At 69.9% G+C, this 54,656-nt stretch carries 52 protein-coding genes and 1 pseudogene (2 of these 53 running past the window's edge); 26 read left to right on the forward strand and 27 right to left on the reverse strand.

What is annotated here, in order from left to right:
* On the forward strand, positions 1-1,512 hold the 3' portion of the coding sequence (locus QTI33_RS01655; protein ID WP_286504001.1) for an O-linked N-acetylglucosamine transferase, SPINDLY family protein. The gene continues 561 nt to the left of window position 1, outside the view; 1,512 of the gene's 2,073 nt are visible here — the last part of the coding sequence; its start codon lies off the left edge, out of view; its stop codon occupies positions 1,510-1,512.
* A 14-nt stretch (positions 1,513-1,526) separates the two neighbouring features.
* Here QTI33_RS01655 and QTI33_RS01660 read toward each other — a convergent pair whose 3' ends face one another.
* From QTI33_RS01660 to QTI33_RS01670, 3 genes are all read right to left on the reverse strand, one after another.
* A complete protein-coding gene (locus QTI33_RS01660; RefSeq protein ID WP_286504004.1) occupies positions 1,527-2,033 on the reverse strand; it encodes a hypothetical protein in 507 nt (168 codons plus the stop codon).
* Positions 2,034-2,158: 125 nt separating this feature from the next.
* Positions 2,159-2,992 (reverse strand): siderophore-interacting protein, encoded by an 834-nt coding sequence (locus QTI33_RS01665; protein ID WP_286504007.1) that lies wholly within the window; start codon positions 2,990-2,992, stop codon positions 2,159-2,161.
* Positions 2,989-3,576 (reverse strand): PadR family transcriptional regulator, encoded by a 588-nt coding sequence (locus QTI33_RS01670; RefSeq protein WP_286504008.1) that lies wholly within the window; start codon positions 3,574-3,576, stop codon positions 2,989-2,991. Before QTI33_RS01670 ends, QTI33_RS01665 begins: the two co-directional genes overlap by 4 nt.
* 64 nt (positions 3,577-3,640) lie before the next feature.
* Here QTI33_RS01670 and QTI33_RS01675 point away from each other — a divergent pair, with 64 nt between their 5' ends.
* Both QTI33_RS01675 and QTI33_RS01680 read left to right on the forward strand, forming a co-directional pair.
* A complete protein-coding gene (locus tag QTI33_RS01675; RefSeq protein WP_286504009.1) occupies positions 3,641-4,528 on the forward strand; it encodes an AraC family transcriptional regulator in 888 nt (295 codons plus the stop codon).
* Positions 4,529-4,635: 107 nt separating this feature from the next.
* Complete coding sequence (locus tag QTI33_RS01680) at positions 4,636-4,857, forward strand: hypothetical protein (RefSeq protein ID WP_286504010.1); 222 nt, start codon at positions 4,636-4,638, stop codon at positions 4,855-4,857.
* 25 nt (positions 4,858-4,882) lie between these two features.
* Here the strand turns inward: QTI33_RS01680 and QTI33_RS01685 are convergent, their stop codons facing one another.
* The 3 genes from QTI33_RS01685 to QTI33_RS01695 are packed head-to-tail and all read right to left on the reverse strand — an operon-like array spanning position 4,883 to position 8,180.
* Positions 4,883-6,199, reverse strand: a complete 1,317-nt coding sequence (locus QTI33_RS01685) for a sulfatase family protein (RefSeq protein ID WP_286504011.1) — start codon at positions 6,197-6,199, stop codon at positions 4,883-4,885.
* A 5-nt stretch (positions 6,200-6,204) separates the two neighbouring features.
* On the reverse strand, positions 6,205-7,176 hold the full coding sequence (locus tag QTI33_RS01690) for a Bug family tripartite tricarboxylate transporter substrate binding protein (protein ID WP_286504012.1): 972 nt from the start codon (positions 7,174-7,176) through the stop codon (positions 6,205-6,207).
* Between the two features lie 23 nt (positions 7,177-7,199).
* Complete coding sequence (locus QTI33_RS01695; RefSeq protein ID WP_286504014.1) at positions 7,200-8,180, reverse strand: Bug family tripartite tricarboxylate transporter substrate binding protein; 981 nt, start codon at positions 8,178-8,180, stop codon at positions 7,200-7,202.
* Positions 8,181-8,261: 81 nt separating this feature from the next.
* Here QTI33_RS01695 and QTI33_RS01700 point away from each other — a divergent pair, with 81 nt between their 5' ends.
* A complete protein-coding gene (locus QTI33_RS01700) occupies positions 8,262-8,762 on the forward strand; it encodes a MarR family winged helix-turn-helix transcriptional regulator (RefSeq protein ID WP_286504016.1) in 501 nt (166 codons plus the stop codon).
* 18 nt (positions 8,763-8,780) lie between these two features.
* Here the strand turns inward: QTI33_RS01700 and QTI33_RS01705 are convergent, their stop codons facing one another.
* Positions 8,781-9,776, reverse strand: coding sequence for a Bug family tripartite tricarboxylate transporter substrate binding protein (locus tag QTI33_RS01705; protein WP_286504018.1), 996 nt, complete (start codon positions 9,774-9,776; stop codon positions 8,781-8,783).
* Positions 9,777-9,933: 157 nt separating this feature from the next.
* Between QTI33_RS01705 and pcaQ the strand changes: the two genes are divergently transcribed.
* On the forward strand, positions 9,934-10,926 hold the full coding sequence (pcaQ, locus tag QTI33_RS01710) for a pca operon transcription factor PcaQ (protein ID WP_286504020.1): 993 nt from the start codon (positions 9,934-9,936) through the stop codon (positions 10,924-10,926).
* Here the strand turns inward: pcaQ and QTI33_RS01715 are convergent.
* Genes QTI33_RS01715 through QTI33_RS01725 form a run of 3 tightly spaced genes read right to left on the reverse strand, consistent with a single transcriptional unit; the run spans position 10,841 to position 15,167 of the window.
* Complete coding sequence (locus QTI33_RS01715; protein WP_286504022.1) at positions 10,841-11,908, reverse strand: mechanosensitive ion channel family protein; 1,068 nt, start codon at positions 11,906-11,908, stop codon at positions 10,841-10,843. The genes pcaQ and QTI33_RS01715 overlap by 86 nt on opposite strands.
* Complete coding sequence (locus tag QTI33_RS01720) at positions 11,905-14,139, reverse strand: FUSC family protein (protein ID WP_286504023.1); 2,235 nt, start codon at positions 14,137-14,139, stop codon at positions 11,905-11,907. The genes QTI33_RS01715 and QTI33_RS01720 overlap by 4 nt, the downstream gene beginning before the upstream one ends.
* Positions 14,139-15,167 carry an inositol monophosphatase family protein gene (locus tag QTI33_RS01725; RefSeq protein WP_286504025.1) on the reverse strand — a complete coding sequence of 343 codons (1,029 nt, stop codon included), beginning with the start codon at positions 15,165-15,167 and terminating at the stop codon, positions 14,139-14,141. Before QTI33_RS01725 ends, QTI33_RS01720 begins: the two co-directional genes overlap by 1 nt.
* A 105-nt stretch (positions 15,168-15,272) precedes the next feature.
* Here QTI33_RS01725 and QTI33_RS01730 point away from each other — a divergent pair, with 105 nt between their 5' ends.
* Both QTI33_RS01730 and cysE read left to right on the forward strand, forming a co-directional pair.
* Positions 15,273-16,043, forward strand: coding sequence for an RNA methyltransferase (locus tag QTI33_RS01730; RefSeq protein ID WP_286504027.1), 771 nt, complete (start codon positions 15,273-15,275; stop codon positions 16,041-16,043).
* A 32-nt stretch (positions 16,044-16,075) separates the two neighbouring features.
* A complete protein-coding gene (gene cysE, locus QTI33_RS01735) occupies positions 16,076-16,849 on the forward strand; it encodes a serine O-acetyltransferase (RefSeq protein WP_286504029.1) in 774 nt (257 codons plus the stop codon).
* A 13-nt stretch (positions 16,850-16,862) separates the two neighbouring features.
* On the opposite strand, the gene QTI33_RS01740 is transcribed toward cysE, so the two are convergent.
* The gene (locus tag QTI33_RS01740; RefSeq protein ID WP_286504031.1) at positions 16,863-18,557 is read right to left on the reverse strand and encodes an electron transfer flavoprotein-ubiquinone oxidoreductase; all 1,695 of its coding nucleotides are present in this window, start codon (positions 18,555-18,557) and stop codon (positions 16,863-16,865) included.
* A 120-nt stretch (positions 18,558-18,677) separates the two neighbouring features.
* Here QTI33_RS01740 and QTI33_RS01745 point away from each other — a divergent pair, with 120 nt between their 5' ends.
* Positions 18,678-19,460, forward strand: coding sequence for an SDR family oxidoreductase (locus tag QTI33_RS01745; RefSeq protein WP_353506306.1), 783 nt, complete (start codon positions 18,678-18,680; stop codon positions 19,458-19,460).
* A gap of 77 nt (positions 19,461-19,537) precedes the next feature.
* Complete coding sequence (locus QTI33_RS01750; protein WP_444814790.1) at positions 19,538-20,368, forward strand: EamA family transporter; 831 nt, start codon at positions 19,538-19,540, stop codon at positions 20,366-20,368.
* 9 nt (positions 20,369-20,377) lie between these two features.
* Here the strand turns inward: QTI33_RS01750 and QTI33_RS01755 are convergent, their stop codons facing one another.
* Both QTI33_RS01755 and QTI33_RS01760 read right to left on the reverse strand, forming a co-directional pair.
* Positions 20,378-21,748 (reverse strand): sensor histidine kinase, encoded by a 1,371-nt coding sequence (locus QTI33_RS01755; RefSeq protein ID WP_286504033.1) that lies wholly within the window; start codon positions 21,746-21,748, stop codon positions 20,378-20,380.
* Positions 21,745-22,422 (reverse strand): response regulator, encoded by a 678-nt coding sequence (locus QTI33_RS01760; protein ID WP_286504034.1) that lies wholly within the window; start codon positions 22,420-22,422, stop codon positions 21,745-21,747. The genes QTI33_RS01755 and QTI33_RS01760 overlap by 4 nt, the downstream gene beginning before the upstream one ends.
* An 89-nt stretch (positions 22,423-22,511) precedes the next feature.
* On the opposite strand from QTI33_RS01760, the gene QTI33_RS01765 reads away from it, so the two are divergent.
* Both QTI33_RS01765 and QTI33_RS01770 read left to right on the forward strand, forming a co-directional pair.
* On the forward strand, positions 22,512-23,219 hold the full coding sequence (locus QTI33_RS01765) for a phosphatase PAP2 family protein (protein WP_286504035.1): 708 nt from the start codon (positions 22,512-22,514) through the stop codon (positions 23,217-23,219).
* A gap of 46 nt (positions 23,220-23,265) precedes the next feature.
* Positions 23,266-25,212, forward strand: coding sequence for a phosphoethanolamine transferase (locus tag QTI33_RS01770; RefSeq protein ID WP_286504036.1), 1,947 nt, complete (start codon positions 23,266-23,268; stop codon positions 25,210-25,212).
* Here the strand turns inward: QTI33_RS01770 and eutC are convergent.
* Positions 25,170-25,856, reverse strand: a pseudogene (gene eutC, locus QTI33_RS01775) (ethanolamine ammonia-lyase subunit EutC); the annotation flags it as partial. The gene QTI33_RS01770 and the pseudogene eutC sit on opposite strands and share 43 nt — an antisense overlap.
* Entirely contained in the window at positions 25,853-27,247 is a 1,395-nt protein-coding gene (locus QTI33_RS01780; protein WP_286504037.1) for an ethanolamine ammonia-lyase subunit EutB, read from the reverse strand. The gene QTI33_RS01780 and the pseudogene eutC, both read right to left, overlap by 4 nt.
* A 110-nt stretch (positions 27,248-27,357) precedes the next feature.
* On the opposite strand from QTI33_RS01780, the gene QTI33_RS01785 reads away from it, so the two are divergent.
* The gene (locus QTI33_RS01785) at positions 27,358-27,765 is read left to right on the forward strand and encodes an FKBP-type peptidyl-prolyl cis-trans isomerase (protein ID WP_286504038.1); all 408 of its coding nucleotides are present in this window, start codon (positions 27,358-27,360) and stop codon (positions 27,763-27,765) included.
* 8 nt (positions 27,766-27,773) lie between these two features.
* On the opposite strand, the gene QTI33_RS01790 is transcribed toward QTI33_RS01785, so the two are convergent.
* Complete coding sequence (locus QTI33_RS01790; protein WP_286504039.1) at positions 27,774-29,366, reverse strand: OpgD/OpgG family glucan biosynthesis protein; 1,593 nt, start codon at positions 29,364-29,366, stop codon at positions 27,774-27,776.
* 166 nt (positions 29,367-29,532) lie between these two features.
* Here QTI33_RS01790 and ada point away from each other — a divergent pair, with 166 nt between their 5' ends.
* Genes ada through alkB form a run of 3 tightly spaced genes read left to right on the forward strand, consistent with a single transcriptional unit; the run spans position 29,533 to position 31,961 of the window.
* Positions 29,533-30,615 (forward strand): bifunctional DNA-binding transcriptional regulator/O6-methylguanine-DNA methyltransferase Ada, encoded by a 1,083-nt coding sequence (gene ada, locus QTI33_RS01795; protein WP_286504040.1) that lies wholly within the window; start codon positions 29,533-29,535, stop codon positions 30,613-30,615.
* On the forward strand, positions 30,612-31,316 hold the full coding sequence (locus tag QTI33_RS01800; protein WP_286504041.1) for a 2OG-Fe(II) oxygenase: 705 nt from the start codon (positions 30,612-30,614) through the stop codon (positions 31,314-31,316). The genes ada and QTI33_RS01800 overlap by 4 nt, the downstream gene beginning before the upstream one ends.
* The gene (gene alkB / locus QTI33_RS01805) at positions 31,317-31,961 is read left to right on the forward strand and encodes a DNA oxidative demethylase AlkB (protein WP_286504042.1); all 645 of its coding nucleotides are present in this window, start codon (positions 31,317-31,319) and stop codon (positions 31,959-31,961) included. It abuts the gene before it with no gap.
* On the opposite strand, the gene QTI33_RS01810 is transcribed toward alkB, so the two are convergent.
* Both QTI33_RS01810 and QTI33_RS01815 read right to left on the reverse strand, forming a co-directional pair.
* Positions 31,939-33,012 carry an MBL fold metallo-hydrolase gene (locus tag QTI33_RS01810; RefSeq protein ID WP_286504043.1) on the reverse strand — a complete coding sequence of 358 codons (1,074 nt, stop codon included), beginning with the start codon at positions 33,010-33,012 and terminating at the stop codon, positions 31,939-31,941. The genes alkB and QTI33_RS01810 overlap by 23 nt on opposite strands.
* Positions 33,013-33,026: 14 nt before the next feature.
* The gene (locus tag QTI33_RS01815) at positions 33,027-33,614 is read right to left on the reverse strand and encodes a PAS and helix-turn-helix domain-containing protein (RefSeq protein ID WP_286504044.1); all 588 of its coding nucleotides are present in this window, start codon (positions 33,612-33,614) and stop codon (positions 33,027-33,029) included.
* Positions 33,615-33,703: 89 nt separating this feature from the next.
* On the opposite strand from QTI33_RS01815, the gene QTI33_RS01820 reads away from it, so the two are divergent.
* The gene (locus tag QTI33_RS01820; protein WP_286504045.1) at positions 33,704-34,504 is read left to right on the forward strand and encodes a CoA transferase subunit A; all 801 of its coding nucleotides are present in this window, start codon (positions 33,704-33,706) and stop codon (positions 34,502-34,504) included.
* A 1-nt stretch (position 34,505) separates the two neighbouring features.
* Positions 34,506-35,144, forward strand: coding sequence for a 3-oxoacid CoA-transferase subunit B (locus tag QTI33_RS01825; protein WP_286504046.1), 639 nt, complete (start codon positions 34,506-34,508; stop codon positions 35,142-35,144).
* Between the two features lie 13 nt (positions 35,145-35,157).
* Here the strand turns inward: QTI33_RS01825 and QTI33_RS01830 are convergent, their stop codons facing one another.
* Complete coding sequence (locus QTI33_RS01830; protein ID WP_286504047.1) at positions 35,158-36,768, reverse strand: glucan biosynthesis protein G; 1,611 nt, start codon at positions 36,766-36,768, stop codon at positions 35,158-35,160.
* Positions 36,769-36,935: 167 nt separating this feature from the next.
* Here QTI33_RS01830 and bglX point away from each other — a divergent pair, with 167 nt between their 5' ends.
* The 6 genes from bglX (at position 36,936) to QTI33_RS01860 (ending at position 43,213) form a co-directional block, all read left to right on the forward strand.
* Complete coding sequence (gene bglX, locus QTI33_RS01835) at positions 36,936-39,233, forward strand: beta-glucosidase BglX (protein ID WP_286504530.1); 2,298 nt, start codon at positions 36,936-36,938, stop codon at positions 39,231-39,233.
* A gap of 22 nt (positions 39,234-39,255) precedes the next feature.
* Complete coding sequence (locus QTI33_RS01840; protein WP_286504048.1) at positions 39,256-40,635, forward strand: CoA transferase; 1,380 nt, start codon at positions 39,256-39,258, stop codon at positions 40,633-40,635.
* Between the two features lie 78 nt (positions 40,636-40,713).
* Positions 40,714-40,944, forward strand: coding sequence for an AbrB/MazE/SpoVT family DNA-binding domain-containing protein (locus tag QTI33_RS01845; protein WP_286504049.1), 231 nt, complete (start codon positions 40,714-40,716; stop codon positions 40,942-40,944).
* A complete protein-coding gene (locus QTI33_RS01850) occupies positions 40,934-41,347 on the forward strand; it encodes a PIN domain-containing protein (RefSeq protein ID WP_286504050.1) in 414 nt (137 codons plus the stop codon). The genes QTI33_RS01845 and QTI33_RS01850 overlap by 11 nt, the downstream gene beginning before the upstream one ends.
* A 48-nt stretch (positions 41,348-41,395) precedes the next feature.
* A complete protein-coding gene (locus QTI33_RS01855; protein ID WP_286504051.1) occupies positions 41,396-42,106 on the forward strand; it encodes a YebC/PmpR family DNA-binding transcriptional regulator in 711 nt (236 codons plus the stop codon).
* Between the two features lie 132 nt (positions 42,107-42,238).
* Positions 42,239-43,213 (forward strand): ABC transporter substrate-binding protein, encoded by a 975-nt coding sequence (locus tag QTI33_RS01860; RefSeq protein ID WP_286504052.1) that lies wholly within the window; start codon positions 42,239-42,241, stop codon positions 43,211-43,213.
* Positions 43,214-43,315: 102 nt separating this feature from the next.
* Here the strand turns inward: QTI33_RS01860 and QTI33_RS01865 are convergent, their stop codons facing one another.
* Entirely contained in the window at positions 43,316-44,533 is a 1,218-nt protein-coding gene (locus QTI33_RS01865; RefSeq protein WP_286504053.1) for an FAD-dependent oxidoreductase, read from the reverse strand.
* Positions 44,534-44,675: 142 nt separating this feature from the next.
* On the opposite strand from QTI33_RS01865, the gene QTI33_RS01870 reads away from it, so the two are divergent.
* Complete coding sequence (locus tag QTI33_RS01870) at positions 44,676-46,199, forward strand: flavin-containing monooxygenase (RefSeq protein WP_286504054.1); 1,524 nt, start codon at positions 44,676-44,678, stop codon at positions 46,197-46,199.
* 4 nt (positions 46,200-46,203) lie between these two features.
* Here the strand turns inward: QTI33_RS01870 and QTI33_RS01875 are convergent, their stop codons facing one another.
* Genes QTI33_RS01875 through metC form a run of 7 tightly spaced genes read right to left on the reverse strand, consistent with a single transcriptional unit; the run spans position 46,204 to position 53,418 of the window.
* Complete coding sequence (locus QTI33_RS01875; RefSeq protein WP_286504055.1) at positions 46,204-48,366, reverse strand: acetate--CoA ligase family protein; 2,163 nt, start codon at positions 48,364-48,366, stop codon at positions 46,204-46,206.
* Positions 48,367-48,369: 3 nt separating this feature from the next.
* Positions 48,370-49,152, reverse strand: coding sequence for a DUF169 domain-containing protein (locus QTI33_RS01880; protein WP_286504056.1), 783 nt, complete (start codon positions 49,150-49,152; stop codon positions 48,370-48,372).
* Positions 49,145-49,891 carry an amino acid ABC transporter ATP-binding protein gene (locus QTI33_RS01885; protein ID WP_286504057.1) on the reverse strand — a complete coding sequence of 249 codons (747 nt, stop codon included), beginning with the start codon at positions 49,889-49,891 and terminating at the stop codon, positions 49,145-49,147. Before QTI33_RS01885 ends, QTI33_RS01880 begins: the two co-directional genes overlap by 8 nt.
* Positions 49,892-49,909: 18 nt before the next feature.
* Complete coding sequence (locus QTI33_RS01890; RefSeq protein ID WP_286504058.1) at positions 49,910-50,617, reverse strand: amino acid ABC transporter permease; 708 nt, start codon at positions 50,615-50,617, stop codon at positions 49,910-49,912.
* 6 nt (positions 50,618-50,623) lie between these two features.
* On the reverse strand, positions 50,624-51,322 hold the full coding sequence (locus QTI33_RS01895; RefSeq protein ID WP_286504059.1) for an amino acid ABC transporter permease: 699 nt from the start codon (positions 51,320-51,322) through the stop codon (positions 50,624-50,626).
* A 26-nt stretch (positions 51,323-51,348) separates the two neighbouring features.
* Entirely contained in the window at positions 51,349-52,176 is an 828-nt protein-coding gene (locus QTI33_RS01900; protein ID WP_286504060.1) for a transporter substrate-binding domain-containing protein, read from the reverse strand.
* A 54-nt stretch (positions 52,177-52,230) separates the two neighbouring features.
* Positions 52,231-53,418 carry a cystathionine beta-lyase gene (gene metC / locus QTI33_RS01905; protein WP_286504061.1) on the reverse strand — a complete coding sequence of 396 codons (1,188 nt, stop codon included), beginning with the start codon at positions 53,416-53,418 and terminating at the stop codon, positions 52,231-52,233.
* A gap of 176 nt (positions 53,419-53,594) precedes the next feature.
* Between metC and QTI33_RS01910 the strand changes: the two genes are divergently transcribed.
* Together QTI33_RS01910 and QTI33_RS01915 are read left to right on the forward strand one after the other, a co-directional pair.
* Positions 53,595-54,527: a LysR family transcriptional regulator gene (locus QTI33_RS01910; protein WP_286504062.1), complete on the forward strand. Its 933-nt coding sequence runs from the start codon at positions 53,595-53,597 to the stop codon at positions 54,525-54,527.
* Positions 54,528-54,613: 86 nt separating this feature from the next.
* On the forward strand, positions 54,614-54,656 hold the beginning of the coding sequence (locus QTI33_RS01915) for a GFA family protein (protein WP_286504063.1). 365 nt of this gene lie beyond the right edge of the window; 43 of the gene's 408 nt are visible here — the first part of the coding sequence; it begins with the start codon at positions 54,614-54,616; the stop codon falls past the right edge of the window.

The following is a 54,656-nucleotide window of genomic DNA, read 5'->3' on the forward strand; positions in this document are numbered from 1 at the left end:
GAGGCGCTCGAAAGCTACCGGCGGGCCCTGTCGCTCGCGCCCGAGGACGTGCCGGCCTGGATGAACCAGGCCACCACGCTGACATTGCTCAAGCGGCCGGCCGAGGCGTTGGCGAGCTACGACCGGGTCGCCCGGCTGGCGCCGCAGTGGGACTACCTCGCCGGCCACCGGCTGCACGCCGCCATGGCCGTGTGCCAGTGGCAAGGCTGGGCGCAGCAGGTGGAGCGGGTGGTGGCCCGTGTCGAGGCCGGCGACAAGGCCGCGACGCCCTTCACCCTGATGCCGATGCCCGCCAGCGCCGCCACGCTGCTGCAGTGCGCCCGCACCTATGCCCGGGATCTTTATCCGTCGCAGCCGGCGGCGGCGCCCGCGCTCCCGCGCGATCCGGCGCGCAGGTTGCGGATCGGGTATTTCTCCTCCGACTTCCGCAACCATCCGATGTCGCAGCTGATCGCCCGGGTGCTCGAATGCCACGACCGGGAACGCTTCGAGACCTTCGGCTTCGCGCTCGGTTCGCACCCGATGGACGCCGTGGGCGCCCGGGTCGCGGCGGCGCTGGAGCACTTCAGCAACGTCGCCGCCCGCAGCGACGCCGAGATCGCGGCGCTGGCGCGCGGCGCCGGCATCGACATCGCGGTGGACCTGAACGGCTTCAGCGAAGGCGGCCGCCCCAGCATCTTCGCCGGCCGTGCGGCGCCGGTGCAGGTCAACTACCTCGGATTTCCGGGGTCGATGGGCTGCGACTACATGGACTACATCCTGGCCGATGCCACCGTCATCCCCGAAGACGACGTCGGCCACTACGCCGAAAAGGTGGCGTGGCTGCCGGACAGCTATTTCCCCAACGACGACACCAAGGCGATCGGCAGCGCCCCCGGCGGCCGCGCCGAGATGGGCCTGCCGCCGGAAGCGGCGGTGTTCGCCTGCTTCAACAGCAACCACAAGATCACGCCCGACGTGTTCGACGTCTGGATGCGGCTGCTGCGCGAAGTGCCCCGCAGCGTGCTGTGGCTGCTGAAGAGCAACGCCGAGGCGCAGCGCGCGCTCGGCGCCGAAGCGGCGCTGCGCGGCGTAGACCCGCAGCGCCTGGTCTGGGCCGAGCGCATGCCGCTGGCCGACCACCTGGCGCGCCACCGGCATGCCGACCTGTTCCTGGACACCTTCCACTACAACGCCCACACGACCTGCTGCGATGCGCTCTGGGGCGGCCTGCCGGTGCTGACGCTGGCCGGCACCACCTTCGCATCGCGCGTCGGTGCCAGCCTGCTGGCGGCCGTCGGCCTGCCCGAACTCGTGACACGCGACGTGGCGGCCTACGAACGCCTGGCGATCGAACTGGCGACCTCGCCGCTGCGCCTGGCCGACCTGCGCCAGCGGCTGGCGCAGCTGCGGACCTGCTCGCCGCTGTTCGACTCGGAACGCTTCGCGCGGCGCCTCGAGTCGGCCTTCGATGCGATGTGGCAGCGCCAGCGGCAGGGGCTGGCGCCGGACCACCTCCGGATCGCCGGCTGAAGCCAGGCGGACGCTCAGGCCTGGCCGCGCCGGCGGCGAGCCACGCGCACGGCCTCGACCCAGGTGTCGATGTTGAAACGCTGGCCCGATTCGGCGATGCGCGCCGAGGTGATGCGGTGCAGCGGCAGTCGCCGCGTGTCGCCCGGCAGCTCGCCGTGGCCGACGATGACCTTCTTCTGCAGGTCGAGCTGGTCGATCTGCAGGATGCATTCGATCTTCCGGTCGTGGCCATCGAAGTAGCGGACCCGGATGCGCGGCGTCTCGTCGACGATCGCGTGTTCACCCTTGCCCTGGATGAACCACTCGGGCAGGGTGTCGGGCACCGAGTCGCCCGAGGGGCCGCCGCCGCGCACGGTCGGGATTTCCAGCGGCACATGGCCCGATCGAACCCTTGCGGCCTCGATGCGGCGTTCCATTTCGCGGCGCCCGGCGACCCGTCGCCATGCCCACATCAGGCCCAACAGCAGCGCGCCAGTCAGCACGGCGATCAAGATCTGCCAGTGCGCAGGTCCGGTGCTCATCGCTCAACCCCCTCGGCGCATGCGCCGTCTAATTCCAAAGTATTCAGTTTATGGAATTTTGTGGCCATGGCGCGTCATCGTCAAACGGCCGCGCGGCATAGCGCGTTTGGGGGAGACGGCCGGCGTCAGTCCTCGTGGGTGTCGTGCGTGGCGGCGGCGCCGCGGCGCCAGTAGCCGGCCGCCTTGACCCATTTGGGGTGGGCGCCGCGCTCGCCCACGAGGTGGGCGCGGAGGGCCTTGGCGGCGCTCGACTCGCAGGCGACCCAGGCGTGGAAGTCACCCGCGGGCAGGGCCAGCCCGCGCAGCGCGTCGAGCAGCGGCTGCCCGGTGCCCGGCTCGGCGCCGCGGCGGTGCACCCACCTCAGGTCGAGCCCGGCCCGGGTTTCGAACGGGATTTCGTCGGCTTCGCTGTCGACCTCGGCCAGCACCACGGCGCGCGCGCCGGCCGGCAGTTCGGCCAGCCGGCGCGAGATCGCGGGCAGCGCCGTGTCGTCGCCGATCAGCAGGTGCCAGTCGAAGGCGGTCGGGATGATGAAGGAGCCGCGCGGGCCGCCGACGCCGATCACGTCGCCGGGGCGGGCCGCTTCGGCCCATTGCGTGGCCGGACCGGCGTCGTGCAGCGCGAAGTCGATCTCGAGCGTGCCGGCCTGGGCATCGTGGCGGCGCGGCGTGTAGTCGCGCATCGCCGGCTTCGCGCCGGGCGGCCAGACCGGGCCTTCGGGGCCGGCGGTCGGCACCGTGAGCTTTCCGGTGACGGCATCGGGAAAGAAGATCTTGGCGTGGTCGTCGAAGCCCGGGCTGGTGAAGCCGGCGAGGTCGTCGCCGCCGAGCGTGATCCGGATCAGGTGCGGCGTGAGGCGCTGCACGGCACGGACCTCGAGCTTGCGGAAGCGCAGGTCGTGGCGCACCCGGCGCGGCAGCCGGTCGGGGGTGGAGGAGGCGATGGAAGTGTCGTTCATGCGTTTCCGATGCGGTCGAGTTGTTGGGCGGCGTGGTCGAGCACCGCGGCGAATTCGTGGGCCTGTTGTTCGGTGAGGGGGGCGCCGGCGAGGCGCAGGCGCATCGCCAGCTTGAGGTTCTCGATGGCGCGCACCACCTGCGGCGGACGGCCGGCGCGCGGGCCGGCACCGTCGACGCCGCCTGCCATGCGGGCCATCATCTCGTCGGTGGTCGCGCGATGGGTGGTGAGGTAATCCAGGCCGCCCGCGGTGACGCTGTAGCGCTTGCGCCCGCCGCCGTCGGCGGCATCGACGCTGACGTAGCCCAGTTCCTCGAGCAATGTCAGGGTCGGGTAGACGATGCCGGGGCTGGGGCTGTAGCGGCCGCCGAGGCGCTCTTCGATGGCCTTGATCAGCTCATAGCCGTGGCTCGGCTTGTCGGCGATCAGCTGCAGCAGCACGAAGCGCAGGCCGCCGTGGCCGAAGACCCGGCCGCCGCCGCCGCGCCCGCCGCGGTGGTCGCCTGCCTCGGCCCGGCCGCCGCCGAGCCCGTCGCCGTGTTCGGCGCGCCGGCTGCTGTGTAGAAAGTGTCTGCGATCTCGCATGGTGTGTCCTTGAAGTAATTATCTGATTGGCAAAAGATATATCTAAATTGAATCGGAGTCAAGCATGCCCGATCCACGCCAGGCCTATGTCGCGCGCATCCACCGCGTGACCGACCACATCGACAGCCATCTGGGGCAGCCGCTCGATCTGGCCGTGCTGGCTTCGGTGGCGAACTTCTCGGCCTGGCATTTCCATCGCGTCTTCCACGCGATCACCGGTGAAACGCTGGCCGACCGGGTGCGCCGGCGTCGCCTGGAGGTGGCGGCGGCGCGGCTGCAGCGCGTGCCGCCCGAGCCGGTGCTGGCGATCGCGCTCGAGGTCGGATTCGGTTCGGCCGCCGTGTTCTCGCGCGCCTTCCGCGCCCATTTCGGCGTCACCCCGACCGCCTGGCGCAGGGGCGCTTTTCGTGACTGGGCCGAGCGGCGCCGTGACCAGCTGGGTGCGATCCACCAAGCCGCCCGCCGCGTCGACCCGCCGCCCAAGGTCGAACTGAAGCGGCTGCCGGCGGTCCGGGTGGCCTGCCTGCGACATGTGGGCCCCTACGGCACCCCGGGCATCGTGCGCACCTGGCAGCGCTTCGCGGCCTGGTGCGAGCAGCAGGGCCTGACCCAGCCGCCGCGTCCGATGTACGGCATGGCCCACGACAACGCCGATGTCACGCCGCCCGCCCAATGCCGCTACGACGCCTGCATCGAGGTCGACGAGGGCTTTCGTCCGGCGGGCGAGATCGGGGTGCATCGGTGGCGCGGCGGCCTCCACGCCTGCACGGCCTTCCATGGCACTTCGGCCGAGATCCATGGCGCCTGGGTGGGCCTGGTCGACTGGCTGCCCGACAGCGGCTACCAGCCCGACGACGCCCCGCCGATCGAGATCTACCCCGGCGACTTCAGCATCGATTCCGAGTCCGGCGCCATTGCCTGCCAGCTCTGCATGCCGGTGCGACCGCTCTGATTTCAGGCCCCATTCCGGCGCCGAAACGTGACAGAGGCCCGGATTCCGCGGGGGTTGTCGGGCCTGGAAGGGCTTGAAATCTAGGGTAAACCCTTAAAATAGGGCCCATGACTCACTCCAACGCCTATTTCCATCGCAATCCGAAGTTCACCGACACCTTCGAACGCGAGCTGGCCAATGACGACGCCAGCCACCTGAACCGCAACGAACCGTCGGTCTTCGTGCCGCTTCTGAAGCATCTCGCGACCGGCCTCGCGGCCCTCTCGCAGACCGTGCACTTCCTGCGCGCATCGGCCCAGCGCCCCGCCCAGCGCTACCAGGCCAGCTGATGCTGCCGGGCGGCCCGGCGCCGGCTCAGCGCTGCGGCATGTCCTTGACCGAATAGCCCAGGCTCACCGTCGCATCCTCCGGGATCGGCGGCATGGTGGCGTTCCAGGCCAGCCAGTCGGCGCGCATCGCGGCCAGGCGTTCGGGTTCCTTCTTGGCCTGATTGGCCCGCTCGCGCTCGTCGGCCGGGATGTTGAACAGGTATTCGTTGCCGTCGACCTGCAGGTACTTCCAGTCGCCGTCGCGCAGCGCGCGCTGGCCGCAATGGTTCATGCGCCAGTGCAGCGGCCGCGCGAAGGTCTGGCCGGCGTCGCGCAGCACGGGCAGCAGCGACACGCCGTCGAGCGGGTAGCGCGGGTCGGCCGCCACGCCGGCGGCGGCGAGCATCGTCGCCGACCAGTCCATCGTCATGCATGGCTGCTCGGTCACGCCGCCGGCGCAGATGCCCTGCGGCCAATGCGCGATCCATGGCACCCGGATGCCGCCCTCGGTCAGGTCCATCTTGCCGCCCACCAGCGGCCAGTTGTCGGAGAAGCGCTCGCCGCCGTTGTCGCTGGTGAAGACCACCAGCGTGTTGTCGGCCATGCCGTGCTCCTCGAGCGCGGCCATGATCCAGCCGATGCCCTCGTCCATGTGGTGGATCATGCGGCGGTAGGTGTGGATGTTGCCGCCCGAGAGGTCGAACAGGTTGTCCTTCACCGCCGGCGCCTTGGCCGCGTCGTCGCGCGTCTCCCACGGCCAGTGCGGCGCCGTGTAGTGCAGGCTCAGGAAGAAGGGCGCCTCCTGCTGCGCCATCCGCTCGACGTAGTCGACCGCGCGGCGCGAGAGCAGGTCGGTGAGGTAGCCCTCCTGCGGGCAGTCTTCCTCGCCCGACCAGAGGTCGTGCCGGCCGCTCGAGTCGCAGTGCGTGAAGTAGTCGACGCCGCCCGACATCGGGCCGAAGAACTCCTCGTAGCCCGAGCGCAGCGGGCCGAAGTTGGGCGGAAAGCCCAGGTGCCACTTGCCGACCAGCGCCGTGCGGTAGCCGGCGCCGCGCAGCAGCGAGGGCAGGGTCGGGTGGTCGGTCGGCAGGCCGAGCGTGGCGCTGCCGCGGCTCTTGCTGTTGATCGGCTCCTCGGCCGCGCCGCGCAGGCGGTACTGGTAGCGCGCCGTGATCATCGCGAAGCGGGTCGGCGAGCAGACCGGCGAGTTGGCGTAGCCCTGCGTGAAGCGGATGCCCTTGGCCGCCAGGCCGTCGAGCACCGGCGAGACCGGCCCGAAGGCGGCGTCGCGGCCGCCGTAGCAGCCCAGGTCGGCATGGCCGAGGTCGTCGGCCACGATGAAGATGATGTTGGGTCGTTGCATGGGTTTCAGGGCTGGAAGCCGGATTTCTGCACCACCGGCGCCCATTGCGCGCGGTAGGCCTTGAGCATGGCCTCGGTCTGGGCCTGGGTGCTGACCACCGGCGTCATCAGCGTGTCCTTGAAGCGGCGCTGGGTGTCCGGGTCCTGCATCACTTCGCGGATCGCCTGCGACAGGCGCGCCACCTTGTCCTTCGGCATCGTGGCCGGGGCGAAGAAGGTGTTCCAGCCGGTGGCGACCAGGTCGAGGCCGGCCTCCTTGAAGGTCGGGATCTCCGGCGCGAAGGGCGAGCGCCTGGCACCCGACACCGCCAGGATGCGGATCTTGCCGGCCTGGTGCTGCGGCAGGTCGACGTCGAAGGTGTCGAAGGCAATCGGCACCTGGCCGCCGATCAGGTCGGTCAGCAGCGGGCCCGAGCCGCGGTAGCCGACCACCTCGGCCCGCACCTTGGCCTTGTCGCCCATCATGAGGCCGAAGAAATGCGGCAGGCTACCGGTGGCGGGAACGCCGAAGTTGGCCTTCTCGGGGTTGGCCCGCATCCAGGCCAGCAGGTGCGACAGCTCGCGCACCGGCACCGCGGTCGACACCGCCAGCGCGAACTCGTAGTCGTTGACGTGCGAGACCGGCACGAAGTCGCGTTCGGCGTCGTAGCCGTTGTCCTTGTAGACCAGCGGCGCCACCACCATCACGGCCGGATTGGCGAGCATCAGAACGTTCTGGCCGGCCGGCGTGGCCTTGGCCTGCTGCGCCGCCAGCCGGCCGCCGGCGCCGGGCTTGTTGTCGACGATCACCGGCACGCCGAGTTTGGCCTGCAGCTTGTCGCCGACGATGCGGGCCACGCGGTCGGTGGCGCCGCCGGCCGCATAGCCGACCACGATGTGCAGCGGCCCGCCTTCGAGGGCCTGGGCCTGGGCGCCGAGCACCACGGTGCCCAGGGCGAGGGCGGCGGCGAGGCGGGGAAACAATCGACGAGAAAACATGGGGGCTCCGATGCGAGGCAGGGTCAGTCGTTGGCCTGGAAGTTCACGGCCTTCATGATGCCGCCCCAGCGGGCGGTGTCCTCGCGCATTGTCTTCAACAAGGCCTCGGGGCCGTCGCCCACCGGATACATGCCGTTCTGCAGCAGCTGCTGTCGCACCTCGCGCGAATTGACGGCGCGGGTGAACTCGGCGCGCAGCTTGTCGACGATCGGCTGCGGCGTCTTGAGCGGCGCGAAGTAGGCGAACCACGCCGTCGCGACCACGCCCTTCAGCCCGGCCTCGGTGAAGGTCGGCAGGTCGGGCATCAGCGGCGAGCGCTTCTCGCCGCTGGTCGCGAGCACCTTCACGCGGCCGCCGGGCTGCATCTGCAGCGCGCCGCCGACGGTGTCGAAGTACACCGGGATCTGGCCGCCCATCACGTCCTGCCGCGCCGGCGTGGAGCCGCGATACGGCACATGGACCATCTTCAGCCCGGCCGAGCGATTGAGCATCTCGCCGAGGAAGTGCGAGGGCGTGCCCGCGCCGTACGAACCGAAGCTGAGCTTGTCGCCCTGCGCCTGCGCCCAGGCGATGAACTCGGCCAGCGTGTGGGCCGGCACGTCCTTGTTCACGACCAGCGCGAGTTCGAAGCGGGCCGCGTTGATGATCGGCACGAAGTCCTTGATCGGGTCGTACGAGAGCTTCGCGTAGGCGCTCGGGAACATCGTCATCATGCTGGCGGTGCCGAGCAGCAGCGTGCGGCCGTCGGGTGCGGCGGTCTTGACCGCCTCGACCGCGATGCGGCCCGAGGCGCCCGAGCGGTTGTCGACGATCAGCGGGCCGAGCGATTCGCGCACTTCGTGAGCGATGGCGCGGGTCAGCACGTCCTGCGTGCCGCCGGCCGGCACGCCGATCAGGACCTTGATCGGCTGGCCGGGGGTGAAGGCTTGCGCGCGGGCGAAGGGTGCCAGTGCCAGGCCGCCCAGGGCCGCGAGTGCGCGGCGGCGGTCGAATGCGTGGTGCATGGGTGCGTGTCTCCTTGGGATCGACTTTAGAGTCGTGCCATCCGATTGTTCTAATCAACCATTCCAAGGATTAACCACTAGATGAGCGCGCCACGCCGACCCCTGGACGACCTGCTGCTGTACCGCCTCTCGCGCCTGATCGCGGTCGGCGGGAGCATGGTCATCCGCCTTTGCGAAGGGCGCTTCGGCATCACGCGGCGCGAGTGGCGGCTGATCGCCACGCTCGCCAGCCGCGGCGAGCTGAGCTCCTCGCAGCTGGCCGGGCATGCCCAGCTCGACCGGGCCCGGACCTCGAAGGCGGTGGGATCGTTGCAGGCCAAGGGACTGCTGTCGCGCACCCATCCGGCGGGCGACCGGCGGCAGGTGGTGCTGGGCCTGACGGCACGCGGGCAAGCCCTGTACGACGAGCTCTTTCCGCTGGTGGCGCAGATCAACGGCGAACTGATGGCGGCGCTCGACGCCGACACCGCCGCCCGGCTCGACGAGGCGCTGCGGCTGCTGCAGGCGCGCGCCGAGCGCATGGCCGGCGAGGCGGATCTGCCCAAGGCCGATCGCGGCCGGCGCGGGGCGGCCGGCGGCTGATGCGGGGCGATCGCGCACTCAGTCCACCTTCATGCCGGTGGCCTTGACGATCCGTCCGTAGCGCTCGCCGCTGGCGGCCAGGCGCTGCGATGCCGCCGGGCCGGTTTCGCCGAGCGCGACCATGTCGAGGGTGGTCAGGCGCGACTTCAGTTCGGGCAGGGCCAGCGCGGACTGCAGCCCCTGGCGCAGCGTCTGCATCACCGGCTCGGGCGTGGCCGCCGGCACCATCGCCATGTAGAGCACCTCGAATTCGAGCTCCCTGAGGCCCAGTTCGCCGACCGTCGGCACCTGCGGCAGCAGCGGCGAGCGCTGGCGGCCGGTCACGGCCAGGGCCCGCACCTTGCCCGCCTGCACCTGCGACAGCAGCCCCGGCGTGGCCAGGATGCCGGCCTGCACCTCGTTCGACAGCAGCGCCATCACCGCCGGCGCATTGCCCTTGTACGGCACGTGCGTGATCTTGGCGCCGGTCGCGGTGGCGAAGATCTCGGCGGCGATGTGGCCGGGGCTGCCGTTGCCGGCGGAGCCGAAGGTGACGGCCTCGGCCTTGCTCTGCGCCACGAACTCGGGCAGCGTCTTCGCCGCCACCGCGCTGCCGGCGCCGAAGGTCAGGCCCGAGGAGCTGAAGATCATCAGCGGCTTCAGGTCCTTCGCCGCGAAGGGCATCGTGGCGTAGAGATGCGGATTGATGGTGAAGGTGCTGTCGATCGTCAGCAGCACCGTGTAGCCGTCGGCCGGGCTCTTGGCGACCAGGTCGGCGCCGATGTTGCCGCCGGCACCGGGCCGGTTGTCGACGATGAACGGCTGTTTGAGGTCTTTCTGCAGCGGCTCGGCGAGCGCCCGGCCGAGGATGTCGAGCGGGCCGCCGGCAGGGAAGTTGGTGACCAGCTTGACCGGCTTGGCGGGCCAGGCGGGGTCGGCATGGGCGACCGGGGCCAGGGGGCCCGCGGCCAGCAGGCCGCAGGCGGCCGCCAGGGCGAGGCGGCGCAGCGCGCCCGAAGGGAAAAGCGTCGTCATGGGTTCTGGTCTCCGTGGTCGGCGCCCGCGGCGCCCGATGTCCTGGCCACCACTCTAGGAGCAGCACCGGGGCGGCACAACTGAAAGCTGTTCCACGAGCTATTCCGGTTGGTTATATTTTGACCATCCAGCCAAAGGGAGGCGCTGCATGTCTGCCATGAATTTTTCTCGTCTCAAGCTCAGGCATCTCCAATGCCTCGCGATGGTGGCGCAGGAACGCAACCTGGTGCGCGCCGCCAAGGCCCTGGCGCTGACCCAGCCGGCCGTCTCCAAGACCATCGCCGAACTCGAGGACATCGTCGGCCGGCCCCTGCTGCTGCGGCGCCGCCGCGGCGTCGAACTGACGCCGGCGGCCGAGGTGCTGGTGCGGCACGCGGTCGCCGCCCTGCGCGGCCTGCGCGAAGGCTTCGGCCTCGCGCTCGACCAGCCCGAGGGCGACCAGGTCAGCGTCGCGGTCGGCGCCCTGCCCAACATGGCGGCCAACCTGCTGCCCGCGGCCGTGGCGGCGCTGCAGGCGTCGCAGCCGGCCCTGCGGGTCCGGGTGGTCAGCGGCACCAACGCGCAGCTGATGACCCAACTGCGCCAGGGCGAGATCGACCTGGTGCTGGGCCGCCTCGCGCAGGCCTCGGCGATGGCGGACCTGGCCTTCGAACAGCTCTACAACGAACCGTTGCTGATGGTCGTGCGGCCCGGCCATCCGCTGGCGGCGGCGCCGCGGCTGGCGCTCGATGCGCTGGCGGGCTTGCCGATGGTGATGCCCGTGGCGGGCACCTCGATTCGCCACACGGCGGACGGCTTGCTGCTGGCGCAGGGCATGGCGCCGCCGCGCTGCCTGGTGGAAGCCACCGACACCAGTTTCGCCTTCGGGCTGCTGCAGCGCACCGATACGGTCTGGTTCGCGCCGCAGGGCGCCGTCGAGGGCTATGTCGGGCGCGGCGAACTGGTCCGGCTGGCGATCGACACGGCCAGCACCGACGGCGCGGTCGGGATGACCCGGCGGCGCAGCGGCGAGACCGGGGAGGGCGCGCGCCTCCTGATCGAGGCGATCCGCGGCGTGCTGCGGCTCAGCGCTGCGCCGGCGCCGCCGGACGGGCGCCGTCGTCCTCGATCCGCATCCGGGGCAGGAACTGCGGGTACTCGCGCTGCATGAAGGCGATCAATCCCTCGCGCACCGTGCAGCGCAGGTCGAAGGCCAGCGCCGACGAGGCCGCGGTGCACAGCACGCGGATCTGCATCGTGCGCTCGGTGGCGTCGGTGACGCGCAGGTTGAAGAAGCGGCCGTCCCATTCGGGCGCCGCCTTGACGATGCGCTCGACCTCGGCCCGCAGCGGCGCCAGCGGCATGCCGTAGTCGGCGTAGACGAAGACCGAGCCGAGCAGCTGCGAATCGTGCCGGGTCCAGTTCTGGAACGGCTTCTCGATGAAGTAGGTGAGCGGCAGGATCAAACGGCGGTCGTCCCAGATGCGCAGCACCACGAAGGTCCCGGTGATCTCCTCGACCCGCCCCCATTCGCCCTCGACCACCAGCACGTCGTCGAGGCGGATCGGCTGCGCCAGCGCGATCTGCAGGCCGGCGATGAGATTGCTGAAGACCGGCTTGGCGGCCAGGCCGGCCACGATGCCGATCACGCCGGCCGAGGCCAGCAGGCTGGCGCCGACCTGGCGCGCCCCCGGGAAGGTCATCATCATCAGCGCCGCCCCGGCCACCACCAGCACGGTGTTGGCGGTGCGCGCCAGCACCCGCGCCTGGGTCAGGATGCGGCGTGCCTGGAGGTTGTCCCGCACGTCCGACGGATGCTGCTTGACCATGCCTTCGGCGAAGCCGCTGACCGCCCGCACGGCCAGCCAGGTCGCCGCCCCGATTAGCGCCAGGCCGTTGAGGTGGCGCACGTTGCCGACGAAGCGCAGGTCCTCGGGCGCCGCCTGCCAGACCAGCTGCAGCGCCACCAGCGGCAGCACGAACAGCGCCGGCCGCTTGATCGCCAGCAGGGTCGCGTGCAGCGTCGGCACCGAGCGGGTGAGGCGCTCGAGCACCAGGCCGGCGAGCCGGTGGCCCAGCAGCGCCAGCGGCACCGCCAGCAAGGCGGCGAGCAGCGGGGCGGACCACGGGTAGGCGAGCAGGGTCGTCATCATGCGGCGGTCCGGGGGCTGTCCTCGGCGGCGGGCTGCAGGATGCGCGCCGCGTCGTCGCGCAGCTGGGCGGCGATGCCGGTCGCCAGATCGAGCCGGCGCAGCAGCCAGGGCGTGACGTCGTTGTCGAAGGGGTCGGGCAGCGGGATCGGGCCGGCCAGCGTGGTGGCGGGCGCGCCCTCGGGCATCACCGGGCCGCTGGTGGGTGCGGCGCCGATGCTGGCCTCGATGCGCTGGGCCGTGCGGGCCAGCGGGCCTTCGATTTCGGCCGGCGTCAGCCGGTCGCGCCGCAGCACCAGCATCGACTTGACCGCGCTCAGCTGGGCCAGCAGCTGGTAGCTGTGGGCCTGCAGGTGTTCGAGCGGCTCCAGCGGGGGCCGCACCGCGCGCGGCTCCGAGAGCGAGCGTTGCGTGGCCTGCACCAGGGCCGACAGGCTGTCGTAGGCCTCGCGCCGGGCCAGCCGCCATTCGAGCTCCGGGCTGACGCCGACCGCGCGCAGCTGGCCGAGCCCCAGCGCCAGCCGCGCGTGCCGCGCCTGGGCGTTGAGCACCCGCGCCACCAGCGCCGGGATCTGCCCGCGCTCCCAGGACGGCAGCACGTAGCAGAAGGCCCAGGCCAGCGCGGCGCCGATCAGGGTGTCGGCGACGCGCTCGAACAGCGCGAAGGTGGTGCTCATGCCGGTGTTCAGGATGTGGGCCTGGACCAGGCCCAGCACGGTCGCCGCCACCGCCGTGACCAGGTAGCGCCGCACCGCGAAGCCGTGGGCGACCGCCTGCGCCAGCGTCATGGCGGCCAGCAGCGCCAGCGGCGACGGCTGGGCCGACAGCAGCGCCACCGCGAAGACGCAGCCCAGCAGCGTGCCGGCCACGCGGCTGTTGCGCCGCTCCAGGGTCTGCGAGAGGCTGCCCCGCAGCACCACCACGATGGTCAGCAGGATCCAGTAGTCGTGCGAGCCCCAGGGCAGGGCCAGCGCGATGCCGTAGCCGGCCGCGATCGCCAGCGCGGCGCGGATCGCATGGCGCAGCGGCGGCGCGTCCCAGCGCCAGAGGGCCAGAAAGGGCCGCAGCGACCATTCGGTCGGGCTCACGAACATCTGCCAGCTGGCCCGCACCACCGCCAGGTCGGGCTCGCGGTCGCCGCGCGCCAGCGCCGACAGGCGCAGCACCTCGTCGTTGATGTGGCCGATGCGGCTGGCCAGCCCGCGCGCCAGCATCGCTGGGGTCGGCCCGGCGTAGCTGCGCGGGCGCGCGGCGTCCTCGTCGAGGTGGATCGCCGTCAGCTGCGGCCGGCGGTCGGGCACCGTGGCTGGCGGGCGTCCGAGAAGCAGGGCGTCGGCCAGCGCCGCGGTGTCGGCGGCCAGGGCCTCCAGGATGCGCCGCATCTCCACCAGCGCCGCCGCATGGCCGGGATGGGTCTTGAGGGCGTCGAGATCGAGTTCGCTGGCCAGCAGCAGGTCGCGCAGTTCGAGCACCGTCATCAGCATGCCGGCGAGGCGCTGCCGGTAGGGCGTGCGCGGCGACTCGAGCACGATGTCGCGCGCCGCCTGCAGCAGGTCGGCCAGCGCGGCCTGTTCGCGCAGCAGCTGGCCGAGCAGCGAGGCCGGCACCTCGCGGATGTCGCCGGAGTCGTCGCGGGGCGTGAACTGGCGCGCCTCGGTCCGCATCAGGGCCGCCAGCGAGAGCAGCAGGTCGGCCATCACCTGCACCCGGTAGCGGGCGTTGAGCGCCAGGTTGGCGAGCACCGCGTAGATCACGTAGAGCCCGGCGCCGAGGCCGAAATACAGCGTGCGCTGCACCGCCTCGGCCATGTCGTCGGGCTTGGGCGTCGCCATCGAGAAGACCATCGAGAACATCACGGCGATCGCGATCGGGATGCCTCGCTTGCCCCAGGCCATCGCCAGGAAGGCCAGGAAGGTGGCCGGCACCAGCAGCAGGCCGAGTTCGAGCGGCCTGGCGTGCAGCAGCTGCACCAGGAAGAACAGCGGCAGCCCGATCAGCGGCGCCGGCAGCATCTGCAGCAGCTTGCCGCGGCGCGGGGCGGGCAGGTCGGGCGGCGCGGTCACGATGACCCCGACCGAGGCGGCCGAGGCGGCCAGGGTGCCCAGCAGCAGGTGCACGCCGCCGGAGATCAGCAGCAGCCCGAAGGCCACCGAGATGCCGTTGGCGATGTAGTGGCCCAGCGCCACGCGCAGGGCGGCACGGCTGCGGACGGCGGCCGTGCGGGGCGCCTCCATCACTTCGCGGCGGCGTCGCCCTCGGCGGGCGTCACGGGGTTGTCGCGGCGGATGCGGGTGAGCTTGCGCGGCGCCGGCGCCGCCTCGGCGGCCGGCTCGGCTTCGGGCGCCGCGGCCGGGGTGGCGTCGATGGTGCTGCGGGCGTAGGTGTCGCCGCCCTGGGCCGTGGGGTCGACCGCGCGCATCCGGTCGCTGGCGCGCAGCTTGTCGTCGAGGCCTGCGAACTTGGAGTACTTGGCCAGCAGCGGCACCAGCTGGCCGTAGATGCGCGGGGCGCCGGCCAGGCATTCGCGCTGGTCGAGGAACTCCGGCTCGCCGGTGAAGTTGCCGATCAGGCCGCCGGCCTCGGTGACCAGCAGCGAGCCGGCCGCCACGTCCCAGATGTTGAGGCCGGTCTCGAAGAAGCCGTCGGTGAAGCCGGCCGCGACATAGGCCAGGTCGAGCGCCGCCGCGCCCGGGCGGCGCAGGCCGGCCATGCGCGGCATCAGGTCCGCCATGATGGCCAGGTACTGCTTGAAGTTGTCGCCGGTGCGGAACGGGAAGCCGGTCGAGACCAGGCATTCGTTGAGGCGGGTGCGCTTGCTGACGCGGATGCGGCGCTCGTTCATGAAGGCGCCGCGGCCCTTGGTGGCGGTGAACAGGTCGTTGCGGCTCGGGTCGTAGATGACCGCCTGCTCGACCTTGCCGCGCACCGCGAGCGCGATCGACACGCAATAGACCGGGAAACCGTGGATGAAGTTGGTGGTGCCGTCGAGTGGATCGATGATCCAGACATAGTCGGAATCCTTGGCGCCGTGTTCGGAGCCCGATTCCTCGGCCAGGATGCCGTGCCCCGGGTAGGCGGTGAGCAGCGTCTCGATGATCGCTCGCTCGCTCGCATGATCGACTTCGGTGACGAAGTCGTTCACCTGCTTCTGCGAAATGCGCACCGCTTCGACGTCGAGCGCGGCGCGATTGATGATGGCGCCGGCGGCGCGGGCGGCCTTGACGGCCACGTTGAGCATGGGGTGCAGGTTGGGGGACGACATGAATTGTGTGAAGAACGGAAAAGGGGCGATCGGTTGATGCGGTGGCCCCCTGAAAAGCGGCCCGGCGATGCGGGCGGCGAGAATCGGGGGATTTTACCCGCAGCCATGCGCACCCGCTTCATCCTGATCCAGACCAGCCATGCCGGCAATGTCGGCGCCGCCGCCCGCGCCATGAAAACCATGGGCTTCGACGACCTGGTGCTGGTGGCGCCGCGCTGGGCCAATGTGCTGCGGCGCGAGGAGACCATCCAGCGCGCCAGCGGGGCGCTGGACGTGCTCGACAACGCGCGCATCGTCCAGACGCTGGACGAGGCGCTCGACGGCGTCACCCACCTGTGCGCCACCGCGATGATCCCGCGCGACTTCGGCCCGCCCACCCGGACGCCGCGCGAGCACCTGGAGCCGCTGGCCGGCGGCGAGGCGCAGCACGTGGCCTTCCTGTTCGGGTCGGAGCGCTTCGGCATGCGCAACGAGGACGTCTACCGCTGCAACGTCGCGCTCAGCATCCCCACCGACCCGAAGTTCGGCTCGCTGAACCTGGGCGCCGCGATCCAGGTGATCGCCTACGAATGGCGGCTGGCGCTGGGCGGCTACGGGGTGCGCGACGCCACCCCGGCGCCGGCCGCGGCCGACGCCCGGTCGGTGGCGGGCATGCTCGACCACTGGGAGCGTTCGCTGGTCGACATCGGCTTTCTCGACCCCGAGGCGCCCAAGAAGCTGATGCCGCGGCTGCAGCAGCTCTTCAACCGGGCCCGGCCGACGCCGGAGGAGATCCACATCCTGCGCGGCATCGCCAAGGCCATGACCGAGGCGGCCCAGGGGCGCCCGGGCGCCCCGAAAACCCCATCCGCCGTGCGCGAAGACCCGGCGGCTTAGACTTTCGGCCCCTATCGATATAACGACAAAGCATGTTTTCGCGCCTGCGCTCCGACATCCAGTGCATCCTCGACCGCGACCCGGCGGCCCGCACGCGCTGGGAGGTGTTGACCCTCTACCCGGGTTTGCATGCCGTGGTGCTGCATCGGCTGGCGCATTGGTGCTGGGGCCATGGCCTGAAGTGGGTCGGCCGCTTCGTCTCGCAGGTCTCGCGCTGGCTGACCGGGATCGAGATCCATCCCGGCGCGGTGGTCGGCGACCGCGTCTTCTTCGACCATGCGATGGGCGTGGTGGTCGGCGAGACCGCCGAGATCGGCGACGGCTGCACCATCTACCAGGGCGTGACCTTGGGCGGCACTTCGCTCTACAAGGGCACCAAGCGACATCCGACACTGGGCCGCAACGTCGTGGTCAGCGCCGGCGCCAAGGTGCTCGGCGGCTTCGTGGTGGGCGACGGCGCCAAGATCGGCAGCAACGCGGTGGTCATCAAGCCGGTGCCCGCGGGCGCCACGGCGGTCGGCATCCCGGCGCGCATCATCCCGTCGAAATCGGGCACCAGCGCCGATGTCACGGGCACGGAGAGCAAGTTCTCGGCCTACGGCATCACGCTGGAAGACGACCCGCTGTCGCTCGCGATGCGCGGCCTGATCGACAACGCCGCCGGCCAGGAGCACCAGATCGCGCTGCTCTGGCAGGCCATCGAGGCGCTGTCGAAGCAGCCCGGCAAGAAGGACTGCGTGCCGGGCGACGCCGCCCGCGACGAGAGCTTCGAGGCCGAGCGGTTGACGCAGCTGGTCGGGAAGTAGCCCGACCGCCGCCTCACATCCCCACGTAGTTCGGGCCGCCGCCGCCTTCGGGCGTGACCCAGACGATGTTCTGCGTCGGGTCCTTGATGTCGCACGTTTTGCAGTGCACGCAGTTCTGGGCGTTGATCTGCAGCTTTTCCTTGCCCTCGGCGTCCGGCACGAACTCGTACACGCCGGCCGGGCAGTAGCGGCTTTCGGGGCCGGCGTACTCGGGCAGGTTGATGGTGGTCGGCACCGCGGCGTTCTTCAGCGTCAGGTGCGCCGGCTGGTTCTCTTCATGGTTGGTGTTGCTGACGAACACCGAGGAAAGGCGGTCGAAGGTGAGCTTGCCGTCGGGCTTGGGGTAGGCGATTTTCTTGCAGGACGCCGCCGGCTTGAGCCGCTCGTGGTCGGCCTGGTGGCGGTGGATGGTCCACGGGATGTGGCCGCGCAGCACCAGCTGCTCGATGCCGGTCATCACCGTGCCGACCGCCAGGCCCTTCTTGAACCACTGCTTGAAGTTGCGCGCCTTGTTGAGCTCGGTGTGCAGCCAGCTCTTGTCGAAGGCGGCCGGGTAGGCCGAGAGCTCGTCGTGCTGGCGGCCGGCCATCACGGCCTCGTAGGCGGCCTCGGCGGCCAGCATGCCGGTCTTGATCGCGGCGTGGCTGCCCTTGATGCGGCTGGCGTTGAGGTAGCCGGCCTCGCAGCCGACCAGCGCGCCGCCCGGGAACACGGTCTTGGGCAGCGACAGCAGGCCGCCCGCGGTGATCGCCCGCGCGCCGTAGCTCAGCCGCTTGGGCGCCTTCAGGCCCTTGTCCTGGCCCTCGAAGTACCAGCGGATGTTGGGGTGGGTCTTGAAGCGCTGGAACTCCTCGAACGGGCTCATGTAGGGGTTCTGGTAGTCGAGCCCGACCACGTAGCCGATGATCAGCTGGTTGTTCTCGGCGTGGTACAGGAACGAGCCGCCGTAGGTGTCCGAGGGCAGCGGCCAGCCGGCCGTGTGCACCGCCAGGCCGGGCTCGTGGCGCGCCGGGTCGATCTCCCACAGCTCCTTGATGCCGATGCCGTAGCTTTGCGGGTCCTTGCCGTCGTCGAGCTTGTACTTGGCGATCAGCTGGCGGCCCAGGTGGCCGCGCGCGCCCTCCGCGAAGATGGTGTACTTGGCGTGCAGCTCCATGCCGAGCTGGAAGTTCTCGGTCGGCTCGCCGTCCTTGCCGATGCCGAGGTTGCCGGTGGCGACGCCGCGCACCTTGCCGTCGTCCGTATAGAGCACCTCGGCCGCCGGAAAGCCGGCGAAGATCTCGACGCCCGCCGCCTCGGCCTGCTGCGCCAGCCAGCGCACCACGTTGCCCAGGCTCACGATGTAGTTGCCTTCGTTGTGGAAGTTCTTCGGCAGCATGAAGTTCGGCGTCCGGGTGGCGCCGGTCTCGGTCATCATGAGGAAGGTGTCGCGCGTGACCGGCTGGTTCAGCGGCGCGCCGAGCTCCTCCCAGTCGGGCAGCAGCTCGTACAGCGCGCGCGGATCCATGATCGCGCCCGACAGGATGTGCGCACCGGGCTCCGAGCCCTTCTCGAGCACCACCACCGAGATGTCCTTGCCGTGCGAGGCGGCCAGCTGCTTCAGGCGGATCGCGGTGGCCAGGCCGCCGGGACCGGCGCCGACCACGACCACGTCGTACTCCATGGATTCGCGGGGGCCGAACTGGGCGAGGATTTCGTCATTCGTCATGTGGGGTCTCGTCGATAATGATTTGAGGGTGCGAGGCACCGCGGCGGGCCGGGCCATTTTATGCGTCACCCGCCCGCGCTCCGGGGCGTCGCCTCGGCGACTCCCTCAGGAGCTTTTCCCATGGCTTACAGCATCGATCTTTCCGGCCGCGTCGCCTTCGTCACGGGCGCATCGAGCGGTCTGGGCGCCCAGTTCGCGAAGACGCTGGCGCGCGCCGGCGCCGCCGTGGTGCTGGCCAGCCGCAACACCGACCGCCTGAAGGAGCTGCGCGCGCGCATCGAAGGCGAGGGCGGCGACGCCCACGTGGTCGAGCTCGACGTCACCGACCCGGCCAGCATCAAGGCGGCGGTGGCGCGGGCCGAGACCGAGGTCGGGCCGATCGACGTGCTGGTCAACAACTCCGGCGTGAGCCACACCCGGCGGCTGCAGGACGTCTCGGTCGACGACTACGACTTCATCTTCGACACCAACGTCAAGGGCTCCTTCTTCGTCGCCCAGGAGGTCGGCAAGCGCATGCTGGCCCGCGCCCAGGGGGCGGCGCCGGGCACCTACGTCGGCGGGCGGATCATCAACATCGCCTCGGTGGCGGCGCTCAAGGTGCTGCCGCAGATCGGCGTGTACTGCATGAGCAAGGCGGCGCTGGTGCAGATGACCAAGGCCATGGCGCTCGAGTGGGGCCGCTTCGGCATCAACGTCAATGCGCTGTGTCCGGGCTACATCGCCACCGAGCTCAACGAGGAGCACTGGGTCACCGACGGCGGCCAGAAGCTGGTCGGCATGCTGCCGCGCAAGCGGGTCGGCAAGCCCGAAGACCTCGACGGGCTGATCGTGCTGCTGGCCAGCGGCCAGAGCCATTTCGTCAATGGCGCCGTGATCGCGGCCGACGACGGGTTCGCGCTCTGACGCCGCGCGCGCTGGCGGGCGTCGCCGCCGGCCTGGCCGCGGGGGCGCTCTGGGGCCTGGTGTTCGTGGCGCCGCGCATGGTGGGCAACTTCGGCATGGTCGACATCGCGGCCGCGCGCTTCCTGGTCTTCGGCGCGGTCGCCGGCGTGGCCGTCGCCGCGCGCCCCGCGCTGCGGCGCTGGCCCAGCGGGCGGCAGGCGGGCGCGGCGCTCGCGCTCAGTGTGCTCGGCTTCACCGGCTACTACGTGCTGCTCGCCTTTGCGATCGACGGCGCGGGCACCGCGGTGCCGAGCCTGATCATCGGCACCATCCCGGTCTGGATGATGCTGCTGGGCCGGCCCGCGGGCCTGGCGCTGCGGGCCCTGCTGCCGGGCCTGGCGCTGACCGCAGCGGGCATCGGGCTGATGGTCGCGGCGGCGTGGCCGCAGACCGGCGTCGAGGCTGCGGGCGGGGCCGGCTTCGGCTCAGGCCTGTTGCTGGCCTTGCTGGCGATGGCGAGCTGGACGGCCTTCGGACTGCTCAATGCCGCGTGGCTGCGGCGGCACCCCGAGGTCCACGCCGCCGACTGGGCGAACTGGCTCGGCATCGCGACCGGGCTGGGCGCCGCCGTGCTCTGGCTGTCGGCGGGTTCCGGCTTCCAGGCGATGCGCGCGCAGCCGAACGGCGACCTGTTCCTGCTGCTGGCCCTGGCCGGGGGCATCGGCTCGTCATGGCTGGCCACGCTGCTGTGGAACGTCGCCAGCCAGCGGCTCTCCGCCAGCCTCTGCGGCCAGCTGATCGTGAGCGAGACCCTGTTCGCGCTGCTCTATGCGTTCCTGTGGGACGGGCGCTGGCCGCTGGCGACCGAATGGCTGGCGGCGCTGCTGTTCGTGCTGGGCATCGTGGCGTCCATCAAGGCCCACCGATGACCGCAAAGCTCAAGCCGGGCGCAGCGCGATGCGCGCCTCGAAGCCCGAGGGCGCGCCCGACGGCGGCGAGCTCAGCTCGAGCCGGGCACCCAGCTTGTCGACGATGGTGCCGACGATCGACAGCCCGAGCCCGTAGCCGGCGCGGTCGGAACCATGGCGCACGTGGCGATGCTGCAGCGTGCGCAACTGCTCCGCGTTGACGCCGGGTCCGAAGTCGCGCACCGCCAGCGTGCAGGGCTCCAGCACTTCGACCACGACGCGGCCGCGTCCATAGCGCAAGGCGTTCTCGACCAGGTTGCGCAGCGCGATCGCGAGCGCGTCGACGTCACCGAGCGCCACCGGCGGCTCGCTGTCCGGGACCTTGAGCGACAGGCGCTCGTTGACGCGCGGGTCCTGCCAGAACTCCTGGGCCACGGTGCCGGCGAGCTGGACCAGGTCGATCGGCGCCCGGGTCAGCGAGGCCCCGGACTCGGCGCGCGACAGCTGCAGCAGCTTCTCGGTGCGGTGGCCCAGCATCTGCAGCGCATCGAGCGCGGCCTTCACGTCGTCGTGCTTCAGGTCGTGGTCGAGCGCGGTCTGCAGCCTGAGCCGGGCGGCGGCCAGCGGGGTGCGCAGCTCGTGGGCGGCGTTGGCGGCCAGCGCGCGCTCGACGTCCAGGGCCTGCGACAGGCGCTCGAGCAACTGGCTGACGTGGTCGGCCACCGAGCGCAGTTCCTTCGGCAGCCCGGGCAGCTGGATCGGGCGCAGGTCGACGCCGCTGCGCTGCTCGATTTCGCGGGCCAGCTGCTGCAGCACGCGCAGTTCGTTGCGCGCCACGTTGCGCAGCACCAGCGCCAGCAGGGGCAGCACGGCGCCGAGCGGGATGATGAGCCCGAACAGGGTCCGGTTGAGCGCGGTGCGGCGCTCGTCCAGCGGATCGGCGACCTGGAGGAAGAGCTCGCGCGTGGGATGCCGCACGGTGTAGATGCGCCAGGGCTCGGCGTTGGCGAAGCCGGCCGCCAGCGGGACGTCGAAGGCGTTGATCGGCGCCTCGGCCGAGCGCAGCAACACCTGTTCATGCAGGCTGACCACCTGGTAGATCACCGCATCGGTCGGATACAGCTGGGGCGGTGCGATCAAGGGCAGCCGCGCATTCGGGTTCTCGCTGCGCAGCTTGTCGAGCTCGTGCGCCGCCATGTCGAACATCCGGTGCGAGACCTCGATCAGCTCGCTGTCGAAGTTGTGGTTGATCTCGCGGTCCACATACCAGACCACCCCGAGCACGCACAGCAGCCAGACCCCGCCGACCCAGACGATCAGCGTGCGCGTCAGGCGCCCGGCCAGCGAATCGCGCCGGCCCAGCGGCTCGAAGCCCACCTGCTGCATCAGCTTGAGATTCATTCCTGCTCTTCTTCCGGTGCGAACGAGAGCCGGTAGCCCAGGCCGCGCAGGGTCTGGATGTGGTTGCGCCCGAGCTTTCTGCGCAGCCGGCTGATGAAAACCTCGAGCGTGTTGCTGTCGGCCTCGTCGCCGAAGCCGTAGAGCGCGTCGGCCAGGTTCTCGCGCGTGTGGATGCGGTCGGGACGGGTCGCCATGACGCGCAGCAGCGCCCATTCCTTCTGGGTCAGCGTGACCGGAAAGCCGTCCTTGCGCACCAGGTCGCGCGCCAGGTCGATCTCGAGCGTCCCGAGCCGCAGCACGGGGGCGCTGCTGGTGCTGCGGCGGCGCTCGACCGCCCGCAGCCGGGCCAGCAGCTCGGCCGGGTCGTAGGGCTTGATGAGGTAGTCGTCGGCGCCGGCATCGAGGCCGCGGATGCGGTCGGTCACCTGGTCGCGGGCGGTCAGGACGATCACGATCGGCCGCTCGCGCAGGGCGCGGATGGTCGGCAGCAGCGACAGGCCGTCGCCGTCGCCCAGGTGCAGGTCGAGCAGCACGGCCGCGTACTGCACCGCGGCCAGCGCGGCGCGGGCTTCCGCCAGGCCCGGTGCCACGTCGACCACGAAGGCCTTTGCCTGAAGATAACTGCAGACAGCGTCGGCCAGTCCGGTGTCGTCTTCGACCAGCAATATGCGCACGGCTCGCGTCCTTTCGAAAATGAGGAGTCTAGGGCCTGCCGGCCCCGGCTTCAGCCTGGGTTCATGCCCGGGCGCTAGGCTCGCGCCGCATGATTCGCTCTGCCTACGCCCGCCTGCTCGCCCTCACGCTGGTCGCCCTCGGGCTGCTGCTGCTGTGGGATGCCAGCGGGCTGGACCTCGTGCTGGCACGGATGGCGGGCACGCCCACGGGCTTTCCGTGGCGCGACGACTGGTTCCTGAACAAGGTAATGCACGAGGCCGCCAAGACGTTCAGCTGGCTGCTGGTGATCGGGCTGTTCGCCGCCATCCGGTGGCCGCTCGGCCTGCTTCGGCGCCTGCGCCAGGGCGAGCGGGTCCAGCTGGCCGCGACCGCGCTGGCCAGCGTGGTCTTCATCTCGCTGCTCAAGTTCAGCAGCCAGACCAGCTGCCCCTGGGATCTCCAGGCCTTCGGCGGCGCGGCGCAGCACGTGTCGCACTGGGCCTGGGGCGTGCGCGACGGCGGCTCGGGCCACTGCTTCCCGGCCGGCCATGCCTCGGCGGCCTTCGCCTACCTGGGCGGCTACTTCGTCTTTCGCCGCGCATCGCCCGGCGTCGCGCGGGTCTGGCTCGCCGGCGTGCTGGTCGCCGGGCTGGCCCTGGGCCTGTCCCAGCAGTGGCGGGGCGCCCACTTCATGAGCCACACCCTGTGGACCGCATGGTTGTGCTGGGTGACCGCCTTGGCGATCGATGCGCTGGTCCGGGCATTGTCCGGTCGGCGCACGCGGGCGAGCGCGTCGCCAAAGCTGAACGAAGCCTGATTCGTCGATTCAGGGAGGTTTCAGTCCTGCTCCGTAGTCTGCACGGATGCTTGGTTCCTCTTCGTCTTCCGTCGCGCTCCCGCGCAGCAACCCGGGGGTCGATGACCCGCTCGTACCCGTACCCGTCGCCGCGCTGCGTTCGCGCTGGCAAGCCGTCGACGCCTGGCTGGCGCGTCCGCGCACGGCTCGCCGCGTGGTCGTGTGGCTGAGCCTCTATCTCGCCTTCGCCACCAACTGGGCGCTGTGGATCGAACTCGCGCGCATCGGCGGCGCACCCAGCGTCTACCTGCCCTCGATTGCATCGATGCTGCTGCTCACGGTGTGCGGCAGCGTGGCGCTGCTGTCCTTCACCGCCTGGTCGCGCTGGATGAAGCCGGTCTGGCTCGGCGTCGTCGTGCTGGCGGCGGTGGTCCAGTACTACATGCTGAGCTACCACGTGGTGATGGACCCGAGCATGCTGGCCAATGCCATGCAGACCGACGCCAACGAGGTGCGCGACCTGATGAGCTGGCGCCTGGTGCTCAACGTGCTGCTGCTCGCTGCCCTGCCGGGGTGGGCGCTCTGGCGCCTTCGGCTGACGCCCCAGCCCCTGGTCTCGCAGGCCTGGCGCAACGTCGCGCTGCTGCTGGCCGTGGCGGTGCTGGCCGCAGGCGGTGCGATGGCCATGAATCGGCAACTGGCGCCGCTGATGCGCAACAACGTCAACCTGCGCTACATGATGAATCCGCTGGCGAGCCTCTATTCCGCCGGATCGGTGACCCTCGGGCCGCTCTTCAAGCACAACCGCCGGCTGATCCCGATGAGCGGCGGTGCCGTCCTGGGCGCCAGCTATGCCGGGCAGCCCAGGCCGCCGCTGTTCGTGCTGGTGGTGGGCGAGACCGCGCGCGCCGACCATTTCGGCCTCAACGGCTATGCGCGCGACACCACGCCGCAGCTGGCGGCGCGCAAGGTGCTGAGCTGGCGCGACGTCCATTCCTGCGGCACCAACACCCTGGCCTCCGTGCCCTGCATGTTCTCGCCGCTCGGCAAGCAGGGCTTCGAGGGGCGCAAGGACGACTACGAGAACCTGATGGACGTGCTGCAGGCCTCGGGCCTGGCGGTGTTCTGGCTCGACAACCAGGCCGGCGGCTGCAAGGGCGTGTGCGACCGCATTCCCCATGCCTCGGCCTTCGAGCCGCTGGACGCCAGTGTCAAGAGCGCCTTGTGCGACGGCGACGAATGCCTCGACGACGTCATGCTCAGGGGCCTGGACCAGCGCCTGGCCGCGCTGCCCGCCGAGCGCCGTGCCAAGGGCGTGGTGCTGGTGATGCACCAGATGGGCAGCCACGGCCCCTCGTACTTCAAGCGCTCGTCGCCGGACGCCAAGCGCTTCCTGCCCGAATGCCAGAGCAATGCGCTGGCCGAGTGCAGCCATTCCGAGCTGTTGAACGGCTACGACAACTCGATCGCCTACACCGACCGCTTCCTCGGCAAGACCATCGACTGGCTCCAGGGCCAGTCGGCGAAGTTCGATCCGGCGCTGCTCTACCTGAGCGACCACGGCGAATCGCTGGGCGAATACGGCCTGTTCCTGCATGGCGTGCCCTACGGGTTCGCGCCCGAAGTGCAGAAGCACGTGCCGATGGTGGCCTGGTTCGGCGAAGGCATGCAGGCCCGCCGGCAGCTGTCCGCCGGCTGCATGGCGGCGGGGCTGGACACGCCGCTCACGCACGACAACCTCTACCACACGGTGCTCGGCCTGATGGATGTCAGAACCCCCAGCTACCAGCCCGCGCTCGATGCGCTGGCGTCGTGCCGCGGGCACGATGCGGTGGCTGCTTCTTCTCGCGCGGCAGTCGGGCCCTCAGCAAGAACGCCGGGTCAGGGCCCGTTCACCGATCCGGGGGAGGCGGGGAGATGGAGCTCGCTGTCGTCCTTCAGCGCGACGCCGGTCAGTCCCCGGCGCAGGGCTTCGCGCAGCAGCCAGCCGAGCTTGAAGGCGGCCGATGCGTAAGGCAGCCCCTCGGGCCGCACGTTGGCGATGCAGTTGCGCTCGGCATCGTGGCGGCCACGGCGCGGCGCGTGCGTGATGTAGATCCCGAGGCTGTCGGGCGAACTCAGCCCCGGGCGTTCGCCGATCAGCATGACCGACAGCCGGGCGCCGAAGGCCTCGCCGATCTCGTCCGCCAGCGCGACCCGGGCCTGGGTCGCGATCACCACCGGCGCCAGCGTCAGGCCGGGCGGCAGATGCTCGCGCAGCGCCGCCAGCAGCGGGGCGGCATGGCGCGCCACCGCCAGCGAGGACAGGCCGTCGCCGACCACGATGCACAGGTCGGCCGGCGCTGCGGCGGCGGCGCGCAGCCGCTCGGCGTCGCCGGCATCGAGCTGCCGGCCGAGGTCGGGGCGGCGCAGGTAGGCGGTGCGGTCGGGGGCGCGGCTGCGCGCCTCGGCCACGGCCCAGCCGCCGTCGCGCAGCGCGGACCCGAGCGCCGGCACGTCGAGCGCAGCGTGGATCGCATCGCGCGCCATCGCATGCGCCCAGCCGAAGCGCAACACCTCGTCGGTCGGCATGCCGGCGCCGGCGCGGCCGAGCGCCAGCCGCGCCGGGGTGGCGCTGCGCCAGGCGCCCCAGGGGCTGGCGGTGACGATGTCGTTCATCGGGCCAGCGCCGCCAGGGCGCCCATGTCGGCCAGCAGGCGGTTGGCCGCGGGCGGGTGGAGCCGGCCCGCGGCGTCGCTGATCTGCATGCGCTGCAGCCAGGCCTCGAACTCGGGCGCCCGCTTCAGGCCCAGCGTCTGGCGCAGGAACAGCGCGTCGTGGAAGGAGGTGCTCTGGTAGTTGAGCATCACGTCGTCGGCACCCGGCACGCCCATGATGAAGTTGATGCCGGCCGTGCCGAGCAGCACCAGCAGCGTGTCCATGTCGTCCTGGTCGGCCTCGGCGTGGTTGGTGTAGCAGATGTCGCAGCCGATCGGCAGGCCCAGCAGCTTGCCGCAGAAGTGGTCCTCGAGGCCGGCGCGGATGATCTGCTTGCCGTCGTACAGGTACTCGGGGCCGATGAAGCCGACCACGGTGTTGATCAGCAAGGGCTGGTAGCGGCGGGCCAGGGCATAGGCACGCGCCTCGCAGGTCTGCTGGTCGACGCCGAAGTTGGCGTTGGCCGACAGCGCGCTGCCCTGGCCGGTCTCGAAGTACATGCAGTTGCGCCCCACGGTGCCGCGATTCAGCGATTGCGCAGCCGCATGGGCCTCGTCGAGCAACGCGGGCGTGACGCCGAACGAAACGTTCGTCTTCTCGGTGCCGCCGATCGACTGGAACACCAGGTCGATCGGCGCCCCGGACTCGGCCAGCTTCAGCGTGTTGGTGACGTGGGTCAGCACGCAGCTCTGGGTCGGGATCTCGAAGCGCTGGATCACCTCGTCGAGCAGGCGCAGCAGCTCGCCCAGGACCGGCATGCTGTCGGAGGCCGGGTTGAGCCCGATCACGGCATCGCCGGCGCCCATCAGCAGGCCATCGAGCGTGGAGGCGGCGACGCCGCGCAGGTCGTCGGTCGGGTGGTTGGGCTGCAGCCGCACCGAGAGATGGCCGGGCAGGCCGATGGTGTCCCGAAAGCGCGTGACCACGCTGCATTTGCGGGCCACGGCGACCAGGTCCTGGTTGCGCATGAGCTTGCAGGCCGCGGCCACCATCTCGGGCGTCAGGCCGGGCGCCAGCGCGCTCAATGCGGCGGTGTCGGCAAGGTCGGACAGCAGCCAGTTGCGGAAGTCGCCGACCGTCAGGTGCGCCACCGGCGCGAAGGCGGCGGCATCGTGGCCGTCGACGATCAGGCGCGTGATGTTGTCGGCCTCGTAGGGGATCAGCGCCTCGGTCAGGAACTGCTTGAGCGGCGTCTCGGCCAGCACATGGCGCGCGGCCATGCGCTGCTGCGCGGTGGCGGCGCCGACGCCCGCCAGGTAGTCGCCCGAGCGTGCCGGGCTGGCAAAGGCCATGACCTGCTTCAGGTCGTCGAAGTCGAATACCTGGGTGTCGATCGTGGTGCGGTAGCGCATGGTGCAGGCGGAGGGTCGATGAAGTGACGGCAACGATGTGCAAGAGCGGTGCCAGGCCGGCGCCACCCGGCAATAATGAGGCTCTTCGTCCAATCAACCAAGGGTTTGCCGTGCGATCAGTTCTTTGTGCCGCCGTCGTTTCGTTGTTCGTCTTGCCGAGCGCCTTCGCGCAGTCGGCGCCGGTCACCAAGCCCAGCGGGCTGGTGTTCCAGTCGCTGGTCGACGGCAAGGGCGCCTCGCCGGCCGCGACCGACGTGGTCAAGGTGCACTACCGCGGCACCTTCCCCGATGGCAAGGAGTTCGACAGCTCCTACAAGCGCGGCGAGCCGACCGAGTTCCCGCTCAACGGCGTGATCCCGTGCTGGACCGAAGGCGTGCAGCTGATGAAGGTCGGCGGCAAGGCCAAGCTGACCTGCCCGCCGGGCATCGCCTACGGCACGCGCGGGGCGAGCGGGGTGATCCCGCCGAATGCGACCTTGAATTTCGAGATCGAGTTGATTGCGGTGAAGGGGAAGTAGGGCGGCTCTCAACCCGGCTGAAACTGATACAGCCAGGTTTCCGACAAGGTCTGCTGCCCGTTCTTCAGGAACAGTCGCATGTCGACCGCTTCGCCGCCCTCCGGCGTGAAGTCGAACTGCGCCCGCCAATGCCCGGGCACGCCGTTCGGCACGGCTTCCGCGAAGACGTACGAGAACTTGCCGCGCGCCGCGGTCAGCACCAGTTCGGGCTTGACCCCGGAGGCGAGCGACTCCAGCGGCTTGCCGGCGAACTCCACCATGAACTTGCGCACCCCCGCCGGCCGGGGCCGGCCCGGCTGGCCGCCGCGGCCCATGCGGGTGGCGACGCAACGCGCGAGTGGTGAGGGGAAGGGCTCTTCGGCGCTCCAGTGGAGGCGGTACTTGAGCGTCACGCTCGAACCCGCGCTGGCCGGCGCCTTGGGCACCCAGCAGGCCAGCACGTTGTCGTGGATCTCGTCGTCGGTCGCGATCTCGATCAGCTGTATCTCACCTTCGCCCCAGGCACCGATCGGCTCGACCCACAGGCTCGGCCGCTTCTCGTAATAGACGCCGTCCTGGTAGTGGTCGAAGCTGCGGTCGCGCTGCAGCAGGCCGAAGCCCTTGGGATTGTTGTCGGTGAAGGTCGTGGCACGGGTCTGGCTCGGGTTGTTGAGAGGCCGCCAGATGCGCTCGCCGGCGCCGTTCCACATCGCCAGGCCGTCGGAGTCGTGCACCTCGGGCCGCCAGTCGATGCCGGTCGGCTTCACGGTCTCGGAGTACCAGTACATCGAAGTCAGCGGCGCGAGGCCGAAGCGGGCCACGTCGCGGCGCAGGAAGAGGCGGCACTCGATGTCCATCAGCACGCCCTTGCCGCGCTGCATCACGAACTTGTAGGCGCCGGTGATGCTCGGTCCTTCGAGCAGGGCGTAGACCGTCATGGCGTTCGAGCCCGGCGCCGGCGGCTCGAAGTAGAAGCGCGTGAAGTCGGGGAACTCCTCGGGTCGGTCGGGCACCGCCGCATCGAGCGCGATGCCGCGCGCCGACAGCCCGTACTGGTAGAGCTCGCCGATGGCACGGAAGTAGGAGGCGCCCTGGAAGGCCACCCAGTCGTTGTCCTGCCAGGGCCGCCCGGCCTGGTTGCCGAGCCGGCTCTCCTGCAGCCGGAAGCCGGCGAAGCCGGCACCGGCCGGCAACTGCCTGGCCGGGCTGTCGGCCGGCATGGTGAACAGCGCCGGGTCGTACAGGATCTCGCGCGCGAAGCCGTCGCCGCGCGCGTCCTCGAGCAGGTACACGTGGACCGGCACCGGCGCGAGGCGCCCCAGGTGGAAGAAGGTCACGGGAAACGCGCCGGGACCGTCCCGGAACAAGGCGTTGCGGGTGTCGAAGCGGATCTTGCCCTGGGCGTCGTAGTCGATGCGCTGCAGCACCTCGGCCGGCAGCGAGGCGTCGGCCACCCGTGGCTTGGCGGCCAGCGACTTGGACAAAGCGACCAGGCGTTCGAAGGAGAAGGGCGAGGGTTGGCCGAACCGGAGTCCGGCGGCCGCCCATGCGCCCGCCGGCATCCCGAGCGCGGCCAGCGCCAGCGAGGCCCCACCCGCGGCCAGAAGTGAGCGACGATCCATCTTCTGAATCTAGGGACGGTACGGACGGCGCTTCGTAGGCCGAAGGCTGATCACGCCGCAGGGGCGGTCTGGTCCTACAGTCGAATTCGAAAGCAAGACACGGAGTGCGTGGCGCCGCGGGCTTTCCTACAGTGAAGGCACCGATCCACAACATGCCGAGGACAAGATGAACATGAGCAACACCAATGAAATGCGGGCCCTCGCCACGGTGAGCGATCCGCGCTGGGCGGCGGTGGCCGCGCGCGACTTGGCCGCCGATGGCCGCTTCGTCTATTCGGTGCGGACCACCGGCGTCTACTGCCGGCCTTCGTGCGGCGCCCGTCCCGCGCGGCCCGAGAACGTCGACTTCCACGCCACCCCGGCCGACGCCGAGCGCGCCGGGTTCCGGCCCTGCATGCGCTGCCAGCCCGACCAGCCGGCGCGCGCCGAGCGGCAGGCGGTGCAGGTCGCCGACCTGTGCCGCTTCATCGAAAGCGCCGAGCAGGCGCCCACGCTCGACGAACTGGCCGAACGTGCCGGCCTGAGCGCGTCGCACGTGCAGCGGCTCTTCAAGGCGGTGACGGGGCTGACGCCGAAGGCCTACGCGGCCGCCCACCGCGCCCACCGCGTGCGCGAGTCGCTGGGCGGCAGCGAATCGGTCACGAGCGCCATCTACGACGCCGGCTACAACTCCAACGGCCGCTTCTACGAGGACGCCGACCGGACGCTGGGCATGACGCCCACCGCCTGGCGCGCCGGCGGTGCCGACACCGAGATCCGCTTCGCCATCGGCGCCTGCGCGCTGGGCGCCATCCTGGTGGCGCAAAGTGCGCGCGGGGTCTGCGCGATCGCACTCGGGGACGATCCCGATGCGCTGGCGCGCGACCTGCAGGACCGCTTCCCGAAGGCCCGGCTGATCGGCGGCGACCCGGCCTTCGAAGCACTGGTGGCGCGGGTCGTCGGCTTCGTCGAGGCACCGGGGCTCGGGCTCGACCTGCCGCTGGACCTGCGCGGCACGGCCTTCCAGCTGCGCGTGTGGCAGGCGCTGCGCGAGATCCCGGCCGGCGCGACCGCGAGCTACAGCCAGATCGCCGAGCGCATCGGCGCGCCGAAGTCGGTGCGCGCCGTGGCCCAGGCCTGCGGCGCCAACGCGCTGGCGGTGGCGATCCCGTGCCACCGCGTGGTGCGCAGCGACGGCGGCCTCTCGGGCTACCGCTGGGGCGTGGAGCGCAAGAGTGCGCTGCTGCAACGAGAGGCGGAACACTCGTGAGCGCACGCGACATCGACACGGTCGACTGGGCGCAGGTCGCGAGCGATCTCGACGAACAGGGCCATGCCGTCCTCCGGGCCCGGCTGACGCCCGAGCAGTGCCGGTCGATGGCTGCGCTCTACGCCGGGCCGGGCCCGTTTCGCAGCCGGGTCGTGATGGAGCGCCACGGCTTCGGGCGCGGCGAATACAAGTACTTCGACCATCCCTTGCCGGGCCTGGTCGCAGGGCTGCGCGAATCGGTCTACCCGCGGCTCGCGCCGATCGCCAACCGCTGGAACGAGGCCATGGGCATCGATGTGCGCTATCCGCAGCAGCATGCCGAGTTCATCGCGCGCTGCCATGCGGCGGGCCAGTCGAGGCCGACGCCGCTGCTGCTCCAGTACGGCCCCGGCGACTACAACTGCCTGCACCAGGACCTCTACGGCGAGCAGGTCTTTCCGCTGCAGCTGGTGGTGCTGCTGTCCGAGCCGGAGCGCGATTTCACGGGCGGAGAATTCGTCATGACCGAGCAGCGCCCGCGCATGCAGTCGCGGCCGATGGTGCTGCCGCTGCGCCAGGGCGACGCCGCGGTGATCGCCGTGCACCACCGGCCGGTGCAGGGCACGCGCGGCGCCTACCGGGTCAACCTGCGCCACGGCGTGAGCCTCGTGCGGTCTGGCCGCCGGCACACGCTGGGCATCATCTTCCACGACGCCACCTGAATGACCCTGGATCTGTTCGAACCCGATGCGCCTTCGCGGGGGCCGCTGGCGCCCGGCGCCGTCGTGCTGCGGCGTTTTGCCTGCCGGCACGATGCGGCCCTGCTCGCGGCCGTGCAGGCCGTCACCGCGCAGGCGCCGTTTCGCCATCTGGTGACGCCGGGCGGCTTCACGATGTCCGTCGCCATGAGCAACTGCGGTGCGCTGGGCTGGGTCAGCGATCGCAGCGGCTACCGCTACGACCCGATCGATCCCGACAGCGGGCGGCCCTGGCCGGCGATGCCGGCCGCCTTTGCCGCGCTGGCGGCGCAGGCGGCATCGGAGGCCGGCTTCGAAGGCTTCGTGCCCGATGCCTGCCTGGTCAATCGCTACCTGCCCGGCACCCGCCTGTCGCTGCACCAGGACCGCAACGAGCGCGATCTGCGGCAGCCGATCGTCTCCGTCTCGCTCGGCCTGCCCGCGCTGTTCCAGTTCGGCGGCCCGACGCGCAGCGACAGGCCGCGGCGCGTGCCGCTCGCGCACGGCGATGTCGTGGTGTGGGGCGGGCCGGCGCGGCTCAATTTCCACGGCGTGCTGCCGCTCAAGGAGGGCGAGCACCCGCTGCTCGGCGCCTCGCGCATCAACCTCACGTTTCGGAAAGCGGGCTGAACCCGCGACGCGGCGCCAGCCGGCGCGTCTCTCCGATCGCGGTCACGAAGAACTCCTCTTCCGCCAACCCTCTGGCCTCGCGCAACTCGGCCAGCTTGCGCGGCGGCTCGTCCAGCGCCTCGTCGGTCAGCTGAAACACGCCCCAGTGGATGCCGAGCGAGCGCTTGGCGCCGAGGTCGGCGTGGATGCGCAAGGCTTCGCCCACATCCACGTGCTGGTCGCGCATGAACCAGCGCGGCGCATAGGCGCCGATCGGGATCAGGGCAAGGTCGAAGCCGCCGCCTTGCGCCACGGTCTGCCGGTCGCTGAAGTGCTGGCGGATGTCGCCGAAGTCGCGCGAGTAGCCGGTGTCGCCCGTGAACAGCAGGTGGCAGTCGGGCGCCAGCACGGCGAAGCCGCCCCACAGCGTCGCCATGGCGTCGCGCGGGCTGCGCGAGGACCAGTGCTGGGCCGGCACCAGGGCCACCTCGACCGGACCCTGCGGGCCGTCGAGGCGCTGGCGGTCCCACCAGTCGAGTTCGATCGAGCGCGTGATGCCGCGCGCCGCCAGCCAATCCTTGAGGCCCAGCGGCACGACGAACAGCGGCGGTCCGCCCGGCTGCCGGTTCAGCGCCAGCACGGAGGCCGCATCGAGGTGGTCGTAGTGGTTGTGCGAGACCAGCACCAGATCGATGTGCGGCAGCTCGGCCAGCGCGAGTCCCGGGGCCGCATGGCGGCGCGGACCGACCAGCGGCAGCGGCGAGGCCCGGCCGGAGAACATCGGATCGGTCAGCACCGTCAGCCCGCCCAGCTGCACCATCGCGGTGGCATGGCCGATCCAGGTGACGGCCGGCGCCATCGCTGCGCCGGCGGCCGCATTGGCGCGCAGCCAGGCCAGCTCGGGCACCACCCGGGGCGTCGGCGCCAGCGGCGGCGGCGGCAGGTGGAGGCGGGCCGCTTCGCGGCGCCAGCGCAGCACCTCGGACAGGCTCTTGGGCTGGAACTCGATGTAGTTGTTCTGGAAGCCGTCCGCGCGGTGATGGGGCTTGGCGGGATCGTGGAAGGGGTTCATCGGTGGCGCGGATGCTAGCCCGCGATCAGTTTCTGCACCAGTTCGGCCGTGGTCGCCGCCGTGTACTTGCGCATCAGGCGGGCGCGGTGGATCTCGACCGTGCGGTGGCTGATCGCCAGGACCCGGCCGATCTCCTTCGAGGTCAGCCCCTTCATCACCTGCGCCGCGACCTCGCGCTCGCGCGGCGTCAGGTCGGCCTTGGCGGCCCGCCGCGAGCCCAGGTCCTCGAAGGTCCAGATGCCGGCCTCGTGCGGCGCCTCGCGGTTGAGCGCCTGGCCGCTGACGTGGCACCAGAAGGTTTCGCCCGCGAAGACGCCGTGCAGGTCGCCCAGGCGCTTCATCATGCGGTTGTCGGCATAGCGGCCGCTGGCGTTCAGGATCGGCTCCATGCGCTTGCCGATGCGCTCGAATTCGACGACGCTCGGGTACAGGACGCGAAACGACTGCCCGACCAGCGCGTCGCGCGTGGCTCCGAACATCTCGCACACGCGCAGGTTGCAGTCGACGATGATCCGATGGCGCGACAGCACCATGCCCACCGGCGCCTGCTCGAAGGCGAGCCGGTAGTCGATGGCGGCGGGCGCGGCGTCGGGTGTGTCCATTACGAAATACTACGTATGCCAGTACGTAGTATCGTCCGGGTTCGGATTTCGACCCGATTCAACCCCATCCCATCACCCAGCGAGGAACCATGGCGAACAAGATCTATCCCTCCGCCGACGCGGCGCTCAAGGGCGTCGTGGCCGACGGCCAGACCCTTGCCGTCGGCGGCTTCGGCCTGTGCGGCATCCCCGAGGCGCTGATCGATGCGCTGCACGACTCGGGCGTCAAGAACCTGACCTGCATCTCGAACAACGCCGGTGTCGACGGCTTCGGCCTTGGCAAGCTGCTCGAGACCCGGCAGATCAAGAAGATGGTCGCCAGCTATGTCGGCGAGAACAAGGAGTTCGAGCGCCAGTACCTGGCCGGCGAACTCGAGCTCGAATTCACGCCGCAGGGCACGCTGGCCGAGAAGCTGCGCGCGGGCGGCGCCGGCATCCCGGCCTTCTTCACCAAGACCGGCGTCGGCACGCAGGTCGCGGAAGGCAAGGAGCTGCGCGAGTTCGACGGCGAGACCTACGTCATGGAACGCTCGCTGGTCCCCGACGTGGCGCTGGTCAAGGCCGACGTGGCCGACAAGTCGGGCAACCTGCGCTTCCGCCTGACGGCGCGCAACTTCAACCCGGCCGCCGCGATGGCCGGCAAGGTCTGCATCGTCGAGGTCGAGAAGATCGTCGAGGTCGGCGAGCTGGCGCCCGACGACATCCACCTGCCGGGCATCTACGTGCACCGCATCGTGCTCAACGCCACGCCCGAGAAGCGCATCGAGAAGCGCACCGTGAGCGCATCGGTCGATGCCGCCGCCGCCAAGGTCGAGGCCCAGGCCGCGATCGCGCAGGCCGCCGCCGGCAGCGACGTCCCCGCGCCCATCAAGAACACCAAAGGAGCCTGACATGCCCTGGACCCAGGACCAGATGGCCGCACGCGCGGCCGAAGAACTCGAAGACGGCTTCTACGTCAACCTCGGCATCGGCATCCCGACCCTGGTCGCGAATTTCGTCGGCGACAAGGAAGTCTGGCTGCAGAGCGAGAACGGCATGCTCGGCATCGGCCCCTTCCCGACCGAGGACCAGGTCGACGCCGACCTGATCAACGCCGGCAAGCAGACTGTCACGACCTTGCCGGGTTCGGCCATCTTCGGCAGCCACGACAGCTTCGCGATGATCCGCGGCGGCAAGATCAACCTGTCGATCCTCGGCGCGATGCAGGTGAGCGAAAAGGGCGACCTCGCCAACTGGATGATCCCGGGCAAGATGGTCAAGGGCATGGGCGGCGCGATGGACCTGGTGGCCGGCGTCAAGCGCGTGATCATCCTGATGGAGCACGTCGCCCGCAAGAAGGACGGCACCGAGGACCTCAAGATCCTCGAGAAGTGCAGCCTGCCGCTGACCGGCGTCGGCGTGGTCGACCGCATCATCACCGACCTGGCCGTGATGGACGTCACGCCCGAAGGCCTGAAGGTGGTCGAACTCGCGCCTGGCGTGACATTCGACGCGCTGCAGGCCAAGACCGGCGCCAAGCTGCTGGCCTGAGGCCGCAAGCCGCTCAGGGCGTCGCCGCGGGCGGCGCAGCGGCCGGCACCGGCGGTGGATTCGGCGGCAGCTGGTAGCTCCATGTTTCGCTGATCGGCTGGTCGCCCTGCACCAGGGCGGCCCGCATCTCGACCGGCAAGGCCGGGTTCTTCACGCGCACCCGCAGCGCCACGCGCCAACCCTTGATCGCCGGGTTGCGTTCGATGCCGACGTCGATCAGCTCGGCGTTGTCGCCCACGCTGACCCGCGACTTGATCTCGGCACCGGCCGGCAGGCTGGCCAGCACCGGACCTTCGAAGTCGATCAGGAAGGCGCTGTTGCCGTCGAGCTTGCGGATCAGGTTGGCCTGCAGCTGCTCGCTGTCGGTGTGGAAGGTCTGGCGGACCCAGGCGTTGCCGGCATCGTGCAGCGCCGGCTCGTCGGTGGTCCAGTGCATGCGGTAGGCGAATTGCAGCATCTGGCCGCGCCGGGTGGGCGCCTCGGGGGTCCAGAAGGCGACGATGTTGTCGTTGGTCTCGTCCGGCGTCGGGATTTCCATCAGCGTGACGCGGCCCTTGCCCCACTGGCCCTGCGGCTCGATCCAGGCGCTCGGACGCAGGTCGTAGCGGTCCTTGAGGTCTTCGTAGCGCGAGAACTCGCGCCCGCGCTGCAGCAGGCCGAAGCCCTTCGGGTTCTCGACCTCGAAGGCGCTGATCGCGAGCTGGCGCGGGTTGTTGAGCGGCCGCCAGAGCCATTCGCCGCTGCCGGTGCGCAGCGCGAGGCCGTTCGAGTCGTGGATCGCGGGCCGGAAGCCGCGCTTGAGGTCCGACTGCTGGTTCGGGCCGTAGAGGAACATGCTGGTCAACGGCGCGATGCCCAGCGTCTGGATGTCGCCGCGCACGAAGATGTTGGCCTGCACGTCGACCACCGCGTCCTTGCCCGCGGGCGTGACGATGAACTGGTAGGCGCCGGTGGCGCGCGGCGAGTCGAGCAGCGCGTAGATCACCACCTGGCGGTCCTGCGGCGCCGGCCGCTGGATCCAGAACTCGCGGAAGTTCGGGAACTCCTCGCCGCCCGGCGGCGCGGTGTCGATCGCCAGCCCCCGGCTCGACAGCCCGTACACCTGGCCCTTGCCGACCACCCGGAAATAGCTGGCGCCGAGGAAGCTCACGATCTCGTCGAGCTTGTCGGGCTGGTTGATCGGGTAGAGCACCCGAAAGCCGGCGTAGCCCAGGGCCTGGGTCGCGCTGCGGTCGAAGGCCAGGCCGCCGAAGTCGAAGCGGTCGGGGTCGTACTTGATCTCCTGCACGCCATTGGCCGTGATCTCGTTGATCCGCACCGCCGAATTGAACTGCATGCCCTGGTGGTAGAAGTTCAGCCGGAACGGCGTGTCCAGGTCCTTCCATTCGAAGCGGTCGGCGCGCGGCTGCATCTTCTGGTAGTCGGCGAACTGCATGCCGCTGAAGGCCGGCGGCAGGTTGTTCACCGGCGCCACGTAGGGCTTGTTCATCAGGGCGCGCGCCTGGGCCGTGACGTCGTCGAGCGAGAAGGCCTGGGCCTGGCCGGCCCAGAGCAGCATGGCGGCGGAGGCCAGGGAGAGCAGCGCGAGCTTCGGTGCCTGGCGGGGTGCGGCTTTAACAATCATGGAAACCAACTTATGGAAACTTCCTGTCGCATCTCGGATCTGTCCGGGTCGACAAATATCGGCTTAGCTTAGCATCCAGGGCTAGAAGCCTGCCCGTTCGCAGAGGGACCGTGCGCGAGACGCATCGCCGCACGCGGCGATGAATCCATGAAAGAGACTGAATGAAGATGTCGTTTGTGCTGGCCCTGGCGGCCGGATTGGCCAGCCCGCTGGCCTTCGCCCAGGCGCAGCCCGCCGCACCGAAGAACAAGACGGCCCTGGTTGCCGACCTCATTTCAAGGATGACGCTCGACGAGAAGATAGGCCAGCTGCGCCTGATCAGCATCGGTCCCGAGATGCCGATCGCGCAGCTGGCCGACGAGATCGCGGCCGGCCGGGTCGGCGGCACCTTCAATTCGGTCAACCGCCCCGACAACCGGCGGCTGCAGGATGCAGCGATGAAGAGCCGGCTGAAGATCCCGATGTTCTACGCCTACGACGTGATCCACGGCCATCGCACCACCTTCCCGATCGGCCTCGGCCTGGCGTCCAGCTGGGACCTGGGCGCGGTCGACGTGATGGCGCGCACCGCCGCCCGCGAAGCCAGCGCCGACTCGATCGACATGACCTTCGCGCCGATGGTCGACATCGCGCGCGACCCGCGCTGGGGCCGCACCTCGGAGGGCTTCGGCGAGGACCCCTACCTGGTGTCCGAGATCGCCAAGGCGGCGGTCAAGGGCTTCCAGGGCGGCACGCTGCCGGTTCCCGGCGGCCACATCATGACGGCCGTGAAGCACTTCGCGCTGTACGGCGCGGTGGAAGGCGGGCGCGACTACAACACGGTCGACATGAGCCCGATGCGCATGTACCAGGACTACCTGCCGCCGTACCGCGCCGCGATCGATGCCGGCTCCGGCGGCGTGATGGTGGCGCTCAACTCGATCAACGGCGTGCCGGCCACTTCCAACACCTGGCTGATGCAGGACCTGCTGCGCAAGGACTGGGGCTTCAAGGGCGTGGCCGTGAGCGACCACGGCGCCATCATCGAGCTGATCCGCCATGGCGTGGCCAAGGACGAGCGCGAGGCGGCCAAGCTGGCGATCAACAACGGCATCGACCTCAGCATGGCCGATTCGGTCTACCTGAAGGAGCTGCCGGGCCTGGTCAAGTCCGGCGAGGTGAGCATGAAGGCCATCGACAACGCGGTGCGCGAGGTGCTGGGCGCCAAGTACGACATGGGCCTGTTCCGGGACCCGTACCTGCGCATCGGCGTGGCCAAGGACGACCCGCCGGACCTCAATGCCGACAGCCGCCTGAGCCGTCCGGCCGCGCGCGAGGTGGCGCGCAAGTCGATGGTGCTGCTCGAGAACCGCAACCGCACGCTGCCGCTGGCGCGCTCGGCCGCCATCGCGCTGGTCGGCCCGCTGGCCGACGCGCCGATCGACATGCTCGGCAGCTGGTCGGCGGCGGGCTACTCGAAGAACGCGGTCACCTTGCGCGCGGGCCTGAACGCCGCGGTGGCCAAGGACGGCAAGGGGCGCGTGATCTATGCGCGCGGCGCCAACATCACCAACGACGAGAGCATCGTCAAGTACCTCAACTTCCTCAACTGGGACACGCCCGAGGTGACGCAGGACCCGCGGGCGCCGGCCGAGATGATCGCCGAGGCGGTGAAGGCCGCGCAGCAGGCCGACGTGGTGGTGGCGGCGGTCGGCGAGGCGCGCGGCATGTCGCACGAGTCGTCGAGCCGCACCAGCCTGGACCTGCCGCAAAGCCAGCGCGACCTGATCACCGCGCTCAAGGCCACCGGCAAGCCGCTGGTGCTGGTGCTCATGAACGGCCGGCCGCTGGCGCTGGTGCGCGAACAGCAGGAGGCCGACGCGATCCTCGAGACCTGGTACACCGGCACCGAGGGCGGCAACGCGATCGCCGACGTGCTCTACGGCGACTACAACCCGGCGGGCAAGCTGCCGATCTCGTTCCCGCGCTCGGTCGGGCAGATCCCGACCTACTACAACCATCCGCGGCTGGGCCGCCCCTTCACGGAGGGCAAGCCGGGCAACTACACCTCGCAGTACTACGAGGAGGTGACCGGCCCGCTGTATCCCTTCGGCTATGGCCTGAGCTACACCGACTTCACGCTGTCGGACGTCACGCTGTCGAGCCCCACCATGGCGCGCAAGGGCAAGGTCGAAGCGACCGTGACCGTCAAGAACACGGGCCAGCGTGCGGGCGAGACCGTGGTGCAGCTCTATATCCAGGACGTGGCCGCGTCGGTGGTCCGTCCGGTCAAGGAGCTGAGGGATTTCCGCAAGCTCATGCTGCAGCCCGGCGAGGAGCGCCAAGTGCGCTTCACGGTCGACGAGGACAAGCTCAAGTTCTTCAACGCCCAGCTGCGCCGCGTGGCGGAGCCGGGCCGCTTCAACGTGCAGATCGGATTCGACTCGCAGAGCGTGCGCGAGCAGGGATTCGAACTGCTGCAGTGACAACCCGAGGAAAGGCCGCGCCATGAACGCCTTCGAAGCCCTGCGCAGCCTATGGCTGCAGGCCGGATTGCCCGAGGAGGCGCTGTCGCAGGCGCAGCTGTCGGGCGCCGATCCGGTGCTGCCTTCGTCCTTCGCGGTCGGCGCCGCGGCGCAGAGCAGCATCGCGGCGGCGGCGCTGGCGGCCTGCGAGCTCGGCCACCAGCGGGGTGCCGCACGCCAGGCGGTGAGCGTCGACATGCGGCATGCGGCGCTCGAATGCACCGGCTGGTTCAGCCTCGACGGCCGGGTGCCCGAGCTCTGGGATGCCTTCTCGGGCCTGTACCGCAGCGCGGATGGCTGGGTGCGCATCCATGCCAACTTCGCCCACCACCGCGAAGGCGCGCTGCGGCTGCTGGGCCTGGACCCGGAGCGCGCGCAGCGCGCCGATGCCGAAGCCGCGATGCGAGGCTGGAAGGCGGTCGATTTCGAGGACGCCGCGGCTGCGCAAGGCCTGGTCGCGACCGCGCTCAGGCGCTTCGAGGACTGGGATGCGACGCCGCAGGGCAGGGCGTTGGCCGGGCAGCCGCTGTTCACGATCGAACGCATCGGCGATGCATCGCCGCTGGCGCTGCCGCCACTGGCCGGCGACCAGCGCCCGCTCACCGGCGTGCGCGTTCTCGACCTGACGCGCATCCTGGCCGGCCCGGTGGGCGGGCGCGCGCTGGCGGCCTACGGCGCCGACGTGATGCTGGTCAACTCGCCGAAGCTGCCGAACATCGAGGCCATCGCCGACACCAGCCGCGGCAAGCTGTCGGCGCATGTCGACCTCGACACGGCTGAAGGCAAGGAGACGCTGGCGCGCCTGCTGGCCGACGCGCATGTGTTCGTTCAGGGCTATCGCCCCGGCGGACTCGCGGCACTGGGCTTCGGCCCGGAAGACACCTCGCGCATCCGGCCCGGCATCGTCCACGTCTCGCTCACGGCCTACGGCACGCGCGGACCCTGGGCGGGGCGCCGCGGCTTCGATTCGCTGGTGCAGACGGCGATGGGTTTCAATCACGCAGAGGGCGAGGCCGCCGGCGACGGCAAGCCCCGGCCGCTGCCGATGCAGATCCTCGACGAGGCCACCGGCTACCTGATCGCGATGGGCGCGGCGGCGGCGCTGTGGCGCCAGCAGCGCGAGGGCGGCAGCTGGCATGTGCAGGTGTCGCTGGCGCAGACCGGGCGCTGGCTGCGCGGGCTGGGGCGGGTCGAGGGCGGGCTCGGCGCGGCCGTGCCGGATCGGGCGCCCTACCTGGAGACCTCGGCCTCGGGTTTCGGCGCGCTGTGCGGGTTGAGGCACAGCGCGCAACTGGCGCGCACGCCGGCGGCGTGGACGCGGCCGTCGGTGCCGCCGGGGACGGATCCGGCGGTGTGGCCTTGAGGCGCAACCAGTCCCGTCCGCTTGACTTCAATACGACGCGGATCTACATTGGTACTTGTATATCCAAAGGGAGTGTCTATGCAAGTCTCGAAGTGGGGCAACAGTCTGGCCATTCGCTTGCCCGCAGCCTTGGTCAAGGAGTTGGAACTGGTGGATGGGGACGATGTGCAAGTGAGCGTGCGCGGTCCGCGCGAGCTGGTGCTGAGCAAGAAACCTGGAAAAGATCAGGTGCTTGCGGCACTGCGCGAGTTTCGCGGCCGATTGCCCGCTGATTTCTCATTCGACCGCGATCGCGCCAATGAGCGTTGAGCGGTTCGTCGACACCAACGTGGTCCTGTACCTGCTGTCGGAGGACGGCACGAAGGCGGATCGCGCCGAAGCGCTGCTGGCACAGGGGCCGGTTCTCAGCATCCAGGTCTTGAACGAGTTCACGAACGTAGCCCGACGCAAGCTGGGTATGTCATGGAGCGACATTGGCGACTTTTCGGAATTGCTGCGTGCACTGTGTCGCGTCGAACCGATCACAATCGCGACCCACGACCTCGGCCGCCAACTGGCCGAGCGATATCAACTCGCTGTCTACGACGCGATGATCGCGTCTTCCGCCTTGCTGGCTGGATGCGAGACGCTGTATTCGGAAGACATGCATGCCGGGCTTCGCATCGAGGGTCGCTTGACGATCGAGAATCCGTTCGACAGCCGGCCGCATTGATATCGAGCTCAGAGGTCGGCCACCAACAAACTCAAAGGAACACAACACATGGGCGCGCAATGGAAAGCCAAGCACAAGGACCTGGCGGCCAACGCCAAGGGCCGCCTGTTCGGCAAGCTCGCGAAAGAAATCATGATCGCCGCGCGCAGCGGGGCCGATCCGGGGTCGAACGCCCGGTTGCGGCTGGTGGTCGAGCAGGCGCGCAAGGTCTCGATGCCCAAGGACACGCTCGAGCGCGCCATCAAGAAGGGCGCCGGCCTGACCGGCGAGTCGGTGCATTTCGATCACGTGATCTACGAGGGCTTCGCGCCGCACCGGGTGCCGGTGATGGTCGAATGCCTGACCGACAACGTCAACCGCACCGCACCCGAGATGCGGGTGCTGTTCCGCAAGGGGCAGTTGGGTGCTTCGGGTTCGGTCGCATGGGACTTCGACCACCTCGGCATGATCGAAGCCGAGGCTCAGCAGGCCGGTGCCGACCCTGAGCTCGCGGCCATCGAGGCCGGGGCGCAGGACTTCGAGCCTGGCGAAGAGGGCGTCACGGTGTTCCTGACCAGCCCGGCGGACCTCGACCTGGTCAGCCGCGCGCTGCCGGCCCAGGGCTTCGTGGTGCTGTCGGCCAAGCTCGGCTACAAGGCCAAGAACCCGATCGATCCGGCCAGCCTGAGCGCCGAGCATCTCGAAGAGGTGGAGGCCTTCCTGGCCGCCATCGATGCCAACGACGACGTGCAGAACGTGTTCGTGGGCCTGGCGGGTTAGCACGACCTGCCGCCAGGCCTGCCGGGCGATCGCCCGGCTTGCTTGACCTTCCGGTGGCGGCGGCGTAGCGTCGCCATGTCCATTCCGGGCATTGCTGAACTCGGATGAGGTGATCGAATGATGGACCGGCGGATGTTCATCGGTGGCGTTGCGTTCGACGTCGTCGCCGTGCCGTTCGTGGCCGAGGCACAGCAGCCGCCCAAGGTCCATCGAATCGGCGTTCTCAGCCTCGCCACGTTCGACAACACCACGCTGGCGGCGGTGATCATCGAAGGCCTTGCCAGGCGCGGCCATGTGATCGGCCGCAACCTCGAGGTCGAGGAGCGCTTCGCCGACGGCAAGGTGGACCGGCTCCCGGCGCTTGCCGCCGATCTGGTGCGGCTCAGGGTCGACCTCATCGTCGCCGGCCACACCAGCGCCATTCGCGCGGCGCGCGACGTCACGGCGACGATCCCGATCGTCATGGCGTTCAGCGGCGACGACCCCGTCCAGAGCGGCTTCGTGGCCAGCCTCGCGCGCCCCGGCGGCAACGTCACCGGGGTCACGACCGTCGCGCGCGACCTGGTCCCGAAGACGATCGAGCTGCTCCGCGATGCCGTGTCGGGCCTCGTGCGGGTCGCGATCCTCACGAATCCGATCCGACCGGAACACCTGGCGTACGTCCGCATCGCCCACGCAGTGCGGCCGCCCGGCATGCAACTGCATGTGGTGGAGGCCGGGCGCCCGGACCAGTACGATGCGGCGTTCGCGGCGATGGCCCTGCAACGCGCCGAGGGGGTCCTCATCCTGGGCGACGTGATGTTCACGCGGGATGCAGGTCGGCTCGCCGAACTCGCACTGCGGCATCGGCTGCCATCCGTCTATCTGTACAAGCCGTTCGTGGTCGCGGGCGGACTGATGGCGTACGGGCCCGATCTCTATCAGATGCTCGATCTCGCCACGCAGTACGTCGACAAGATCATCAAGGGCGCGGATCCGGCCGAACTGCCGGTCCAGCAGCCGACGACCTTCAAGCTGGCGATCAACCTCAAGACTGCGAAGGCGCTCGGGCTGACGATCCCGCCGTCGTTGCGGCGGCGCGCGGATGCGGATGACGTGATCCAGTAGTGGGGCATGGCGCTGCGTTTCGCTGACTGCAGTCGGTCCACACGCAGCCGCCCATGGCAACAGTTCTCGGTGTTCAGTCTACGCCCGGCCTGCCCGATGGCTTCATGCGAGAGGCGCGGGCCGACTGGTGTCGGCAGGTGGGTACGCCGCCGTCTCGCCAGGAGCGGACCTCGCAGGCGCTGCCAGGCTGCGCTTCATCAGCCAAGGGACGCCGGGAATGCGCAGTCCCGTGGCGAACGCGACGTCCCGCCACATGCCTGCACCCTGCGCCTGGAAGCACGGGGTGAGCAGCCGACTCAAGGTCTGAAAACCCTGGGACCGCCGCAAGCGTCGGGCTGAGAACGCTTGCGTCGCTCCCGTCGCCCCGTGTCGCGCCACGGCATGGGCCAGCGCGAGGGCGTCTTCCACGGCCAGCGTCGTTCCCAGTCCGAGCTGAGGGCTCATGGCATGCGCCGCATCGCCGACCACGCACAGCGGGCCGGCGCCCATCGAGCGCGGCCAGGTGTGGCGATAGGTCGCGAACGCCAGGTCGTCGTGACGGCGAATCTGGCCCACCACGGGCTCGGACTCGGGCCAGAGCGACAGCACGTGCGCCCGCCACCCCGCCAGGTCCGCCGAGCGCCAGGCCGCGTAGCGGTCGCCGCGGATGCTCCAGAAGAAGGAAAGCCGGACGGCGCTGCCCGAAACCTCGGTCGGCAGAAGCCCCATCATTTCCGAGGTTCCCCGGAACCGCTGCAGAAGCACTTCGGCATCCTTCCAGGCGGGCACCCAGAACTGTCCCCACAGGGCGCCCCACCGGTAGGTCTTGGAAGGGCCGGCAAGGCCGGTACTCTCCCTCAAGCGCGAAGCGGCCCCATCCGCCATGGCGAACAGGTCGAAATCCGAAGCGCCGGTCTTCGTCGTCGCTCTCGCACGCCCATCCACCACATTCAAAGACTCGACATGCCGAGCCAGGGAGAAATGGACGCCGGCGGATTGGGCCGCCGCGTAGAGAACTCGGGCAAGCAGCGCCCGGCTGACGGCGCGAGCAGGGGCGTCCTCGTAGTCGATGTCGACCACGCGCCAACCGCGATGGCTGGTTCCGAGCAGCCGTGCGATGGGGACGCTGACCGCATCGAACTCGCGCCGCACGCCGAGTGCTTCGAGTGCGCGAAGTCCTTGGGGTTGGATGAGCAGCCCTGCGCCCAGGGGTTCGAGCGTCGGATGCTTCTCGAAAACCTCGACCCGATGGCCGAGCCTCGCCAGCGCGATGGAGGCCGCCAGGCCGGCGGGCCCGGCACCGGCGATTCCGATGTTCAGTTTTCTTTGCGGTGGCTGCATGCGACGGAGATGCGTGCACCAGCATATCAGCTGAAGATGCGTGCCGGGCGTTGGATTCTGCGCGCTTGGAGCGGGAGAATCGACCCCGCATCGGGCATCGTCCCCAGCAGCGACGATCCCGGCGAAGATGGAGGTTCCAACGATGCCAAGCGTCGCAATCATCGGGGCCGGGCCGGGCGGCCTGGTCGCCGCCCGCTATCTGCAATCGGAAGGCTTCGAGCCCGTGCTGTTCGAGCAGGCGCCATGGCCCGGCGGCCAATGGAGCGGCGACGCGATCTGCAGCGGCGTATGGCCATCGATGCGCACCAACACCAGCCGCGTCCTGACCCAGTTCAGCGACCTGCCGCACGCGCCGGGCCTCGCGGTGTATCCGTCCAATCGCGAGATCGGCGACTACCTGCAGCGCTATGCGGACCGGTTCCGTCTCTCGGGCCGCATACGTGTGGGTACCAAGGTGCACGAGGTCGCCGCCGTGTCCGGCGGTTGGGCCGTGCGCCATGGTGCGCACGGCGAAGAGATCTTCGAAAAAGTCGTGGTCGCCTGCGGCCGCTTCCAGCACGGGCGCATACCCGAGGTGCCGGGGCTGGCGTCATTTTCCGGCAGCGAGGGCGTCGCGCATACCAGTGCCTACAAGCATCCGGAGCGATACCGCGGCAAGCGCGTGCTGGTCGCCGGCTGCGCCATCAGCGCCCTCGAGATCGCCAGCGATCTCTGCATGCTCGGCGCGGCCAGGGTGGACCTGTGCCATCGCCGGCAGCGCTATGTGCTGCCGAAGCTCGTGGCGGGCGTGCCCTCGGACCATCGGGTGTTCACGCGCTACCAGGCGCTGGCGGAAGAGTCGCTGCCGCGCAGCGAATTCGGTGCCCTGCTCAAGGAGCTGGTGGTGGCGTGGGGCGGCAGTCCGGAACAGTTCGGCGCGCCGAAGCCGGCCGACAGCATCCTTGATGCGGGCCTGACATTGAGCCAGCATTTCCTGCCGCTGGTCGCCGAGGGCCGGATCGAGGTGCGCCCCTGGTTCGACCGGGTCGAAGGCACGCGGGTCTGCTTCAGCGACGGGTCCGCGCAGACCTACGACGGCATCCTCTTCGGGACCGGCTTCGAGCTGAGGATGCCCTTCCTGGGCGCGCCGATCCGCCGCATGCTGGGCATGGACGCCCAACGGCTCGATCTCTTCCGCCACACCTTCCATCCGCAGCTGCCCGGACTGGCGTTCGTCGGCATGTGGGACCAGTCGGGCCCGATGTTTCCGCCGGTCGAGCTGCAGGCCCGGTGGATCGCCTATGCGTGGGGCGGCGCCATCGCCGCGCCGACGCTCGAAGAGATGCACGCGGGTGTTGCGGAGTGCCGCGCACTGGGCCTGCCGCAGAAGACCAAGATGAACCTGATGGCCTTGCTGTTCGCGCGCGCCGCGGGCGTGGAGCCCGATCCGCAGCGCTGGCCCCAGCTCCGGCGTGCCCTGTTGTTCGGGCCGCTGGCGCCGGTGTCGTTCCGCCTCGAAGGTCGCGATGCGCTGCCGGATGCAGCCGACCGGTTCGCCGACGAGGCCAAGGCCTTCGGCTGCATGCGGTCTTCGCAGTTCGAGCAGGCCGAACTGCAGCAGCTGCGGCGACTGGCCGGCGTCGCGCAGTCTCCGCAGGCGGTGGCTTGGGCGGCCGCGCCGGCGTAGGCGGTCAGGCCGGAGAACCGACGGCCAGATCGGGCTGCGCGCACCAGCGCAGGCGGGCGTCGAGCGCCACCGCGCGATCCCCCCGCACGGCCAGCGGGTTGATGTCCATCTCCGGCATGCGCGCGCCCAGCTGGGCCGCCAGCAGCGAGATGCGGTGCCCGATCCGGACCAGCTTGTCCAGGTCCGCCGGCGCGCGGCCCCGGTAGCCGTCGAGCAGCGGGAAGCAGCGCAGTCCGCGGATCGCGCGCTCGATGGCCCGCGGGCTGGCCGGCGCGGGCAGAAGCTGCGTGTCCTTCATCAGTTCCACCAGCGTGCCGCCGGCACCGATCAGCAGGAAAGGGCCGAACTCGGCGTCGTACAAGGTGCCGATCATGAGCTCGGCCTCGGCCTGGACCATGGGCTGGACCAGGCAACCTCGGAAGATCGCGCCGGGCAGCCCCTCGGCGGCGCGCCGGATGCGCCCGAAGGCGGCGCGCACGGCGTCGGCATCGCGCAGGTCGAGCTGCACGCCGCCCATGTCGCTCTTGTGCGTCACGCCGTCGGCCACGATCTTGAGCACCACGGGGTAGCCCAGCGCGCCGGCCACGCTCACGGCGGCATCGGCATCGACCGCCAGTTCGCCCGCCGCCACGTCGATGCCCGCCAGCGCCAGCAGGCCCTTGCTGGTGTCTTCGTCCTGCATGCCTTCCGGCAGCGCCTGCGTGAAGGCTTGCAGTTGCGCCGACAACGCGGGAGTCGCATCCACCGGGTCGGGGCCGTCGTGGCTGCGCAGCCATTCAAGGTCGCGCAGCGTCAGGAAGGCTTCGTGCTGGCTCGGGAAGAAGGGCGCGCCCAGTCCGAGCAGCGCCTGGCGCATGTGCTCGGTGATGCCGCTGGCGCAGTTCGCCAGGAGCGCCGGCTTGCCGTACTTGCGGCCCAGTTCGGTGAACCGCCTTGCGATGTCGTCCATGCCGCCCTGGGGCGTCATCAAGTACACGCAGGCGCCGACGGAGGGGTCGGCGAAGATGGGCTCCATCGAACCGGTCAGCAGGTCGGGCCGGCCCTTGCCGGGGCCGGACGCCGCCGCACCCAGGTCATAGGGCAACTGCTGGTTGCTTGCGGTGAAGAAGGGCGCCAGCGCGGCGCGGGTGGCCGCGCTCAGCTCACCGGGGACCAGGCCATGGTCCGAGAGCGCGTCGCTGCCCAAGGCGCCTTGTCCGCCCGAGCCGCTGAACAGCGCCACGCCGGGAGCAGGCGGCAGCGGGAAGGCCTGCAGCGCTTGCGCGGTCAACAGCATCTGCAGCGCGTCGGTCTGCACCACGATGCCTTCGTTGCGGCAGCGCGCCAGGAAGGTGTCGTAGGTGCCGGCCATGCTGGCGGTGTGCGAAGCCACCGCCTTCTGGCCGTGCGGCGTGCGGCCGGCCTTGGTGATCAGCACCGGCTTGCCCGCCGCCCGTGCACGGCGCGCAATGGCGAGCATGCGCTCCACCGAGCGGGCGCTTTCCATGTAGAGGCAGATGACATCGGTCGCCGGGTCGTCCACCAGATAGTCGAAGAAATCGCAGATCTCCAGATCGGCCTGGTTGCCCAGCGACACGCAGCTGCTGAAGCCCGCGCCCACGAAGCCGGCGCGGGCGATCATCGCGCCCACCACCGCACCGCTCTGGCTCACCACGCCGATGCGGCCGCGCGGGATCTCGCTGAAATACTCCACCAGTGCGGTGGAGTTGAGCAGCGCCACGTTCTCGTTGGCGTTGAGCACGCCCATGCAGTTGGGGCCGATCATGGCAATGCCGGCCTGCCTGGCCACTGCCAGCACGCGCGCCTGCTTGGCCGCGCCTTCGGCGCCCGACTCGGCGAACTGCGAAGTCACCACCATCGCGGCGCGCACGCCGGCCGCCGCACACTCGCGCATGGCCTGCTCCACGCCATCCACGCCGATGGAGATCACGGCCAGGTCGATGGGCTGCCCGATCTCGCCCACGCTTCGGTAAGCGCGCAGGCCCTGGATGGTGTCGGCCTTCGGGTTGACGGGATAGACCGCGCCCGGGTAGTTGAACTTGCGCAGCACATGCAGCAGCACGCCGCCCCACTTGACGATGTCGTCCGATGCACCGATGAAGGCGATGGAGCGCGGATGGAGGATGGCGCGGATGCCCGCGCGGGTCTGTTCGGTAGGGAGGGTCATGGATTACTTCTTGCCGTAGCTCACCGACATGCCGGCACGCACGTCCGATTGCACTTCATACGGTGGGATGGGGTAGCGCAGGCCGTTGCGCGCCAGGGCGGCCAGCCCTTCCAGCGCCTTGGCCAGGTCCGCCGGCTTGAGGGCCATCAACATCTCGTCGTCGGGCACGCCGCCGTAGCGCCGTTCCGGAAAGCAGGGCAGCGACAGGCTGGGCTCGCCGGTGGCCAGTGCGCGGCCCCAGGAGTCGGCGCAGGCCGACTCGCCGACCGCGCCCCATTCCAGCTTGCGGTAGCCCGACCATTGCAGGCCGTTGATGAGCAGGATCATCTGCGCGGGGTTGGCGTACACCAGGCAGATGTCGGGATCGAGCCGCCCGCTGGCCAGCGGCGAAACCGCCATCGCCTGATAGCGCCCATACGGCACGCAATGCATGGCACGCTGGTGCGCGGCGGCGTCGGTTTCGGTGGCGAACCACACGCCCGCGAAGGGCTTGCCGGCCTGCCATTCCTCGGTCTGCGGCGCCAGGCCGATCACGGTGGCGCACTGCGGCCCCACCAGGTCGGCCGCGGTGATGCCCACGGTGAAGCCCAGCCGCGCGGCCTGGCCGACGATCTGGTCGGTGGTGTAGATGGCGCCGTTGGGGCGGCGGATCTTGGGCACGGCCTCCATGTCTTCCACCCGCTCGAACATCTGGATGCCCACGGGCGTGGTCTTCAGGCGCAGCAGGCGAAAGAGCTGGTCGGTGAGGGCGGAACCGTCGGTCGTGGGTGGCGTGGTTTCAGGCATGGCGGACTTCCGAAAGAAAAGCCTTGGCGCGCGGGCTGCGCGTGGCGGTGAAGAATGGCTCGGGCGGGGCGTCCTCGATGATCTGGCCGTCGGCCATGAAGACGATGCGATCGGCCACCTCGCGCGCGAAGCCCATCTCGTGCGTCACGCACAGCATGGTCATGCCCTCGCCGGCGAGCTGGCGCATGACGGCCAGCACCTCGCCCACCATCTCGGGGTCGAGCGCGCTGGTGGGTTCGTCGAACAGGATGATCGGCGGCTGCATGGCCAGGGTGCGCGCGATGGCCACGCGCTGCTGCTGGCCGCCCGAGAGCTGGTTGGGCGACGCATCGGCCTTGGACGCCAGCCCCACCCGCGTGAGCAGCGCCATGGCGCGCTCCCGGGCTTCCTTGTCGGACAGCTTGAGCAGCTGGCGCGGTGCCAGGCAGACGTTGTCCATCACCGTCAGGTGCGGGAACAGGTTGAAGCTCTGGAACACGAAGCCCACGCGCTGGCGCATCGCATTCACTTCCCTGGCCGAGTGGCCGGGCTCGCGGCCTTCGACCAGGATGCGGCCGGCATCGATGGTTTCCAGCCGCGTGATGGTGCGCAGCAAGGTCGACTTGCCCGAGCCCGAGGGGCCGCAGATCACCACCACCTCGCCCTGGTGGAAGTCGATGGAGATGTTCTTCAGGACCGGGTTGTCGCCAAAGCGTTTGCTGACGCCCTGGAACTCGATGGATTTGGGTTTTTCTGTCATCTTCGGCTCGTCGATGGGTCAGGCCTGGGCGGCGGGAGCGGAGGCGCTGCGGGACGGGCCGGCGAAGCGGCGTTCCAGGTGGCGGCCCAGCAGGGTGAGCGGATAGCACAGCACGAAGTACGAGATACCCAGCAGCGTGAAGATCGGGATGGCCTTATCGCCCAGGGTGTCGTTGAGCCCCATGAACTCCAGCGTCATCTCGTGCAGGCCGATGACCGAGCCGAGCGCCGTTTCCTTGATCAGCAGCACGAACTGGCTGACGATGCTGGGCAGCATGTTGCGCAGCGCCTGCGGCAGGATCACGTGCCGCATCGCCCGGCCATGCGGCAGGCCCAGCGAACGCGCGGCCTCGTACTGGCCCTTGGGCAGCGCCTCGATGCCGGCGCGGATGGTCTGCGACAGGTAGGCGCCGTTGAACAGCGTCATCACCACCAGCACCACCAGCCACAGCGGCGCGCCCTTGACCACCAGCGGCAGCAGGAAGTAGACCCACAGCAGGTGCACGATCAGCGGCACGCTGCGCATGTAGAACACGAAGAGGCTCACCGCCTGCGCCAGCGGCCGCCAGGGGCTGATGAGTCCCAGGCACACCGCCAGCCCCGCCGGCATCGCCAGCACCAGGCCCACGAGGGCCAGCATCAGCGTCATGGCCAGGCCGCCCAGCGGGCCGTCGGGGTAGTAGCCGATCAGCAGCTGCACCCAATAGGTTTCGAGAATCTCCCACATCGCTTCTTACCTCGCGGGATAACGGTGCTGATACCACTTGCCGAGCGCGGTGAGCACGATGGCGATCAGCAGGAAGAAGACCGTGGTGAAGGCATACACGCCCACGCTCAGGAAGGAGGCGTCGTTCACCGCGCGGGTGACGAAAGCCAGCTCGCCCACGCCCACCATCAATGCCACGGTGGTGTTCTTGGTGATGTTCATGGCCTGGCCCAGCAGCGGCGGCACGGTGGCGCGCAGCGCCTGCGGCAGGACGACCAGGCGAAAGGTGTCGAAGAAACCGAAGCCGAGCGAATTGGCTGCCTCGGCCTGCCCGTGCGGGATGCCGCGGATGCCGCTGCGGATGTCCTCGGAGATGAAGGCCGCCGAGTACAGGGTCAGCGCCGCCAGCGAGGCGTAGAAGCCCACGTCGTGCTTGTACAGCGCGCGCTTGAGCTCGTCGGGCAGCATCTCCGGCACGGCGAAGTACCAGAACATCACGTGCGCCAGCAGCGGAATGGTCCGCACCAGCTCGACGTAGGCGGTGGCCGGCAGCCGGATCCAGCGCGAGGACGCCAGCCGGCCGAAGGCCACCACCATGCCCAGCATCAGTCCGCCTGCGATGGCCCCGGCGGTGAGGGCCAGCGTGTACCGGATGCCCTTGAGCAGCATGCTGCGGTATTCGGGCCGGAGCATGACGCCCCAGTCGATGGATGCCAAGGCGTCCACGGGTTCGGTCTTCCTTCAGCGCCGGATCAGGGCTGCATGTAGGGCGCGAAGGTGAAGCTGCGCTTCATCTTGAGCTCGGAATCCTTGCCGAACCACTGGTCGAAGATCTGCGTGGCCTTGCCGCTTTTTTCCAGGTCGGCGAGCGTGTCGTTGACCGCCGCGACCATGCGCGGCTCGCCCTTGCGCACGCCGATGCCGATCTGCTGGGTGTCCACCGGCTGGTCGAGGATGCGCCACTTGGCCTGCTGGCCGCCGATCAGGCCGATGAGCGTGGTCTCGTCACCCACCATCGACTCCACCTTGCCCTGCTCCAGCGCCAGGTAGGCGTTGGCCGGCGAGGGGAAGACCTTCAGGTCGGCGCCGGTGATGACCTTGGGCACCTTCACTTCGTGGTTGGAGCCGCTGATGCCCGCGAGGCGCTTGTCGCCCAGGTCGGCGAAGCTCTTGATGGACGAGGAGGCCGGCACCATCACCTTCACCTGGCTGGCGAAATAGTTGTTGCTGAAGTCGACCAGCTGGGCGCGTTCCGGCGTGTGGGTCAGGTTGGCCAGCGCGATGTCGGTGCGGCCCGACTGCAGGTCGGTGACGCGGGTGGCGCCGGTGATGAAGACCAACTCGGGCTTGACGCCGATCTTGGCGGCGACGGCCTCGCAGATGTCGACGTCGTAGCCGACGAACTTGCGCGTCTTGGGGTCCTGCACGAAGGAGAAGGGCTTGTACTGCGAACCGACGCCGCACTTGAGCGAACCGGCCGCCTTGATGCTGTCGAGCTGGTCCGCGAGCGCGGCGCTGCCTGCGAAGCCGAGCAGCGCGGCGGCCGCGCCCATGGAGATCGCGTGGATCAATGTTTTCATCTGTTGTCTCGAGAGTTGTTGTTGAAGAAATCGTGCGTGCGCGCTGTCGGTGCGTCAGCCGGGGTGGTCTGACAGGCGCCGCAGGCCGGCGGCGAGGTCAGCGATCAGGTCTTCGGGATGCTCCAGCCCCACGTGGATCCGCAGGCCCACGTCGTCCGCGGCGATCGGGCCGCTCAAGCGATGGCTGCCCGGCTTGACCGGGATCACCAGGCTCTCGAAGCCGCCCCAGCTGAAGCCCATCTTGAACAGCTGCATGCCGTCGAGCATGGCGATCACGGCGGCCTCGGGGGCGGGCCGCAGCACGACGCCGAACAGGCCGCTGGCACCATGGAAGTCGCGCTTCCAGAGCGCGTGGCCCGGCGCGCCCGGCAGTGCGGGATACAGCACCTCGCGCACCTGGGGCTGCTCGCGCAGCCATCGGGCCACTTGCAGTGCGCTCTCCTGGTGCTGCCGCAGCCGCACGGCCAGGGTGCGCAGGCCGCGCAGGCCCAGGAAGGCGTCGTCGGGGGAGACCGTCAGGCCCAGCGCGCCGTGGAATGCGCGCACGTCCAGGTAGAGCTCGCGCGTGCGTGCCACGATCACGCCCAGCAGCGCGTCCGAATGGCCCACCACGTACTTGGTCAGCGAATGGATGGACAGGTCCACCCCGTGCTGCAGCGCCGGGAAGAGCAGGGCGGTGCCCCAGGTGTTGTCCATCAGCACGCGGGCACCGGCCGCATGGGCCGCTGCGCAGATGGCGGGGATGTCCTGCACCTCGAAGGTGCCGGAGCCGGGCGATTCGGTGTAGACGACCGTGGTGTTCGGCTGGATCAGTTCGGCGATGCCGGCGCCGACCAGCGGCGGGTAGTACGTGGTGGCTACGTTCATCTTCTTGAGCACCGTCGCGCAGAAGTTGCGCACCGGCGGATAGACGCTGTCCACCATCAGGATGTGGTCGCCGGGCTTCACGCTGGCCAGCAGGGCGGTGGTGACGGCCGACAGGCCCGATGGCGTGAGCATCGCGTTGGCGCCGCCTTCGAGCTGCGCCAGCGCCGATTCCAGCGCGCGGCCCGTGGGCGTCCCCCAGCGGCCGTAGGCGCGGTGCCCGCTGCTGTTCTTGAGCTGCTCCACCTTGTCGAACAGCACCGTCGAGCCGCGGTAGGGCGGAATGTTCACCAGGCCGTTGGACAGCTTGGCATCGCGGCCCACGTGGGTCACTCGGGTCTCGGGATGCAGAAGGGTGGCTGCGGAAGCTTCGCTCATCAATCGCTTTCTCGTGAGGGGGCAGCCGGGGAGCTGCATCGCTGGGGACGCCGTGCATCGGGAGGGGATGCGACAGCGGCCTGGCAGCGCGACTCGGGGCAGTATATTGATGCATCGAACGAGCGCAACAGCGAAAAATTCAAATCATTATTTCTTTGATGCAACAATAATAGATGATGGATACGGACAGCCTGGCCTTGATCTCGGTGTTTGTGCGGGTGGCGCGCTGCATGAGCTTTTCCGGCGCGGCGGCCGAGCTGCACATCTCCACCGGCACCGTGAGCCGGCAGATCGCCCGGCTGGAAAAGAAGATGGGCGTGCAACTGCTGGAGCGCAGCACCCGCCGGGTGGCGCTGACCGAGATCGGCAAGACCTTCTACGACTCGACCAGCCACATCCTGCTGCTGGCGGAGGAGTCGATGTCGCGCGTGCAGGATCTGCAGGTCGAGCCTCGCGGCACGCTGCGCCTGACGGCACCGATGCTGTTCAGCATCAAGCACCTGGGGCCGCTGATCTCGCGCTTTACCGAGCGCTACCCGCATGTCGAGGTGCAGCTCAAGATATCCGACCAGCTCGAAAGCCTGTCCGGGGGCGACTTCGACATCGCGGTGCGCATCACCAATCACCTGGACGACGGCGTGATCGCCAAGCGCCTGACCAGCGTCCACTGGGCGGTGTGCGCCAGCCCCGGCTACCTGGCCCAGCACGGCACGCCGACCACCCCCGCCGAACTGGCGGAGCACCAGTGCTACCACTACCCGAGCGTCATCAAGCACGGCCGCTGGAGCTTCACGCGGGGCGAGTCCCAGCACAACGTGCCGACCCATGCGCGCTTTCACGTCAACAGCAGCCAGATCATCGCCGACCACGCCCTGGCCGGCCTGGGCATTGCCTTGCTGCCGACCTACCTGGTCGGCGAGCACCTGCAGTCCGGCCGGCTCGTCCCGCTGCTCGCGGGCTACCATCCCACCGTCGACAGCGCGCTGTATGCCTTGTACCTGCCCAACCGCTACATGACGGCCAAGGTGCACTGCTTCCTGGAAATGCTCCAGGCGGCCTTCAGCGACCCGCCGTACTGGGATGCGCCGTTCCAGAAGAGCAGGGCTTAGAGGGACACGTCCTTGGGTTCGTTGTTCAGCACGCAGGCGAAGCGGCCCGAAGGCTCGGCGGGGACAGTCACATCAGGAGAACTCGGATGAAAGTGGACGGCCAATGCCATTGCGGCGCGATTGCATTCG

The organism is Variovorax davisae, assembly GCF_030316845.1.
Lineage (GTDB): Bacteria > Pseudomonadota > Gammaproteobacteria > Burkholderiales > Burkholderiaceae_C > Variovorax > Variovorax davisae.

Coding starts and splice junctions, on each gene's coding strand:
- QTI33_RS01660 (WP_286504004.1), bottom strand. CDS start 2,033: ATGAGCACCGGACCTGCGCACTGGCAGATCTTGATCGCCGTGCTGACT.
- QTI33_RS01665 (WP_286504007.1), bottom strand. CDS start 2,992: ATGAACGACACTTCCATCGCCTCCTCCACCCCCGACCGGCTGCCGCGC.
- QTI33_RS01670 (WP_286504008.1), bottom strand. CDS start 3,576: ATGCGAGATCGCAGACACTTTCTACACAGCAGCCGGCGCGCCGAACAC.
- QTI33_RS01675 (WP_286504009.1), top strand. CDS start 3,641: ATGCCCGATCCACGCCAGGCCTATGTCGCGCGCATCCACCGCGTGACC.
- QTI33_RS01680 (WP_286504010.1), top strand. CDS start 4,636: ATGACTCACTCCAACGCCTATTTCCATCGCAATCCGAAGTTCACCGAC.
- QTI33_RS01685 (WP_286504011.1), bottom strand. CDS start 6,199: ATGCAACGACCCAACATCATCTTCATCGTGGCCGACGACCTCGGCCAT.
- QTI33_RS01690 (WP_286504012.1), bottom strand. CDS start 7,176: ATGTTTTCTCGTCGATTGTTTCCCCGCCTCGCCGCCGCCCTCGCCCTG.
- QTI33_RS01695 (WP_286504014.1), bottom strand. CDS start 8,180: ATGCACCACGCATTCGACCGCCGCCGCGCACTCGCGGCCCTGGGCGGC.
- QTI33_RS01700 (WP_286504016.1), top strand. CDS start 8,262: ATGAGCGCGCCACGCCGACCCCTGGACGACCTGCTGCTGTACCGCCTC.
- QTI33_RS01705 (WP_286504018.1), bottom strand. CDS start 9,776: ATGACGACGCTTTTCCCTTCGGGCGCGCTGCGCCGCCTCGCCCTGGCG.
- pcaQ (WP_286504020.1), top strand. CDS start 9,934: ATGAATTTTTCTCGTCTCAAGCTCAGGCATCTCCAATGCCTCGCGATG.
- QTI33_RS01715 (WP_286504022.1), bottom strand. CDS start 11,908: ATGATGACGACCCTGCTCGCCTACCCGTGGTCCGCCCCGCTGCTCGCC.
- QTI33_RS01720 (WP_286504023.1), bottom strand. CDS start 14,139: ATGGAGGCGCCCCGCACGGCCGCCGTCCGCAGCCGTGCCGCCCTGCGC.
- QTI33_RS01725 (WP_286504025.1), bottom strand. CDS start 15,167: ATGTCGTCCCCCAACCTGCACCCCATGCTCAACGTGGCCGTCAAGGCC.
- QTI33_RS01730 (WP_286504027.1), top strand. CDS start 15,273: ATGCGCACCCGCTTCATCCTGATCCAGACCAGCCATGCCGGCAATGTC.
- cysE (WP_286504029.1), top strand. CDS start 16,076: ATGTTTTCGCGCCTGCGCTCCGACATCCAGTGCATCCTCGACCGCGAC.
- QTI33_RS01740 (WP_286504031.1), bottom strand. CDS start 18,557: ATGACGAATGACGAAATCCTCGCCCAGTTCGGCCCCCGCGAATCCATG.
- QTI33_RS01745 (WP_353506306.1), top strand. CDS start 18,678: ATGGCTTACAGCATCGATCTTTCCGGCCGCGTCGCCTTCGTCACGGGC.
- QTI33_RS01750 (WP_444814790.1), top strand. CDS start 19,538: ATGGTGGGCAACTTCGGCATGGTCGACATCGCGGCCGCGCGCTTCCTG.
- QTI33_RS01755 (WP_286504033.1), bottom strand. CDS start 21,748: ATGAATCTCAAGCTGATGCAGCAGGTGGGCTTCGAGCCGCTGGGCCGG.
- QTI33_RS01765 (WP_286504035.1), top strand. CDS start 22,512: ATGATTCGCTCTGCCTACGCCCGCCTGCTCGCCCTCACGCTGGTCGCC.
- QTI33_RS01770 (WP_286504036.1), top strand. CDS start 23,266: ATGCTTGGTTCCTCTTCGTCTTCCGTCGCGCTCCCGCGCAGCAACCCG.
- QTI33_RS01780 (WP_286504037.1), bottom strand. CDS start 27,247: ATGCGCTACCGCACCACGATCGACACCCAGGTATTCGACTTCGACGAC.
- QTI33_RS01790 (WP_286504039.1), bottom strand. CDS start 29,366: ATGGATCGTCGCTCACTTCTGGCCGCGGGTGGGGCCTCGCTGGCGCTG.
- ada (WP_286504040.1), top strand. CDS start 29,533: ATGAACATGAGCAACACCAATGAAATGCGGGCCCTCGCCACGGTGAGC.
- alkB (WP_286504042.1), top strand. CDS start 31,317: ATGACCCTGGATCTGTTCGAACCCGATGCGCCTTCGCGGGGGCCGCTG.
- QTI33_RS01810 (WP_286504043.1), bottom strand. CDS start 33,012: ATGAACCCCTTCCACGATCCCGCCAAGCCCCATCACCGCGCGGACGGC.
- QTI33_RS01815 (WP_286504044.1), bottom strand. CDS start 33,614: ATGGACACACCCGACGCCGCGCCCGCCGCCATCGACTACCGGCTCGCC.
- QTI33_RS01820 (WP_286504045.1), top strand. CDS start 33,704: ATGGCGAACAAGATCTATCCCTCCGCCGACGCGGCGCTCAAGGGCGTC.
- QTI33_RS01825 (WP_286504046.1), top strand. CDS start 34,506: ATGCCCTGGACCCAGGACCAGATGGCCGCACGCGCGGCCGAAGAACTC.
- QTI33_RS01830 (WP_286504047.1), bottom strand. CDS start 36,768: ATGATTGTTAAAGCCGCACCCCGCCAGGCACCGAAGCTCGCGCTGCTC.
- bglX (WP_286504530.1), top strand. CDS start 36,936: ATGTCGTTTGTGCTGGCCCTGGCGGCCGGATTGGCCAGCCCGCTGGCC.
- QTI33_RS01840 (WP_286504048.1), top strand. CDS start 39,256: ATGAACGCCTTCGAAGCCCTGCGCAGCCTATGGCTGCAGGCCGGATTG.
- QTI33_RS01845 (WP_286504049.1), top strand. CDS start 40,714: ATGCAAGTCTCGAAGTGGGGCAACAGTCTGGCCATTCGCTTGCCCGCA.
- QTI33_RS01850 (WP_286504050.1), top strand. CDS start 40,934: ATGAGCGTTGAGCGGTTCGTCGACACCAACGTGGTCCTGTACCTGCTG.
- QTI33_RS01855 (WP_286504051.1), top strand. CDS start 41,396: ATGGGCGCGCAATGGAAAGCCAAGCACAAGGACCTGGCGGCCAACGCC.
- QTI33_RS01860 (WP_286504052.1), top strand. CDS start 42,239: ATGTTCATCGGTGGCGTTGCGTTCGACGTCGTCGCCGTGCCGTTCGTG.
- QTI33_RS01865 (WP_286504053.1), bottom strand. CDS start 44,533: ATGCAGCCACCGCAAAGAAAACTGAACATCGGAATCGCCGGTGCCGGG.
- QTI33_RS01870 (WP_286504054.1), top strand. CDS start 44,676: ATGCCAAGCGTCGCAATCATCGGGGCCGGGCCGGGCGGCCTGGTCGCC.
- QTI33_RS01875 (WP_286504055.1), bottom strand. CDS start 48,366: ATGACCCTCCCTACCGAACAGACCCGCGCGGGCATCCGCGCCATCCTC.
- QTI33_RS01880 (WP_286504056.1), bottom strand. CDS start 49,152: ATGCCTGAAACCACGCCACCCACGACCGACGGTTCCGCCCTCACCGAC.
- QTI33_RS01885 (WP_286504057.1), bottom strand. CDS start 49,891: ATGACAGAAAAACCCAAATCCATCGAGTTCCAGGGCGTCAGCAAACGC.
- QTI33_RS01890 (WP_286504058.1), bottom strand. CDS start 50,617: ATGTGGGAGATTCTCGAAACCTATTGGGTGCAGCTGCTGATCGGCTAC.
- QTI33_RS01900 (WP_286504060.1), bottom strand. CDS start 52,176: ATGAAAACATTGATCCACGCGATCTCCATGGGCGCGGCCGCCGCGCTG.
- metC (WP_286504061.1), bottom strand. CDS start 53,418: ATGAGCGAAGCTTCCGCAGCCACCCTTCTGCATCCCGAGACCCGAGTG.
- QTI33_RS01910 (WP_286504062.1), top strand. CDS start 53,595: ATGGATACGGACAGCCTGGCCTTGATCTCGGTGTTTGTGCGGGTGGCG.